Below are 54,836 nucleotides of genomic sequence, written 5' to 3'. Positions count from 1 at the left end.
GAAGCGCGGCTAGCCGGGGATGGCCGCCGACGCCGGACCGGCGAAGCGGCAGCGATCGTTACGGCGTGGAGCCGTAGCCGCCTTCCACGCCCTTGCTCGCATAGGCCACGGCATCGTGCGGGTGCAGGCTTTCCTGGTGCTCGACGCGGACATGGAAATCGCCGAGCGCGGCGTCGGCGTCGAGTGCCTTCTGGATGCGTCGGGCGGCATCCTCGCAGAACATCAGGTTGCCGCCGTTGGCCAGCGCGAAGGCCTGTTCGTCTTCGCGCTTCACCGCGGTCTGCACCGGCGTGCCGAGCGCATGCTCGACGCGATCGATCAGGCCGATCAGGTGGAAGTCGGCGCCGGGCACGAGGCGGATGCGCAGGCGCGCCACGCTGCGCTGGGCATGCGGGGTGGCGACGATGCCGCGCTCGCTGCCGAGCCAGGCCAGCACCGCGGCATGGCCGAGCGGCTGGCCGGCATCGAAGTCGCTGGCGAACTGGTCCTGGATCAGCTGGCGCGACAGCGCCGCCGAGGCCGGGCAGGTAGAGGAATAGACCACCTCGGTGCCGAACTCGAGCAGGAACTCGTCGCTGGTGAGGCTGGCCTCGATGCATACCGGGTAGGCGCGCCAGCCGCTGTTGGCGCTTTTCAGCGCGGGGCGGCGCACCAGGTGCTCGAACTGGATGCTGAGGCAGGCCCGGTCGGACAGATCCTTGTGCGAATCGAGGAAGCCGCGCAGCAGCGCGTGCAGCATCGACGCATCCAGCGTCTGCGTGCTCAGCGCCTGTTCGACCTGCAGGTACAGCCGAGACATGTGGATGCCGCGCTTGTCCGGCCGGCTCAGGTTGACGAAGGCGCCGACCCGGGCGCTGGAACGCTGCACCTGGCCATCGCCGGCGTCGAACAGCACCGGCACCTGGATGTCGGCCATGCCGACCCAGTCCAGCGCGCCGGCAAGATGCGGCTGCGCGTGCACGGCGACATCGGGCAGCAAGCGGGCGGTATTTTCCTGGTTCGGCATGATGGGGAATCCTGGCATCGGCGAGCGGGCGCCGTGAAGCAAACAATCTTGGGGCAGGCAGGCGACCGCGCAATAGTGGCGTGGCGGAAACGCTGCGTCCGTGGCCGTTTTACGCCACGTACCGGCGCCATGCACGCGCCGCCTGCCAGGCCTGCAGCGCGGTGGTCAGCGCGGTACGCGGCTGGCCGGTCTGCAGCACTGCCAGCGCGTCGCCGGCACGCGCCGCCCGCCGCGCCAGGCTGCTGGCATGACGCGATTCCAGCGCGCGGAACACGCTGAGCGGCCCGGCCAGCGTGGACGATTCCTGCCAGCTGGCCAGCAGGTCGCCCAGTTGCGCCCGGATCGCCTGCTGTCGCGCCGCGCCGGCCGTGCGCAACTGCGTGCGGCTCAGGCCATGTCGCGCCAGGCACGCCATCGGCAGCGGCAGGCGGTCGCGCTCGACATCCTGCTGCAGCCGCACCAGCGCATGCAGCAGATGATTCAGCACGGCGACCCGTGACGCTCGCGCCGGCGACGCCTCGGCACCGTACCACCAGGCGGTTTCCAGCGCGGCCAGCGCGCCGTGCAGCGGCAACGCGGCTTCGATCTGTGCGGGGAAATCGGCGGCGGTGCCCTGTTCCAGCTGCGCCATCGCGGCCAGCACCGGCGCCAGCCAGAGCTCGCTGGCGATGGCATGCGCGCGCTCGTCGTCGAACAGCACCTGGCTCAGCGGGTGACGCCCGCCGCTGGCCGGCGCGCCGGCCAGTTCCTCGGCCCACCAGTTGAGCTTGGCGGTGGCCACCAGCGGTTCGCGGATGCCGTAGGCGGCGCCGAGCAGTTCCTGCTCCAGCGCGGCCAATGCAACGTGGCCGGGGTAACGCCGGCCATCGACGAAGGCCAGCGCCACGCGCTGCTGCGGCTGCACCGCTAGCCACTTGTCGATGAAGCCCTGCAATACCGCGTTCTGTTCGACCAGTTCGATCATGCCGGAACCGACTGCAATTTCAGCAGTTCGGCCAGTTCGGCCGGATGGTCCAGCACCTTGTCGGCCCCCCAGCCGTGGGGATCGCCGCCATCGAGGTAGCCCCAGCTCACCGCCACCGTGTACAGACCGGCAGCCGCTCCAGCCTGCACGTCGCGGCGGTCGTCGCCGACGAACAGGCTTTGTGCAGGCGCCACGCCGGCACGCTCGCAGGCCAGCAGCACCGGCGCCGGGTCCGGCTTCTTTACCGCCAGCGTATCGCCCGAGACCACCGCGCCAGCGCGCCCGGCCCAGCCGATGCGGGCCACCAGTTCGTCAGCGAGGAAGCCCGCCTTGTTGGTGACGATGCCCCAGCGCAGGCCGTGCGCCTCGATGCGCGCCAGCAGATCGTCGATGCCGTCGAACGCGCGCGTCTGCCGCGCCATCACGTCCTGGTACAGCTGCAGGTAACGCGGCACCAGCGCCTCCAGCGCCGGCTCGCCACGTGCGGCGAACGCACAGCGCAGCACGGCACGTGCGCCGCGCGAGACCACCTCGCGCACCGGCGCATACGGCGGCGGCGGCGTGTCTTCTTCCGCACACTGTGCCAGCAGCGCGGCGTACAGGTCGGGAGCGCTGTCGAGCAGGGTACCGTCCAGGTCGAACAGCACGCCCTGGATGTTTTCGGGCAGGGGCTTCATGCCGGTTTATGCGCGCTGAGCACGTAGTTGACCGCGGTGATCGAACTCAGCCAGGCCTTGCGGCTGAGCGGGTTGTAGGCCAGCCCGGAGACGTCCTCCAGCTCCAGCCCGGCGTGGCGCAACAGGCGGCCCAGCTCGGACGGTTTCAGGAACTGCGCGTAGTGGTGCGTGCCGCGCGGCAGCAGGCGCATCAGGTATTCCGCGCCCACGATCGCCGCGCCGAACGCGGCCGGCGTGCGGTTGAGGGTGGACATGAACAACCGGCCGCCCGGCTTCACCATCGCGGCCAGGTCGTTTACCAGCGCCCGCGGGTCGGGTACGTGCTCGACCAGTTCCATGCAGCACACCGCGTCGAAGCTCGCCGGCTCGGCCGCCGCCAATTCGGACGAGGACTGCACGCGATAATCGACGGCGAGGCCGGATTCGTGCAGGTGCAGCTTCGCGACCTCGATCACCTTCCCGCCCAGGTCGATGCCGGTGACCTTTGCGCCAGCACGCGCCAGCGCCTCGCTGAGCAGGCCGCCGCCGCAACCGACGTCGGCGACCTTCGCCCCGCGCAGGTCGACGCGCGCGGCGACATAGGCAGCGCGCACCGGGTTGAGGTCGTGCAGTGGGCGCGACTCGCCGTCGGGATCCCACCAGCGTGCCGCCAGGCTGTCGAAGCGGGCGATCTCGGCGGGGTTGACGTTGGCGGTGGTCATGTTCGAGTCCACGGTGAGCCCATGAGTTTATTGGAAAGTACGGCCATGGATGACTGCCTGTTGATTCACCCGCTCATGGATTAGCGCAAGCCTTGTTGAAAAGTGCGGCCATGGATGGCCGCTTCTTGACTCTCGCGCTCATGGATGAGCGCAAAAGTTCAGGCCTGCCATTCATACACCGTGATGTCCCAACCGCCACTGACGTGGGCCGGATCGCGGTGCACCAGTGCGGTCGCCTCGGCCAGGTCGGCCGCACGCAGCAGATAGGCGCCGCCGGACTTGTCGCTGAAGCCGCCGGACAGCTCGACCCGGCCCTCCTTGCGCAAACCTTCCAGGAAGGCCAGATGCAGCGGCACCGCGGCGGGATCGAGCTGCGGCCGGCGGATCAGCAGGACCAGGTAACGGTTCATCGAGGGACTCCGGTTCAAGCCGAGGCGATGCGTTCGCGCCAGGCGCGCGTGCGCTCCAGGATCGCGGCAGTGTCCATGCCGACCAGCTCGCGCGCGGCCAGCTTGCGCTTGCCGGCGATCCACACGTCGCTGACCTGGTGGCGGCCGGTGGCGTAGACCAGCTGCGAGATGACATGGAACAGTGGCTGGGTTTCCAGGTCGCTCAAGCGCACGGCGGCGAAATCGGCCTGCTTGCCGACCTCGATGGAGCCGATCCTCGCTTCCAGCCCGACCGCCTTCGCGCCGTTGAGCGTGGCCGCACGCAGTGCGAACGCCGCATCGAACGCGGCGGCATCGCCGGCCACCGCCTTGGCCAGCAGCGCGGCGGTGCGCATCTCGCCGAACATGTCCAGGTCGTTGTTGGAGGCGCAGCCGTCGGTGCCCAGCGCCAGATTGACCCCGGCGGCGCGCAGTTTTTCCGCCGGGCAGAAGCCGGAGGCGAGCTTGAGATTGGACTCCGGGCAATGCACCACCGACACGCCGGCGGCGGCGCAGGCGGCGATCTCGCCGTCGGTCAGCTGGGTCATGTGCACCGCGATCAGGCGGTCGTTGACCAGGCCCAGCTTCTGCAGCCGCTGGAACGGGCGCAGCCCGCTCCTGGCCTTCTCGTCCTCGACCTCGTGCGCGGTCTCGTGCGTGTGCAGATGCACCGGGATGTCGAGCTGGTCGGACAGCACGCGGATCCGCTCGAAGCTCTCGTCCGACACCGTATACGGCGCATGCGGTGCGAACGCGGTGCTGATCAGGACATCGCCGCGGAAACTGTCGTACACCTCGCTGGCGCGCTCGAAGTATTCGTCCCGGCTCTTCGCCCACGCGGTGGGGAACTCGATCACCGGCAGGCCGACCACCGCGCGGAAGCCCAGCTTGCGGTAGGTGGCGCCGATCACGTCGGGGAAGAAGTAGTTCTCGTTGGCGCAGGTGGTGCCACCGCGCAGCATCTCGGCCACCGCCAGTTCCACGCCATCACGCACGAACTCCGGCCCCAGCACCTTCGCCTCGGCCGGCCAGATGTGCTGCTGCAGCCACACCATCAGCGGCAGGTCGTCGGCGAGGCCGCGCAGCAGGGTCATCGGATTGTGCGTGTGGCTGTTGACCAGGCCGGGAATCAGCACATGCTCGGAAAGCAAAACACGCTCGCGCGGCGCGTAGGCGGCACGCGCCTCGGCCATGGGGAGCACGGCCACGATGCGGCCGTCGTCGACGGCGACGGCGTGGTTGTCGAGCACCACGCCATGCGGCTCGACCGGAACGACCCAGCGCGCTTCGATCATCAGGTCGACGGGCTGCGGAGGCATCTGGCTCATCGCTCACTCACTGTGCAAAGGATAAATACGAGACGGGGCGGCGCACCTTGCGGCGCCCGCCCCGGAATCGTCATGTCTCGGCATCGTCATTCCGGCGAATGCCGGAGTCCAGGGTTCTCGTGCAGCCGGGTGAAGGGTTTTGTGTGCTGCGCACGAGTACTTCACTGGATCCCGGCCTTCGCCGGGATGACGAACCGGCAAAGGCGCGGGCACAGCCCGCGCGCCGGTTCGTCACTTGACGCGGCTGACGTACTCGCCGGTGCGGGTGTCGACCTTGATCACCTCGTCGGTGCCCACGAACAGCGGCACGCGCACCACCGCGCCGGTTTCCAGCGTGGCCGGCTTGCCGCCGCCGCCGGAGGTGTCGCCGCGCACGCCGGGATCGGTCTCGGTGATCTTCAGCTCGACGAAGTTCGGCGGCTGCACCGCGATGATCTCGCCGTTGAACAGCGTGACCACGCACTCTTCCTCGCCCTTCAGCCACTTCGCCGCGTCGCCTACGCCGGTCTTGCCGGCCTGGTGCTGCTCGAACGATTCCTGGTGCATGAAGTGCCAGAACTCGCCGTCGGAGTACAGGTACTGCATGTCGGTGTCGGTGATGTCCGCCACCTCGAACGAATCGCTGGACTTCATCGTCTGCTCGGTGGTGCGCCCCGTCTTCAGGTTGCGGATGAAGATGCGGGTGAACGCCTGGCCCTTGCCGGGCTTGATGAACTCGGCTTCGGTGATGATCCACGGATCGTTGTTGTGAAGGATCTTCATACCCTTCTTGACGTCGTTGAGACCGGCGGTGGCCATGCAGTGCGCTCCGATATATGAATTTCAATGTTCAAGGGCCCGAAACGGGCCCTTGCGCCGCTGCCGGCGGCTAAAATAGATGGTTTGACGGGCCGGCCGGCCCAGACAAGGCCACACATGATAACCGCAAGCCCTGCCGCACGCATTACGCCGGACGCCCCGGCCGCCGACTGGCGCCAGCTGTGGCGCGAGGCTGTCACCGATGCTGGCGAACTGCTGGACCTGCTCGGGCTGCAGCATCTCGCCGGCCAGCTGCCGCCGGCGGACGCCGGTTTCCAGCTGCGCGTGCCGCGCGGCTTCGTGGCCCGCATGCGCCACGGCGATCCGCGCGATCCGCTGCTGCTGCAGGTGTTGCCGCAACTGGTCGAGCTGGACGAGGTGCCCGGCTTCGTTACCGATGCGGTCGGCGACATGGCAGCGCGCGAGGCGCGCGGCGTGCTGCACAAGTACCACGGGCGCGCGCTGCTGATCGCCAGCGGCAGCTGCGCGATCAACTGTCGCTACTGCTTCCGCCGGCACTTCCCGTATGGCGAGGAGATGGCCGCCGCCGGCCAGTGGAAGCAGGCGCTGGAGCATCTGCGCCAGGACCCCTCGATCAGCGAGCTGATCCTGTCCGGCGGAGACCCGCTGGCGCTGGCCACCACCAAGCTGGAGGAACTGGGTCGCGGCCTGGCCGAATTGCCGCAGGTCATCCGCCTGCGCATCCACAGCCGCCTGCCGGTGGTGCTGCCGGAGCGCATCGATGCCGCCTTCACCGGCTGGCTGGGCGCGCTGCCGCTGCAGAAGGTGGTGGTGCTGCACGCGAACCATGCCAACGAACTGGACGCCAGCGTCGACGCCGCCTGCGCCCGGCTGCGCGCGACCGGCGCCACCGTGCTGAACCAGTCGGTGCTGCTGCGCGGGGTCAACGACGACGCCGACGCGCTGGCGGAGCTGTCCGAGCGGTTGTTCGCCGCCGGCGTGCTGCCGTACTACCTGCACCAGCTCGATCGCGTACAGGGCGCTGCGCACTTCGAGGTCGACGACCACCGCGCCCTGGTCCTGGTCGAAGCGCTGCGCACCCACCTGCCGGGCTACCTGGTGCCCCGGCTGGTGCGTGAGGTGGGCGGCGACGCCTCCAAACGACCCCTGTAAAGCGGCAGTGGCGCCCGTTGCATGATTTTCCCGCTGGCGGCTGCTGACGGAATCCGTTACAAACAGTCGCTGCGGCCGGGTGCGCCGACCGCTCCACATCGCCCGCGATGGTCAACGGACAGCATCACGCCCCATGAAAAAAGATTTCGTCATCAAGATCCTCTTCGTCGAAAGCTCGCTGGAGGAGGCCGAGCAGATCATCAGCCTGCTGCGCAACACCGGGATTGCCGTGCGGCCGGCCCGCGCCACCAACGTGGAACAGATGCAGGCCGCGGTGAACGAGCTGGAACCGGACGTGGTGATGTTCGACCCGGCGATTACCAGCATCAGCTTGGAGGAGGTGGTCAAGGTGCTCGATGCCTACGGCCGCGACTATTCGCTGCTGGGCCTGGTCAACACGATCGACAACCAGGTGGTGGCGGACCTGTTCGCCGGCGGCGCCCGCAGCGTGGCTTCGCGCACCCAGCCGAAGCAGCTGATCGCGGTGCTGCAGCGCGAGTTCGACTCGCTGCAGACACGCCGCCAGGTACGCCGCCTGGAAACCGCCCTGCGCGAATCGGAGCGGCGCTGCGACGCGCTGCTCGACTCCTCCACCGACGCAATCGCCTACGTGCACGAGGGCATGCACGTGCGGGCCAACCATGCCTACCTGGAAACCTTCGGCTACGACAGCTTCGACGACCTGCTCGGGCTGCCGGTGCTGGACATGATCGATGCGACCCACGCCGACGAATTCAAGGCGCTGCTGCGCGGCCACGCGCGGCAGGAGAAGACGCCCTCCCAGCTCACCCTGCACGCGCGCCGCGCCGATGGCAGCCAGTTCGACGCCACGGTGGAGTTCGCGCCGGCCACGTTCGAGGGCGAACCCTGCCTGCAGATCGTGTTCCGCCGGCAGCTGGTCGACCAGGCTGTGCTGGAGCAACTGCAGCGTGACCCGGTCACCGGCCTGTTCCACCGTGCCCGCATGCTGGAATCCATCGACGACGCGGTGACTGCCGCGGCGAAGGGCAAGAAGGGTCAGTCGCTGCTGCTGATCGAGCCGGACAACTGGAGCTCGCTGGTGGGCGGTATCGGCCTGGGCAAGGCCGACGAGCTGCTGGCCGGCTTCGCCGACCGCATCCGCATGCTGCTCGGCGCCGACGATATCGCCGGCATGCTGGCCGAACACACGCTGGGCGTGGTGCTCGACTCGCGCCCGGACGAGGCGATCAAGGAATGGATCGCCAAGCTGCAGCACAGCATCAGCAGCGAGATCTTCGATGCCGGCTCGCGCTCGATCACGGTCACCGCCAGCATCGGCGGCAGTTTGCTGGGCGAGAAGAATGCGAACACCGAGCTGCTGCTCAACCAGGCCAACCAGGCCCTGCGCACCGCGCAAAGCCTCGGCGGCAGCCAGACGGAGCTGCACGACCCGGCCGCGCGCGAAAAGGCCGACGAGGAACGCGAGCGCTACTGGCTGGAACTGCTGCGCAAGGCGTTGACCGGGGAAGGCCTGGTGCTCTACCACCAGCAGACCATCAGCCTGCAGGACGCCGAGGGCGACTACTCGGAGATCCTGCTGCGCATGAACGGCCCGCAGGGCGAGGTATTGCCCGGCTTCTTCATGCCGATCGCCGAAAAGCACGGCCTCACCGGCGCGATCGACCGCTGGGTGCTCGACCAGGCCATCAAGGCACTGCAGGAGCGCGAGGGCCAGGGCCAGCAGACCACGTTCTTCGTCAAGCTCACCGCCGCCTCGCTGCAGGACGACACGCTGCTGCCGTGGCTGGGCGATCGGCTCAAGCAGGCCGGATTGAAGCGCGGGCAGCTGGTGCTCGAGATGACCGAAAGCAAGGTGATGACCCTGCTGCGCCCGGCGCAGGAGTTCGTCAACGGCTGGAAGAAGCTGGGCGGCCGCTTCGCGCTGGAGCAGTTCGGCTCGGGCCTCAACTCGTTCCAGCTGCTCAACCACATCGACGCGGACTACCTGAAGATCGACCGCAGCTACATGGCCGACCTGCCGCAGCACCCGGAGAACCAGAAGAAGGTGAGCGAGCTCTGCCAGCAGGCACGCGAGCTGAAGCGCCTGACCATCGCCGAGTGGGTCGAGGACGCCACCAGCACCTCGCTGCTGTTCTCGTGCGGCGTGGATTTCGTGCAGGGCAACTTCCTGCAGCAGCCGCAGCGGCTGGAGTGACGGCCTGCGGCGAAGCAGGCCGCCAGCCGGCCCGGGAGCACGAAAAAACCCGCGGATCGCTCCGCGGGTTTTTCATGCCGCAGCGATCGCCGGGCGAATTACTCGGCAGCAGCAGCCTTCGCGCTGGCCTTGGCGGCGGCAGCGGCGGCGACGTCTTCCTTGATGCGGGCGGCCTTGCCTTCCAGACCACGCAGGTAGTACAGCTTGGCGCCGCGCACCTTGCCCCGGCGCTTCACCGTCACCGAGTCGATGGCTGGGCTGTGCGCCTGGAACACGCGCTCCACGCCGGTGCCGTGCGAGATCTTGCGCACCGTGAAGGCCGAATGCAGGCCGCGGCTGCGCCGGGCGATGACGATGCCTTCGAACGCCTGCACGCGCTCGCGGTTGCCTTCCTTCACCTTGACGTTGACCACCACGGTGTCGCCGGGGCTGAATTCCGGCAGCTGGCGGGTGATCTGCTCGGATTCGAACTGTTCAATGATCTTGTTCATGGCGCACCTGTCGGTTCACGTTTGCGATATCAATGGCTGCGACCGTCAACCGGTCGCATCGTCTTGCCGTGTCGGCCTTCGCGAGGCGTGTTCACGGCGGAATTCATCCAGCAGGGCCCGGGATGGCGCATCCAGCCCCCGCTGGGACAACAAGTCGGGCCGCCGCAACCAGGTCCGTCCCAGCGACTGCTTCAGGCGCCAGCGGGCAATCGCCGCATGGTCGCCGGACAGCAGCACCTCCGGCACGGAACCCAGCGCATCGTGCACCGGTTTCGCATAGTGCGGACAATCCAGCAGGCCATCCGAGAATGAATCCTGCTCGGCCGACTGCGCGTCGTTCAACGCGCCGTCCTGCAAGCGACCCACCGCGTCGATGACCACCGCGGCGGCCAACTCGCCGCCGGACAGCACATAATCGCCGATGGAGAGCTCCTCGTCGACCTCGTGCGCCAGCAGACGCTCGTCCACACCTTCGTAACGCCCGCAGAGCAAGGCGATGCGCGGCAGCCTCGCCAGCGCTTCCACCCTGCCCTGCGTCAGCCGCGTTCCCTGCGGACTGAGATAAACCAGATGCACCGGCTCCGCTGCCGCCGCGCGCATGGCCGCCAGGGTCGTGCGCAACGGTTCGATCATCATCACCATCCCGGGACCGCCGCCATACGAGCTGCTGTCCACACTGCGGTGCCTGTCGGTGGCGTAGTCGCGCGGGTTCCAGGTTTCCACCTGCAGCAGCTCGCGCTGCTGCGCGCGTCCCACCACACCGACGGCGGCGCACTGGCGCATGAAGTCGGGAAACAGGCTGACGACATCGATGCGCATGATCCTCGACCTTTCAGCCCGCGAACGGCGACCTCAGAATTCGGGATCCCAGTCCACCACCATGCGCCCTGCGGACAGATCCACCGAACGCACATACGAACCCTGGACGAAGGGAACCAGCCGCTCGCGCTCGCCGTCCCTCACCACCACCACGTCGTTGGCGCCGGTGGCGAACAGGTGACTGACCCGCCCCAGCTTCACGCCTTCCGTAGTGACGACCTCAAGTCCCTCGAGATCGACCCAGTAATACTCGCCTTCCGCAGGAGGCGGCAGCTGCTCGCGGGCGACATGGATGTCGGTACCGACCAGCGCCGCTGCCTGCTCCCGGTCGTCCACGCCGGGCAGATGGGCCACCATGCCCTTGCCCTGCGCACGACCCTTCACTCCGCTGACCTGCGTCTCCGTACCGGGCGCTGCACCGAGCAGCCACGGCTGGTAGTCGAAGATCCGCATGCGCGGCTCGGCCCAGGATTCGATCTTGAGCCAGCCCTGCACGCCATACAGTCCGACGATGCGCCCGATCAGGACGCGCCGACCGGCTGCAGTCATACTCAGGCAGCCTGCTGCTTGCCGGCTTCCTTGACCAGGGCGGCGACCTTGTCGGTCAGCTGGGCGCCCTTGCCGACCCACTCCTGCACGCGCGCGACGTTCAGCTCAAGGCGCTTGTCCTTGCCCGCCGCGACCGGGTTGTAGAAGCCCACGTTCTCAATGTTGCGGCCGTCGCGCTTGTTGCGCTGATCGGTCACGACGACGTGGTAGAACGGACGGCCCTTGGCGCCACCGCGCGAAAGACGAATCTTGACCATGGTAGAACTCCAGAATTGCCGAATCAGCGGCAGGCGCACGAGAGTCGTGCGCGGGAAACGGGGTATTTTAGCGGATTTTCGGGAAAAGGGAAGGCTTTCGCGACATGACAGCCCCGCACTGCCGTCAGTCCCGCGAGGCGCTTTTCAACGGCCGAAGGGCCGGTCATGCGGGAATGACGCTCGACTTCGGGTGGGAGCCCTTCAGCGCATCAGCGCATTGGCGGCAGCCCACCCATGCCGCCCATACCCTTCATGGCGCCGCGCATCTGCCGCATCAGGCCCTTGCTGCCGCCCTTGGACAGCTTGGACATCATCTTTTCCATCTGCATGTACTGCTTCAGCAGGCGGTTGACGTCGGCCGGCTGGGTGCCCGAACCACGCGCCACGCGGGCGCGGCGCGAGCCGTTCAGCAGATCCGGATGGCGGCGCTCCTTCTTCGTCATCGAGCTGATGATCGCGATCATCCGCTTCATCTCGCCGTCGTTGACCTTGGACTTGACGCTGTCCGGCAGGCTGGACACGCCGGGCAGCTTGTCCATCAGGCCGGCCAGGCCGCCCATGTTGCCCATCTGCTCCAGCTGATCCTTCATGTCGTTCAGGTCGAAGCGCTTGCCCTTCATCACCTTCTGAGCCAGCTTCTGCGCCTTGTCCTGATCGACCTTGCGCTCGACTTCCTCGACCAGCGACAGCACGTCGCCCATGCCGAGGATGCGCTGGGCCAGGCGGTCGGGGTGGAACGGTTCCAGTGCGTCGCTCTTCTCGCCAGCACCGAGGAACTTGATCGGCTTGCCGGTGACGTAGCGCACCGACAGCGCCGCGCCGCCGCGGGCATCGCCGTCGGTCTTGGTGAGGATCACGCCGGTTAGCGGCAGCGCCTCGTTGAACGCCTTGGCGGTGTTGGCGGCATCCTGGCCGGTCATCGAGTCGACCACGAACAGGGTTTCGATCGGCGTGATCGCGGCGTGCAGCGCCTTGATCTCGGCCATCATCGCCTCGTCCACGTGCAGGCGGCCGGCGGTATCGACGATCAGCACGTCGACCACCTCGCGCCGCGCCGCGGCGATCGCGTCCTTCGCGATCTGCACCGGGTCCTGGCCCGCCGCGGACGGGAAGAACTTCACCCCGACCTGCTCGGCCAGCGTGCGCAACTGCTCGATCGCGGCCGGACGGTAGACGTCGCAGCTGACCACCATCACCTTTTTCTTCTTGCGCTCGGTCAGCAGGCGCGCCAGCTTGGCTACCGTGGTGGTCTTGCCCGCGCCCTGCAGGCCGGCCATCAGCACCACCGCGGGCGGCTGCTGGGCCAGGTTCAGTTCGGTATTGGCGGTGCCCATCACCACGGTCAGCTCGTCGCTGACCACCTTCACCAATGCCTGGCCCGGCGACAGGCTCTTGATCACGTCCTGGCCGACCGCGCGCACCTTAATCCGCTGGATCAGCGCCTGCACCACCGGCAGGGCTACGTCCGCCTCGAGCAGCGCGATGCGCACCTCGCGCAGGGCTTCGCGGATGTTCTCCTCAGTCAGCCGGCCGCGACCGCGCAGGCGATTGACGGTGGTGGAAAGGCGTTGGCTGAGCGACTCGAACATGACGGGACCGGCACACGGGAAAGCAGCCGATTATAGCGGACGGATCGCCCCGCTCCGCATGCATGCCGGCACGGCCCTGTGCGACACTGCGCGGTCATGGCCCTTCACGTTCTTGCCCTGCTCGCCATCGCGCTCTATCTCGCCGCCGCCGCCGGGCTGGCGCGCCCGCTGCTGGGCGGCGGGCAACCGCTGAACCGGCTGGCATTGGCGCTGGCCGGCAGCGCCGTGCTGATCCACGCCGGCATCCTGCTCGGCATGCATCGGGGCGCGCTGGACCTGCACTTCTTCGCGGCGCTGTCGCTGGTCGCGTTCGTCGTCTCGGCGTTGACCCTGCTGGTGAACGCCTCGCGCCCGGTCGCCGCGCTCGGCGTGATCGTGTTCCCGCTGACCGCCGTACTGCTCGCGCTGGACAGCTTCCTGGCGCCAGCCACCTTGCCGCAGCCGATGGACTGGCAGATCAAGCTGCATGTGACGGTGGCCCTGCTCGCGTTCGGCGTGTTGTCGATCGCCGCGGCGCTGGCGATCCTGCTGGCGCTGCAGGAGCGCGCCCTGCGCCATCGCCAGCTCGGCCGCTGGCTGCGCGCGCTGCCCCCGCTGACGCTGACCGAAACCCTGCTGTTCCGCCTGATCAGCGCCGGCTTCGTGCTGCTCACGCTGACCCTGCTGACCGGCGTGCTGTTCGTCGACAACCTGTTCGGCCAGCACCTGGCGCACAAGACCGTGCTGTCGATCGGCGCCTGGCTGGTGTTCGGCGTGCTGCTGTACGGCCGCTGGCGGCATGGCTGGCGCGGTACCCGCGCGGTCAACCTGACCTTGGTCGGCATGGCCGTGCTAGTGCTGGCGTTCTTCGGCAGCAAGGCGGTGCTGGAATTGATCCTGCATCGCGGCGTGTAGCCGGCGGTTCAGCGACAGGCGTCGATCGCCTCACCCAATCGCTCTACCCCGACCACTTCCATCTCGCCCACGCGCCCCTTCTTGGGCGCGTTCGCCTTCGGCACGATGGCGCGGCGGAAACCGTGGTGGGCGGCCTCCTTCAGGCGCTCCTCACCGTTCGGCACCGGGCGGATCTCGCCGGACAGGCCCACCTCGCCGAAGGCGATGGTGTGCTCCGGCAGCGGCCGGTCGCGCAAGCTGGACAGCACCGCCAGCAGCACCGGCAGGTCGGCGGCCGTCTCCTGCACGCGGATGCCGCCGACCACGTTGACGAACACGTCCTGGTCGTACGCTGCCACGCCGCCATGCCGGTGCAGCACCGCCAGCAGCATCGCCAGGCGGTTCTGCTCCAGGCCCAGGGTGACCCGCCGCGGGTTGCCCAGCGAGGACTGGTCGACCAGCGCCTGCACCTCCACCAGCAGCGGCCGGGTGCCTTCGCGGGTGACCATCACCGCGCTGCCCGAAGTCGGCCCCGCATGCGTGGACAGGAAGATCGCCGACGGATTCGGCACCTCGCGCAGGCCCTTGTCGCCCATCGCGAACACGCCCAGTTCGTTGACCGCGCCGAAGCGGTTCTTGAACGCGCGCAGCACGCGGAAACGCGAACCGGATTCGCCCTCGAAGTAGAGCACCGCGTCGACCATGTGCTCGAGCACGCGCGGGCCGGCGATGCCGCCCTCTTTCGTGACGTGGCCGACCAGGAACACCGAGGTGCCGGTCTCCTTGGCAAAGCGCGTGAGCTTGGCCGCCGACTCGCGCACCTGCGACACCGAACCCGGGGCGGCGGTGAGCAGTTCGGTCCAGATGGTCTGGATCGAGTCGATCACCAGTACCCGTGGCCGGCTCGCTGCCGCCTGTTCGAGGACCCGCTCGATGCAGGTCTCGGCCAGCGCCTGCAGCGGCTCCAGTGGCAAGCCGAGCCGCTGCGCGCGTGCGGCCACCTGCGCCAGCGACTCCTCGCCGGTGACGTAGACGCTGGGCAGCTGCCCGCCCAGCGTGCCCAGCATCTGCAGCAGCAGGGTCGACTTGCCAATGCCGGGATCGCCGCCGATCAGCACCACCGAGCCCTCGACCAGGCCGCCGCCGAGCACGCGGTCCAGCTCGCCGATGCCGGTCAGCGTGCGCGCCTCGGTAGTCAGCGCCACCGCGGTCAGCGGCGTGATGCGCGGCGCGCCGGCGGCGGCGCCAGCGTAGCTGGAACGCTGCGCGCCGACCGATGGCTTCGCCGCCGAGGCCGGCGCCAGCACGATCTCGCTGAGCGTGTTCCATGCGCCGCACTCAGCGCACGCGCCCTGCCACTTCGGATGCTCGGCGCCGCAATCGGTGCAGACATAGGCGGTCTTGGCTTTGGCCATGCGGGTTCCCGGCTGGATACGTGGAGGAAGCGAGCTTAGCCCGCGATCATCGCAGGCGGCGAGACGCCTCGGCGCAGGAAGTTGTCAGCCTTCGCCGCCAGCGTAGCTTCCGGCGATCAGTCGAACGACCCCACGAACGAATCCGACGCATAGTTGACGAACTGGGTGTAGTGGCCGAGGAAGGTCAGCTTGCAGGTGTCGGTGGGCCCGTTGCGCTGCTTGCCGATGATGATCTCGGCGACGCCCTTGTCGGGCGATTCCTTGTTGTAGTACTCGTCGCGGTAGATGAACATGATCACGTCGGCGTCCTGCTCGATCGCGCCGGATTCGCGCAGGTCGGACATCATCGGGCGCTTGTCGGCGCGCTGCTCCAGCGAGCGGTTCAGCTGCGACAGGGCGATCACCGGCACGTTCAGCTCCTTGGCCAGCCCCTTCAGCGAACGCGAGATTTCCGAAATCTCGGTGGCGCGGTTTTCCTTGTTGCCGGGCACCTGCATCAGCTGCAGGTAGTCGATCACGATCAGGCCCAGCCCGCCATGTTCGCGGTGCAGCCGGCGTGCGCGCGAACGCAGTTCCACCGGCGACAGACTGGGCGTGTCATCGATGAAGATCTTGGCGTCGGACAGCAGCGCGATGGCGTTGGAGACACGCGGCCAGTCCTCTTCTTCGAGAGTGCCGTTGCGCAGGTGCTGCTGGTGGATGCGACCGACCGAGGAGATCAGGCGGAACGCCAGCTGCGAGGAGGACATCTCCATCGAGAACACCACCACCGCCTTCTTGCCGCCCAGCGCGGCAGCCTCGGCGATGTTCAGCGCAAACGCGGTCTTGCCCATCGACGGGCGCGCCGCCACGATGATCAGGTCCGACGGCTGCAAGCCGGAAGTGAGCGCATCCAGGTCAGTGAAACCGGTGCTGACACCGGTGAGCTGGCCGCGGTTCTCGTAGCGCTCGGTGAGCAGGCGGAACGCATCCTTCACCGCCTCGCGCATCGAGACGGAGTCCTTCTTGCCGCGCGCACCGGATTCGGCGATGTGGAACACGCGCTGCTCGGCGCTTTCCAGCACCTCGTGCACGCTCTTGCCCTCGGGCCGGTAGCCGTCCTCGGTGATCGAGGTGCCGGCGTCGATCAGCTGGCGCAGCACCGATTTCTCGCGCACGATCTCGGCGTAGGCGGTGATGTTGGCCGCGCTGGGCGTGCTGTTGGCCAGCTCGATCAGGTAGCCGGCGCCGCCGACCATCTCGGCCAGGCCGTTGCTCTCGAACCAGTCGCCCAGGGTCACCGCGTCGCACGGCATGCCCTTGTTCGCCAGCTCGTTGATCGCCCGCCAGATCAGCCGGTGGTCCTTGCGGTAGAAATCGTCCTCGCCGAGGCGGTCGGCCACCTTGTCCAGTGCATCCGGCGCCAGCATCAGACCGCCCAGCACCGCCTGCTCGGCATCGATGGAATGCGGCGGCACCCGCAACGCCTCGATGGCAGGCGACGAAGGTTTGCGTTCGGGCACGAAGGACATCGACTTACCTCTGGGAATGGCCCCACGAGCGGTGCGCAATGCGCCGACAGGTCGCGGGTAGCCCCACGGACACCATGATGCGCGGCGGCGTCGCAACCGTCGAGACAGCAAGTCTGTGGATAAGCTGTGGGTTGGTGGGTATAAAGCCGCGGAGCCGGGAATAGGGAATAGGGAATAGGGAATAGGGATAGAGAACGAGGCAGCGCAGCCTTTGCTTTATTTATTCCCTATTCTCCACTCCCTATTCCCTGCCCCCAAAAACAAACAGGCGCCTCGCGGCGCCCGTTCGTCCCATCGCACGGATGGCGTACGGCTTACTTGTCGCCGACCACGATCACCTTGACGGTGGTCTGCACGTCGGCGTGCAGGTTCACCACCACGTCGTACTCGCCAACGTTGCGCAGTGGGCCCTCGCCCAGGATCACTTCGTTCTTGTGGACTTCGTGGCCCGCGGCGACCAGCGCCTCGGCGATGTCACGCGGGCCGACCGAGCCGAACAGCTTGCCTTCGGCACTGGAATGCGCGGCGATGGTCACCGCGACCTCAACCAGCTTGGCCTTGCGCGACTCGGCAGTGGCCAGCATGGTGTTGGCCTTCGCCTCGTATTCGGCACGACGCTGTTCGAACGCGGCCAGGTTGGCGGCATTGACGCGCACGGCCTTGCCCTGCGGCAGCAGGTAGTTGCGGCCGTAACCCGGCTTCACCACGACCTTGTCGCCGAGGTTGCCCAGGTTGCGGACTTTCTGCAGAAGAATGAGTTCCATGATGCTTTCCTGTTCGTTAGCGCCGGTGTGGCCCGACGCAGCCAGAGGACGGTTGTCCGAATTGAGAGAACCGGGAATAGGGAACTGGGAATAGTAGAGCGGCGCTACGAGGCAACCGATTCCCTATTCCCTATTCCCCACGACGTCATCAGACGTCGTGGTTGTCGGTGTACGGCAGCAGCGAGAGGAAGCGCGCGCGCTTGATCGCGGTGGCCAACTGACGCTGGTAGCGCGCCTTGGTGCCGGTGATGCGGCTCGGCACGATCTTGCCGTTCTCGGTGACGTACTGACGCAGGGTGTTGAGATCCTTGTAGTCGATCTCCTTCACGTTTTCGGCAGTGAAGCGGCAGAACTTGCGGCGGCGGAAAAACTTGGACATGGGTGTGCTCCTGATCAGTCGTCGCTGTCGCGATCGTTGTCGCGGTCACGACCGCGGCCCTCGCCGTCACCCTCGTCGTCGCGGCGACGGGTGGACTTGGCGTCGTCCTTTTCCTTCGACTTCAGGATGAAGGACGGCTCGGTGTCGGCCTCGTCGCGACGGATCACCAGGTGGCGCAACACGGCGTCGTTGAAGCGGAAACCCGACTCCAGCTCGTTCAGCGCATGCTGGCTCACTTCGATGTTGAGCAGCACGTAGTGCGCCTTGGCCAGGTTGACGATCGGGTAGGCCAGCTGGCGGCGGCCCCAGTCTTCCAGGCGGTGGATCTTGCCGCCGTCGGTCTCGATCAGCGCCTTGTAGCGCTCGAGCATCGCGGGGACCTGTTCGCTCTGGTCCGGATGGACCATGAACACGACTTCGTAATGACGCAGGGTCATCGTGGTTTGACTCCTTGTGGATGCGGCCTGGGCGGCCTTGCAGCCTCCCGCCGGTGCGGTGAGGCAAGTGTCCTGCCGGCGCCGGTTGGGGCGCAGACAGAAGCGGAATTCTACGTGGAACGCGGAATGCCGCGCAAGTGGCTGAATCTGAAGAGGGCCCCATGGATGGCCCCCTTCCGGCTCATGCGTCCACGGAAGATCGCACGGGGCTTGAAAGGTGCGGCCATGGATGGCCGCTTTTTGACCTTCTCGCTCAGGGATGAGCGCGCAAGTACCACCCCGTTCAACCCACCGTGAAACTCTCGCCGCAACCGCATTCGCCGGTGGCGTTGGGGTTGTGGAACACGAAGCTGGCGTTGAGGCCCTGCCGCTGGAAGTCGATCACTGTGCCCTCCACCAGCGCCAGGCTCTTGTCGTCGACGATCAACGGCAGCCCGTCCACCTCGACCAGCCGGTCGCTCGCGCCGACCGCGTCGGCCAGGTCCACCACGTAGGCGAAGCCGGAGCAGCCGCTGCGCCGGACGCCGAAGCGCACGCCGGCTGCCGTCGGCGTGCCGGCCAGGAAATGACGCATGCGTTCGTTGGCGGCGGGGGTGATGGTGATGCTCATGACGATGGATCGACCTCGGCAGATGGCCCGGAAAGTCGCAGCGCGGGCGACAGCTACATTATCATGCCGGCCTGGCCTTGCGGCTTCGCCGCGCGCGCCGTTCATCATCATTGCGCGCCGGCAGGTGCCGCACCAGCAGGAGTTTCAAGCGATGGCCGTGGTCAGTGTGAAGCAGGCTCTTTCCGGCAGGCTCGATGCCGGCAGCACGGTGACCGTGCGCGGCTGGGTGCGCACCCGCCGCGACTCCAAGGCCGGCCTGTCCTTCGTCAACGTCACCGACGGCTCCTGCTTCGACCCGATCCAGGCGGTGGTGCCGGCCACCCTGGCCAACTACGAGTCCGAGGTGAAGCACCTCACCGCCGGCGCCGGCGTGATCGTCTCCGGCACCCTGGTGCGGTCGCAGGGCAAGGGCCAGGCGTTCGAGCTGCAGGCCGACAGCGTGCAGGTCACCGGCTTCGTCGACGATCCGGAAACCTACCCGATCCAGCCCAAGCAGCACACCATGGAATTCCTGCGCGAGGTGGCCCACCTGCGTCCGCGCACCAACCTGTTCGGCGCGGTGACCCGCGTGCGCCACACCATGATGACGGCGATCCATCGCCACCTCACCGAACAGGGCTTCTTCTGGATCAACACGCCGATCATCACCACCTCCGATGCCGAGGGCGCCGGCGACATGTTCCGCCTGTCCACGCTGGACCTGGCCAACCTGCCGCGCGACGAGCACGGCAAGATCGACTTCCGCAAGGATTTCTTCGGCCGCGAGGCGTTCCTCACCGTGTCCGGCCAGCTCAACGTCGAGGCGTACGCGCTGGCGATGAGCAAGGTCTACACCTTCGGCCCCACCTTCCGCGCCGAGAACTCCAACACGCCGCGCCACCTGGCCGAGTTCTGGATGGTCGAACCGGAAATCGCGTTTGCCGACCTCGCTGCCGATGCCGATTGCGCCGAGGCGTTCCTCAAGGCGATCTTCAAGGCCGTACTGGACGAGCGCCCGGACGACATGAAGTTCTTCGCCGAGCGCGTGCAGCCGGATGCGATCACTAGGATGGAGGCGTTCATCGCCAAGCCGTTCGAACGCATCGACTACACCGATGCGATCGAGATCCTGAAGAAATCCGGCGAGAAGTTCGAGTACCCGGTGGCCTGGGGTATCGACCTGCAGACCGAACACGAGCGCTACCTCGCCGAGAAACATATCGGCCGCCCGGTGGTCGTAATGAACTACCCCGAGGCGATCAAGGCGTTCTACATGCGTCTGAACGATGACGAGAAGACCGTCGCGGCGATGGACGTGCTGGCACCGGGCATCGGCGAGATCATCGGCGGCAGCCAGCGCGAGGAGCGGCTGGACTACCTCGACCGCCGCATGGTCCAGTTCGGTCTCGACCCCGCGGCCTACGGCTGGTACCGCGACCTGCGCCGCTACGGCACGGTGCCGCATGCCGGCTTCGGCCTCGGCTTCGAGCGTCTGCTGGTCTATATCTGCGGGCTGTCCAACATCCGCGATGCCATCCCCTACCCCCGAGCCGCCGGGACCGCCGAATTCTGAGCACACCCCTGCCCATGCCGATCCGACTCCCCGCCACCGCCGCCGTACTGGCCCTCGCCGTCCTGCTGGGCGGCTGCCACAACGCCAAGGTCCTGCTGCCGCCGAACCTGCGCCCGCCGTCGGAGAACACCGGCGATGCACTGAAGCTGGCCCAGCTGCAGCTGATGCAGGCCAGCCCATGCTGCAGCAACTTCGCCGACTTCTCCTATCGGAGCATGCTGCCGTGGCAGCCGCAGAAGTTCGTGCTGGGCAGCGGCAGCATGGTGGCGAACCTCAACGGCACGCAGAGCTACTTCCTCGCCTTCCGCCTGCCCACCGAGGCGAAACTGCCATACCGGGTCGCCATGAAGGCGGAATTGAACGGGCGCTGGCTGCATGCCAGCTATCTGTTCGCGCCGACCGTGGTACTGCTGGACGAGGGGTTCCAGCCGATCCGCTCCGAGGACATCGGGCTGTGCGAGCACATGGGCTGGAGCGACGAAACCAGCGGCGCCTTCGGCAGCCTGAGCATCGACAGCGCAAGGGCACGCTACCTGCTGGTCTACAGCTCGGCCGAGCAGCAGTCGGGCAAGACCTACTGGGAACAGTCGCCGACATCGTTCTCCAGTTCCAGCGCCGCCTCGCTGCAAATGAACTCCACCGGCAGCTTCAGCATCCCGCACGGACCGGACGGCACCCTGTGGGTCGGCATGATGAACAAGACCTACGAGAAGGCGCTCGACAACGCGATCTGCAAGAAGGCCGCGAAGGGGGAAGGCGTGCTCAACACCCTGCGCACCGCGCTGCCGCTGCCGTGGAGCAACGGCAGCGGCGGCAAGAACGGCCATAGTCCTTCGCCATGATCGTCCTCTATCTCGCCCTGCTGGCGAGCGGTGTCGGCCTGTTCGTATTGTCGTACGTGGCGCCGTTCCGTGCCGCGACGCTGCTGCGCACGCGCTATCCGCAACACTGGCAGGTCATTGCCACGGCTGCGCAGGGCCGATTCTCCGGGTTCCGTGTCTGGGCCAACATGCAGCAGGTACTGCGCTCGCCGGCCCTGCCTGCACTGGGCGACGCCGCGATCAACCGCTGGCGCCTGGTGTGGCGCTACAGCCAATGGCTGGGCTGGCTATGCTGGCTCGCTGCGTTGGCCATGCGGCTATGGGTGCACTGAAAGGAGCCGACGGGCATGCAACTGGATCTAGGTGGACGTCACGCACTGGTCTGCGGCGCCTCGCAGGGCATTGGTCGCGCCAGCGCGATCGAGCTGGCCGAACTCGGCGCCAGTGTCACCCTGCTGGCGCGCTCGGGCGACCGGCTCAAGACCGCCGCCGAGAGCCTGCCGCAGACGCGCGCCGGGCAGCGGCACGACTGGCGCAGCGTCGACATGCTGGACACGGCCGGCCTGCAGGCCACCGCCACCGACATCGCTGCCCGCGCCCCGGTGCACATCCTGATCAACAACAGCGGCGGTCCTCCAGGCGGCCCGGCACATGGCGCGGAACCGGCGGCCTTCGAGACCGCGTTCCGCCAGCACCTGCTGGCCGGCCAGGTGCTGCTGCAGGCGCTGCTGCCCGGCATGCGCGCGAGCAGCTACGGCCGCATCGTCAACGTGATCTCCACCTCGGTAAAGGAACCGATCGCCGGGCTGGGCGTGTCCAACACCGTGCGCGCCGCCGTCGCCGGCTGGGCCAAGACCCTCTCCGCCGAACTGGCGGCCGACGGCATCACCGTCAACAACGTGCTGCCCGGCTACACCCGCACCCAGCGTCTGGACAGCCTGCTCGCCGCGCAGGCCGCTGCCAGCGGATGCGACGAGGACGCGATCGCCCAGGGCATGCTGGCCTCGGTGCCGGCCCGCCGTTTCGGTGAAGCCGGCGAAGTGGCCGCGGTGATCGCCTTCCTGTGCACGCCCGCCGCCGCCTACGTCAATGGCGTCAGCATCGCGGTGGACGGCGGCCGCACCCGCGCGTTGAGCTGAGCGGGCGTCTGCTGCCGACCTATTTCCCGCTCGCGCATACGCCGGCGTCCGGTGCAATTGCGGCACGCTGGTTCTAAGCTTGTCGCGATGCCCACCCCGCGCCTAGCCAATCTGATCGATGGTCGCCTGCGGGCACCCCGCGTCGATGCCTGGCTCGATGTGCACGATCCGGCGACCGGCCAGGTCTTCATGCACTGCCCCAATTCGTCGACGGCGGATGTCGCCGCAGCAGTGGACGCCGCCCGCCGCGCTGCGCCGGGATGGGCCAGCACGCCGATCGAACAGCGCGCGCACTGCCTGAACCGGCTGGCCGATCTGATCGAGGCGCGGCTAGAGGAATTCGCCGCACTGGAATCGCGCGACAGCGGCAAGCCACTGAACCTCGCGCGGCGGCTCGACATCCCGCGCGCGGTCAGCAACCTGCGCTACTTCGCCGCCGCGATCGTCGGCTGGGGCAGCGAATCACACTCGATGGAAGCCGGCTCCGGCGGCATTGGCGCGATCAACTACACCTTGCGCCAGCCGCTCGGCGTGGTCGGCTGCATCAGCCCGTGGAACCTGCCGCTATACCTGTTCACCTGGAAGATCGCCCCCGCGCTGGCTGCCGGCAACACCGTGGTGGCCAAGCCGTCGGAAGTGACCCCATGCACCGCCGCGCTGCTCGGCGAGCTGAGCATCGAGGCCGGCTTTCCGCCCGGCGTGCTCAACATCGTGCAGGGCCGCGGGCCCGCCGTGGGCCAGGCGATCGTCGAGCATCCCGAGGTCAAGGCGGTCTCCTTCACCGGCAGCACTGCCACCGGCGCGCGGATCGCCGCCATCGCGGCGACGCAGTTCAAGAAGGTGTCGCTGGAGATGGGCGGCAAGAACCCGGCGATCGTGTTCGCCGATGCCGAGCTGTCCGACGCCAACCTCGACACCATCGTACGTTCGGGTTTCGCCAACCAGGGCGAGATCTGCCTGTGCGGCTCGCGCTTGCTGGTGCAGCGCTCGATCTACGAGGCGTTCCGCGAACGCTACCTGGCGCGTGTGCAGGCGCTTCGCGTGGGCGACCCGGATGACGCCGCCAGCGATCTCGGCGCGATGGTTTCGCAAGCGCACTACGACAAGGTGCTCGGCTGCATCGAGCGGGCCCGCGCCGAGGGCGGGCGCGTGCTGTGCGGCGGCGGCGCGATCACCCTGCCCGGCCGCTGCGCCGGCGGCTGGTTCATCGCGCCAACCGTGATCGAAGGCTTGCCGTCCGCGGCGCAGACCAACCAGCAGGAAATCTTCGGCCCGATGGTCAGCCTGATTCCGTTCGAGGACGAGGACGAGGCGCTGGCGATCGCCAACGACAGCCGCTACGGGCTGGCCGCCTCGCTGTGGACGCGCGATCTCGCGCGCGCGCACCGGCTGGCCGCCCGACTCGAGTTCGGCATCGTCTGGATCAACTGCTGGCTGCTGCGCGACCTGCGCACGCCGTTCGGCGGAGTCAAGCAATCCGGGCTCGGCCGCGAGGGAGGCAACGAAGCGCTGCACTTTTTCACCGAACCGAAGAACATCTGCCTTGCCTACGAGGCGACCCCGCCGCAGCGCTAGAACGCGCAGGCGCGAACCGATGGAGTCCTGATGAATTCACTGAAAGACCTGCTTGCCAACAACCGCCGCTGGGCTGCCCAAGTCACCGCGCAGGACCCGACCTTTTTCGAACAGCTCTCGCAGCAGCAGGCACCGCGCTACCTGTGGATCGGCTGCTCCGACTCGCGCGTGCCGGCCACCCAGATCGTCGACCTGCCGCCGGGCGAGATCTTCGTGCACCGCAACGTCGCCAACGTGGTGGTGCACACCGACCTCAACGCGCTCAGCACCATCCAGTTCGCGGTCGACGTGCTGCAGGTGAAGCACATCCTGGTGGTGGGCCACTACGGCTGCGGCGGCGTCGGCGCGGTGCTGAAGGAAAGCCGCCTGGGCCTGATCGACAACTGGCTCAGGCACATCACCGACATCGCGATGAAGCACGCCGACAAACTCGATCCGGCACAGTCGTTCGCGATACGTCATGCCCGCCTGTGCGAACTGAACGCGCTGGAGCAGGCGCTCAATGTGTGCCACACCACGGTGGTGCGCGAGGCGTGGGAGCGCGGCCAGCAGCTGGCAGTGCACGCATGGATCTATGGGCTGGACGATGGCCACATCCATGACCTGGGCCTGGACGTGCGCAGCCGCGAGCAATTGCCCGAGGCCTACCACCAGGCGATAACCCAGCTCACCCGTCGCTGGGAAGGCGCAGCGTGAGCAGCGGCAGCATCCGCACCGACGCCGCCCCCGCGCCGGTCGGCGCCTATCCGCACGCACGGCGCGTCGGCAACCTGCTGTTCCTCTCCGGCGTCGGCCCGCGCCAGCCCGGGAGCAACGCGATCCCCGGCAACGTGCACGACGCGGATGGTCGGCTGACCGACTACGACATCGAGGCGCAGTGTCGGCAGGTGTTCGCCAACGTGCGCGCCGTGCTGGAGGCCAGCGGCGCGCGCTGGGAGGACCTGCTCGATGTCACCGTGTTCCTCACCGACATGCAGCGCGACTTCGCCGCCTACAACCGCCTCTATGCGGAACACTTCGCCGGTGTCGATGCCTGCCGCACCACGGTGGGTATCGCCGCGCTGCCCACGCCGATCGCGATCGAGCTGAAATGCATCGCCGTCCTGCCGGCGCCACCGCGCTGATTACCCTGGAGCGGCGCGCGGACAAGCCGCGCGCATGAAAAGCCCCGCCGGCCTGCGCCGGCGGGGCTTTGATCCACTACGGCACCATCAGCCCGCCGTCGGCGCCACCGGAGCCGCGCCTGCTTTGGCCGCCTTGTGGCTCTTGTGGTGATGGGACTTGTGGTGTGACTTGTGGTGCACGGCCACCTTCGGCGCCGTGTCCGCCGCTGCAGCGGGAGCCGCCGCCGGGGCTGCCTGAGCCGCCGGAGCAGCCGCCTGCGGGGCGGCGGCAGCCTGGGCGAACACGGAACCGGAAAGTACAACGCCTGCCACGACTAGGGCAGCGGTCAGAAGTTTACGCATCATGATGTCGAGCCTCGGACGTTGAAGGAATCGCGGACCCGGCCGGAACCCGGCACCTCGGGCGGCGCGACGAAACCGACGATGCGACGGCCATGGCGTACGAGCGCTGAATGAGCACCGCGACTGCCCGCGCAACAGGCGCGCGGCGGGTTGACTTTCACCACAGCCGATCGCGGCCGCAATTACTTGCGCTCAAGTCAGGCAGAGCTGCAGCAGGCAGCCGATCAGCTCCTGCACCGCCGGCGCTTTCGCTTCGTCGTAGGCGAAGCTCTGCTCGTCCATGTAATTGAGCTGGGCCAGCTCCAGTTGCACCGCCTGCACGCCGTTCGCCGGCATGCCGTAGTGGCGCGTGATGTAGCCGCCCTTGAAGCGGCCGTTGACGGCGAAATCGAAGCGCGACTGCGACGCCAGGCAGGCCTGCAGCCGGGCCTGCAGGGGGGGAGTGCAACTCGCTCCGCCCGCCGTGCCGAGATTGAAATCCGGCAGCCGCCCGTCGAACAGCATGGGTACCCGGCTGCGGATCGAATGCCCTTCCCACAGCACCACCCGGCCATGCTCGGCGCGCAGCCGTGCAAGTTCCTGCGCAATCGCCTGGTGGTAGGGCCGCCAGCCGTCATTCACGCGCCGTTGAATTTCGGCGTCATCGGGCTCCTCGCCCTCCAGATACAACGGTTCACCATCGAAACCGAGCAGCGGAATCAAGCCGGTCTCGCGCTGGCCCGGATACAGCGCGTGGCCATCGGCGGGGCGATTCAGGTCGACCACGTAGCGCGATGCCACCGGCTTCAGCACGCTGGCGCCAAGCGCCTGCGCCAGCGGCTCGTACAGGCGGCCGACATGCCAGTCGGTGTCCGGGGCATGCCGGGCCGCCGGATGCATCCGTGCCGCGATATCGTCGGGGATGAAACTGCCATCGTGCGGCAGGCTGATCAGCAGCGGCGCATGGCCGCGCTGCAGAGTGAAGGTGGTAGTCATCGCGGCATTGTACCCAGTCCACCACTGCGTCCCTGCGCCTGGTCGGGAAGCGCTTGCCTGCGGGAGCATACGCAGGCACGCTAGCTCCGAATCGTCCACGGGGGGTCGAAGATGCCGGCCAGGGTACTGTTCCGATTGCTTCCCGTCGCGCTCTGCCTGAGCGCGTCACTGATCCTGCCGGCGCGGGCGCAGAGCTTCAGCCCTGCGGCGGTCGAGATGTTCCACGGGCTGAGGCAGCAGCCCAACGACCTGGCCCGTTACGTTTACCTGATCAAGACGGCACAGGAACTTCCCGCCACCGACCGACCGCTCGCGATGCAGATGTTCGCCTCGGTCGAAAACGAACTAGGCCTCTACAACGAGGCATTGCGCGACTTCCCGCTGAAGAGCCACGTGGCGGTGGACACCGCCATCCCCACGGCGGCACGGTGGAAGGCCGCCGATGCCGCCGACGTCATCGTCAGGCAGGCCGCCGACCGCCGCGTCGTCCTGATCAACGAGGCACACCACGACGCCCATACCCGGCAGCTCACGCTGGCCCTGCTGCCTCGCCTGCGTGCACTCGGCTTCGACCATTTCGCGGCCGAGGCATTGCTCGACAAGGACGCCAGCCTGATGAGCCGCGGCTATCCGACCGCGAACAGCGGCAGCGACTACCTGCACGAACCCTCGTATGGCGAAATCGTGCGTACGGCGATCAGGCTGGGCTTCAAGGTCGTGTCCTACGACGTGGACAGCCGCAGCACGCAGGAACGCGAAACCGGGCAGGCCAAAAACCTGTACCGAAAAGTGTTCGCCAGGAACCCCGACGCCAGACTGTTCGTCCATGCCGGCTACGCACACATCGACAAGGCCAAGGGGCGCCTGGGCAGCACCGCACCGATGGCGATGCAACTGCAACAGCTGACCGGCATCGAACCGCTGTCGATCGACCAGACCCAGTTCCGCGAGCAGATTCCCCGCGAAGCGGACGCCTACACGGCGCTGGTCGGGAACTTCCCTTCCAAGGGCCCCTTCGTCCTGCTCGACCGCAGCACCGGCAAGCCGTGGAGCGCACATCCGGAGCAATACGACATCAACGTGCTGCTGCCACCCGCCGCCGGCCAGCGCGCCGTCGAGAGCGGTTACACCCAGCCTTCGACCATCGTGCACGACATGGTCCGCAACCAGCCCATGCTGGCGCACTTCGTCAACACGCAACGGCCGGAGTGGCTCACCCTGCACGACGAACGCCACCCGTACACCATCAGCACCACCCTATGCCGGGTCACCACGCCCTGTGTCGTCGACGCGCACTACGTCGATGAAGACAATGACGCCATCGCTGCCGATCGCTACGCTTTCATGCAGGGCGACACGACAAGCAAGCTGTATCTGCGACCTGGCCGTTATCGACTGCGCGCCTGGGATATTCGCGGCAAGACCCTGGCCGAGCAGGTCATCACGATCAACGAGCGCTAGGCCATCGGAAAAGCCGATGGCGTTGCCTGGCGTGGCCTCGTGGGAACCCGGTCCAGACCCGCATAACGCATTGCCGGGGGAAAGCTCATGCATCAACGCCCGTCTGCCGCCACATGGATCCTGCTGACGCTTGCCATGGCTTGCAGCGGCGCTCACGCCGCGCAAAAGGGAGCGCCCTCGAACCTGTTCGATGAACTGCGGCCGTTGACCGGCGAACTGGCCCGGTACCAATACCTCATCGCGGCAACGCCGCAGTTGACCGGCAACGACCGGTTGCTTGCCCAGCAGATGCTGGCCTTCAGCGAAAACGAACTGGGGCTTTACAGCGAGGCGGTTCGCGATTTCCCGCTGCGCAACGAGCTGCCGAAAGGATTGACCGCCCCGCCAGCCGATCGCTGGCAGGCGGTGGACGGGGTCGATGCCATCGCCGCACTGGCCCGCAACCGGCGTCTGGTGATGGTGAACGAGGCCCATCATGACGGGCATACCCGCGAGCTGACCCTGCTGCTGCTGCCACGCCTGCGTGCGGAAGGCTACACGCACTTCGCCGCCGAAGCCCTCGACGGCCGGGACGTTTCACTCGTGAAGCGCGGCTACCCGATAGCCAGCAGCGGCAGCGAATACCTCCACGAGCCGTTGTACGGCGACATCGTGCGCGAAGCCATCCGGCTGGGCTACGTCATCGTTCCCCATGAAGCGGCCGATGCCACGCCGCAGGGCCGCGAGGACGGCCAGGCCAGAAACCTGTACGAGCAGGTCTTCGCCCACCACCCCGAGGCGAAGCTCTTCGTGCACGCCGGTTACGCCCACATCGACAAGCAGCGCGGCCGGATCGGCTCGACCAGGCCGATGGCGATGCAATTGAGCAAGCTCAGCGGCCTCGAGCCCCTGTCGGTCGACCAGACCGACGTCCGCGAGCAGAACCCCAGAAGCGAAGCCTTGGCGTACCACACGTTCAGGCACGCCTTGCGGAAATTCGAGACGCTCACGCAAGCGGCCCGGCAACCACTCGACTCGAACGACCCCGGCGATCTGCCGGCACGTCCGGCGGCCGACATCTATGCCCGCATCGTCGCCACGTTCCACCCCAGCGAACCGATCGCGCTGCTGCGGATCGACGACCACACGCCATGGAGCGCCAGGCCCGGGGTATACGACCTCAACATCATCCTTCCGCCGGCCAACCCGGCGCCTTCCGACTACACGCAAGGCCCTCTCTGGCTGTCGATCGACGGCAAGCAGCAAGCCGTGCTGCCGCCCGCCAACCGCGGTCACCGGCCCCCCTGGCTCTCGCTCGGCGGTTTGCGCGTCGCCGTGCCCGTCGACAGCGAGGCCTGCGCAAAGAAATTTCCGTGCCTGGTCGAGGCCCACTACGCCAGCGAGTCCGCCGACGCCGTCGCCGCGGATCGCTACCTCTTCCTGCGCGATGCAAGGAACGTGCTTTATCTGCGCCCTGGTGCCTACCGATTGCGCAGCGTGGGTGCCGATGGGCAGACCTTGAACGAGCGCGCCATCGTGGTCACGAGGCCCTGATGCGCCCCCCTGCGACCGCCGGCAATGCGGCAATGAACTGCTGTTTCAACCTGGCCACGATGAACGGCTTTGGTTAAGGATTCTCCTTCAAACAGACATTGAATCAATTGATTTGCATGTGATTTGTCGAATTGATAACCTCGCTCCGTCGCACGCCGAGGTCGTCTGATGCAGCAGAACCACTCCGTTCCCGAAACGGCGCTGCCAGCGCAGCAAGCCATGCGGCATGCACTACTGTTCGCCGCCGTGCTGTTGCTGGCCGCGTGCGCCAGTGGTCCGCAGCGGCGACCGCCCGGTTCGGGAACATCGCATTCCGCACTGGCCGGCCTGCCGCCGCGCGCGCCTTCGGCTGCCAGCGCCGGCGAGGCGAACGACATCCTGTTCCGCGCGATCGGCCTGGTCGGCACGCCGTACCGTTGGGGCGGCAACACGCCCGCCGGTGGCTTCGACTGCAGCGGACTGGTCGACTACATCTACCGCACCGCCGCCAACATCCAGCTGCCGCGCACCTCGCACGAGATGGCCGCGATGGATGCCCGCAAGGTGCGCAAGATGACCCAGCTGGCCAGCGGCGACCTGGTGTTCTTCGACATCGGCGGCGCGATCAGCCATGTCGGCGTGTACGTCGGCAAAGGCCGCTTCGTGCACGCGCCGAACAGCGGCGGCACGGTGCGGCTGGACGACATCGACGGACCGTACTGGGGCGGCCATTTTGCCTACGGGAAGCGGGTACTGGATTGAGCGTTCCGAGCGGATGAAAAGCTGGGCTTGCGGTAAGCCGGCCCCTACAACTCTCCCCTGGAAGGGGAAAGGACAAACGAACAACGGCGCCCATAAGCGCCGTTGTGGTTTTGCCCAATCGAAGCGAACTTCAGTGCGCTTCAGCACCAGGTGCGTGAGCGTGGCCGTGGGCGAGCTCTTCCTCGGTGGCGTCGCGCACTTCGCCGATGACCACGTCGAAATGCAGGGTCTTGCCCGCCATCGGGTGGTTCAGGTCCACGTCGATCGCGCTCATGCCGACCTTGTGCACGGTCACTGCGCGCTGGCCGCCCTGCTTCAGCTGCAGCACGGTGGTCATGCCCGGTTTGAGCCGGTTGGCCTGCGGGAAATACTTCTTCGACATGCGCTGGATCTGGCCTTCCTGACGCTCGCCGTAACCCTCGGCCGGCGCCACGTCCACGCTCAGCGTTTCGCCGGCCTCGTGGCCTTCCAGCGCCGTTTCCAGACCCGGGATCAGCTGGCCGTGGCCGAGCAGGATCCACAGCTGCTCGTCGCGGTCGTGCGAGCTCTCAACCTTTTCACCGTCCACCGTCAGCGTGTAGTGGATTGCGATGACCTTGTCCTTGCCAGCCTTCATTGCCTGTCTCGTTGATGGGATCAAACGGCGGATTCTAGCAGTAGCCCGGCGGCGCTAGGACCCGCGATGACCGAAGCCCACCCCGCGCGCCTCCGGCCCCAGCCACAGCAACGCCGCCAGCAACAACGCCACCAGCACCATCCACAGCGACATCGCGAACGCGAAATCGCCGCCATGGCGCTGCGCCAGCCAGGTCTGCGCGGTGGCGGTGACCGCCGCCAGCAGGTTGCCCATCTGGTAGGCGAACCCGGGCAAGGTGCCGCGCACCGCGGCCGGCGACAACTCGTTCAGATGCGTCGGCACCACGCCCCAGGCGCCCTGCACCATCACCTGGATCAGGAACGCGCCCAGCCCCAGCAGGATCAGCGAGCCGCCGTACATCCACAGCGGAATCACCGGTATCGCCAGCAGCGCGGCGATCATCATCGCCTTGCGCCGGCCGATCCGCTCCGACAACGCACCGAAATACAGGCCGCCTGCCAGCGCGCCGAAATTCAGCAGCGCCACCAGCACGAAAGCCGTACCCGAGCCGGTAGGCAGGTGCAGGTTCACCTCCTCGAAGGTGTGGTACATGTCCTGCGAGCCATGGCTGAACATGTTGAACGCCATCATCAGCAGCACCAGGTAGACCGCCAGCTTCCAGTGCCCGCGCATGGCTTCCAGCAGACCCGGCCGTTTCACCGCCCGCGCGCCTTCCTGCCACACCGCCGACTCCGGCACCTTGCGGCGGATGTACAGCACCAGCAGCGCCGGGATCGCGCCGACCACGAACAGGCCGCGCCAGCCGATGTGGTCGACCAGCAGCCAGTTCGCCAGCGCGGCGAGAAAGAAACCGCACGGGTAGCCGCTCTGCAACAGGCCCGACACGACGCCGCGTGCCTTTGCCGGGATCGACTCCATCACCAGTGACGCGCCGACGCCCCACTCGCCACCCATCGCCACGCCGAACAGGAAACGCAGCACCAGCAAGGAGGTCAGCGACGAGGCGAAGGCGGTGGCGAGCTCGAACAGCGAGAACAGGACCACGTCGAGCATCAGGATCGGCCGCCGCCCGAAGCGGTCGGCCAGCCGGCCGAACAGCAGCGCGCCCAGCGGTCGCGCCGCCAGGGTCAGAAACAGCGCGTAGGTGATCTCGGCGGTGCCCACCTGGAACTCCCTCGCCACCGTGACGATGACGAAGGTCAGCAGGAAGTAATCGAATGCATCCAGCGTCCAGCCCAGGAAACCGGCCAGCACCGTATGCCGCTGGGTGGCATCGAGCTCACGCAGGGGTGCAAGCAGCGACATCGGTCTCTCCTCGAACGGGACCTCACGCACAGTGCGCGCCGGCGACGATGGTAGCCGAGCACCCGATGTCCTAGGCTGCGGTCATCCCCGAAAAATGGAGTCCGGATGGACCGCCACGGTCGCCAGCGCATCATCAGCCTGTACGGCAGCCGGCTGCAGCGCGGCTACGCCCGGCTCAAGCTGGGCACCGACCCGGTCTACGCGGCCGCCACCGAACTGGTGGCCGGCACGGCACTGCCGCTGCTCGACATCGGTTGCGGCATCGGCCTGCTTGGACTGTACCTGCACGTCTGCGGGCAGCCCCGACGCTACCTCGGGCTGGACCACGACCGACGCAAGATCGCCACCGGGCAGCAGGCCGTGCGACGTGCGGGGCTGGAGGCGCTGATCGACCTGCACCACGCCGATGTGGCCGAGCTGCCGCCAACGCACGGCCACGTGGCGCTGCTCGACGTGCTGCATTACCTGCCTGCCGGACGGCAGCCTATCCTGCTGCGCGAAGCAGCACGGCACCTGGCGCCCGATGGCTGCCTGATCATCCGCAACGTGCTGCGCGAGCCGCACTGGCGCTTCCACGCCACCCGCGTCGAGGAATTTTTCCTGCGCACTTCCGGCTGGATTCCCGGCGGCGCACAGCACTACCCGAGCGCCGACGAAGTGCGCGCACCGCTGGAAGATGTCGGACTCGAGGTGCGCATCGAACCGCTGCGCGGGCGCACTCCGTTCAACAGCTACCTGATCGTGGCGCGACCACACCGCTGAAGCGCTCGCGCCACGTCATTCAGCCCGACGCGTGGCCAACGCGCGTGGCGACGACGGATCGGCTATACTGGGCGACGCATTCGTCCCCACGCATGCCGCGACAACGTCGCCCCTTTCCCTTGATCCGCAACACGGTATGAACACTCCGGGTTGCCCAGGAGTGTTCCATGTCTTTCGATTCGCTGGGCCTTGCGCCCGCGTTGCTGCGTGCGCTCGCCGATTACGGCTACACCCAGCCCACCCCGATCCAGGCCGCCGCGATTCCGCCCGCTCTGGAAGGCCACGATCTGCTCGCCGCCGCGCAGACCGGCACCGGCAAGACCGCCGCGTTCGCGCTGCCGCTGCTGCAGAAGCTCTCGACCAGCGGCCAGACCATGACCCGCCGCCCGCGCGCGCTGATCCTCACCCCCACCCGCGAGCTGGCCGCGCAGATCCACGAGAACATGCGCGATTACGGCAAGCACATCCACGTCAGCGCTACCACCATCTTCGGCGGTGTCGGCATGGGCCCGCAGATCAATGCGCTGCGCCGCGGCGTGGACGTGGTCATCGCCACCCCCGGCCGGCTGATCGACCATCTGCAGCAGCGCACACTGGATCTGTCGGCGGTAGAGACGCTGGTGCTGGACGAAGCCGACCGCATGCTCGACATGGGCTTCCTGCCGGCGCTGAAGCGCATCCTGCAGTCGGTACCAAAGAAGCGTCAGACCCTGCTGTTCTCGGCCACCTTTGCGCCGGCGATCAAGGCGCTGGCACTGGACTTCATGCACAACCCGCGCGAGATCTCGGTCTCGGCGCCGAACACCGTCACCACCCTGGTCAGCCACCAGGTGCATCCAGTCGATGCCTCGCGCAAGCGCGACCTGCTGCTACACGTGCTGTCGCAGGACAGTCGTCGGCAGACCCTGGTGTTCAGCCGCACCAAGCACGGCGCCGACAAGCTGGTCACCTTCCTCAACGCCTCCGGCCTGCGCGCTGCCGCGATCCACGGCAACAAGAGCCAGAACGCGCGCACCCGTGCGCTCGCCGATTTCAAGTCCGGCCGCGTCACCGTGCTGGTCGCCACCGACATCGCCGCCCGCGGCATCGACATCGAGCAGTTGCCGATCGTGATCAACTTCGACCTGCCCTCGGTGGCCGAGGATTACGTACACCGGATCGGCCGCACCGGCCGTGCCGGCATGGAAGGCCTGGCGCTGTCGCTGGTCAGCCACGACGAAAGCGGCCTGCTGTTCGACATCCGCAAGCTGCTGAAGCAGGACATCGCGATCACCCCGGTGGCCGGCTACGAGCCGTCCGCCCCGCTGCGGCTGGACGCCGGCGCGCCGCGTCCGAAGCAGGGCGGTGGCGGCCAGCGCCAGCAGCAGCGTGCACCGCGCCAGGGCAAGCCCGCCGGCGCGGCGCGGCCGAACGGCTACGCGCCGCAGGGCCGCGGCGAACGCGCCGCCGGCAACCAGCGCCGCCGCTCCAATCGCCGCCCCGTGGCCAAGGCCTGACGCCGCTGCTGGGCCTGCTCGCGGGCGATGCTCCCGCTCTTGCGAATCCCAAATTCCGAGGGCAAAAGCATCGCCCGCAAGCGGGCTCCTACAGCAGCCCCAGCGCTGCCGCGTGGTGGCGCAGGTGGTCGTCGATGAAGCTGGCGATGAACCAGTAGCTGTGGTCGTAGCCGGCATGCCGGCGCAACAGCAGCGGCTGCCCCGCCTCGGCGCAGGCCTGGTCGAACAGCTCGGGTTTCAGTTGTGCCTCGAGGAAACCGTCCGCCTCGCCCTGGTCGATCAGGATGGTGCCGTCGAAGCTCTGCCGCCGCACCAGTTCACAGGCGTCGTGGTCGGCCCACGCTGCCTGATCGTCGCCGAGATAACGCGGAAATGCCTTGCGCCCCCACGGTACCTGGCTGGGCGCCACGATCGGTGCGAACGCCGACACCGAACGGTAGCGTCCCGGATTTTTCAAGGCCAGGGTCAGCGCGCCGTGGCCGCCCATCGAATGGCCGCAGATGCCGCTCAACGCCGTGTCCACCGGGAAATGGGCGCCGATCAAGGCGGGCAACTCGTCCACCACATAGCTGGCCATGCGGAAATGCGTCGACCACGGCGCCCCGGTGGCATCGAGGTAGAAACCCGCGCCCTCGCCGAATTCCCAGTCGCCGGTCGCGCCCGCGATGCCGGTGCCGCGCGGGCTGGTGTCGGGCATCACCAGCACCAGGCCGAGCTCGGCAGCCAGCCGTTGGGCACCGGCCTTGATCGTGGCGGTTTCCTCGGTGCAAGTCAGCCCGGCCAGGAAATACAGCACCGGACAGCGCCGCCGCGCGGCCTGCGGCGGCTGGTAGACGGCGAAGCGCATGGCGCCGGCGCAGGCTTGCGAATGATGGCGGTAGAAGCCCTGCAGGCCGCCGTGCAGGCGTTGTTCGGAGATCGTTTCAAGCGTGCCCATCGTCGGCTCGTCGCTCCATTGGCAAAGGCAAAGCGAAGCATAACCGCGCCGCCATCACGTTCGCGTTCAGCCGGAAGCGCCACGCGCGCGCATGGACGCTGGTAGAATGCACGACCCGCGCGCCGCATTACCGGCGCTGCCTTCCCGAGGTTCCCCCATGTCGTCCCCTGCTCCCGACCACACCCCGGTGTCGTCCGGCTTCGGCGCACTTGCGCTGCACCCCGATGTCCTGCGCGTGCTGGCCGACGTCGGCTACGAGTCGCCCTCGCCGATCCAGGCCGCCACCATCCCGCCGCTGCTGGAAGGTCGCGACGTGCTCGGCCAGGCGCAGACCGGCACCGGCAAGACCGCCGCATTCGCGCTGCCGATCCTGTCGCGCATCGAGCGCAAGGCCGGCAAGCCGCAGGCGCTGGTGCTGGCGCCCACGCGCGAGCTGGCGATCCAGGTGGCCGAGGCGTTCCAGACCTACGCCGCCCACCTGCCCGGCTTCCAGGTGCTGCCGATCTACGGCGGCCAGAGCTACGGCCCGCAGCTGCATTCGCTCAAGCGCGGCGTGCACGTCGTGGTCGGCACGCCCGGCCGCGTGATCGACCATCTGGACAAGGGCACGCTGGACCTGTCGGAGCTGAAGTACCTGGTGCTCGACGAAGCCGACGAGATGCTGCGCATGGGCTTCATCGACGACGTCGAGAAGGTGCTGCAGGCGACCCCGCCGCAGCGCCAGGTCGCGCTGTTCTCGGCGACCATGCCGACCCAGATCCGCAAGATCGCGCAGCGCCATCTGAAGGACCCGGTCGAAGTCACCATCAAGTCCTCGACCACCACCGCGGCGAACATCCACCAGCGCTACTGGTTCGTCAGCGGCATGCACAAGCTCGACGCGCTGACGCGCATCCTTGAGGCCGAGCCGTTCGACGCGATGATCATCTTCGCGCGCACCAAGCAGGCCACCGAGGAACTGGCCGAGAAGCTGCAGGCGCGCGGCCTGGCCGCCGCCGCGATCAACGGCGACATTGCCCAGCCGCAGCGCGAGCGGGTGATCCAGCAGCTGAAGGACGGCAAGCTGGACATCCTGGTCGCCACCGACGTGGCCGCGCGCGGCCTCGACGTGGAGCGGATCAGCCACGTGCTGAACTACGACATCCCGTACGATACCGAAAGCTACGTGCATCGCATCGGTCGCACCGGCCGCGCCGGGCGCAGCGGCGAGGCGATCCTGTTCGTCAGCCCGCGCGAGCGCGGCATGCTGGGCGCGATCGAGCGCGCCACCCGCCAGCCGATCGAGCAGATGCAGCTGCCGTCGGTCGAGGTGGTCAACGACGTGCGCATCGGCAAGTTCAAGCAGCGCATCAGCGACATGCTGGCGCAGGGCGACCTCGGCCAGTTCCAGCAGCTGATCGAGCAGTACGAGCAGGAGCACAACGTGCCGGCGGTCGAGATCGCCGCCGCGCTGGCGCGCATCGCCCAGGGCGACCAGCCGCTGCTGCTGGCGCCGCCGCCGAAACGCGAGAAGTACGAACCCGCATCGCGCGAGCGCGTCGAACGCGCGACCCCGCGCGAGCGCACGAGCAGCGAGCGGCGTCCGCCGCATGCGCGCGAAACAACCGCTGCCAGCCACCAGCCGCGCGAGTCCAGGTCGCACGAACAGCGGCCACGCGAACACGCCGCGCACGAGCGTGCAGGACGCGAGCAGGCGCCGCCGCGCGACTTCGGCCAACGTCCGCTGCGCGCACATGCCACCGAAGAAGGCAAGCGCACGTATCGCATCGAGGTCGGCCACGAGCACGGCGTGAAACCGGGCAACATCATCGGCGCGATCGCCAACGAGGCCGGGCTGGACAGCCAGTACATCGGCCGCCTCAGCATCCGCGACCACTACAGCCTGATCGACCTGCCCGACGGCATGCCGAAGGAAATCTTCGAGCACCTGAAGAAGGTGTGGGTGGTGCAGCAGCAGCTGCGCATCCACGAGTGGGACGGCAACGACAACGGCACCAGCGCGCCGCCGGCGCACAAGCCCGGCGGTTTCAGGAAACCCGGCAGCTTCAAGCCGCGGCCGGGCGGCGCGAAACCGCCGCGGCGCAAGTAAGCATCCCGAGTCGCGTCGCTCGACCAGCGACGGCGCGACACCGGCGGGATCGTCATCGCCGCGAACCCGCCGCATGTCGGGCTCAGCTCGACGATCGAACATCATCCATCCCGCGACGCCGAGCCGCGACTCGACCGGCCGGCGCCGTCCGCCATCGCGCACCTGCCGGCGGCCGCACACGCGGTTCGGGATAAACGGCTGCCCGCCGTCAGGCGCCGGACGGCCTCTTCACGAAAAATTCCCGTCGAAGCGCTATGACTCCGCCGTTCCGCCTGGGAGTCCAGGGGCTCGCGATGCCGAAGTCGCGTGATGGTGGAACGGTTGTCGGATCCCTGTCGTGCCTGGCCACCAAAGCTGCGCAACACCAGTCGCACGCGCCGATCCTTTCCCATGTCGTTACCTAGTGGAGAGGAACCTATGTCATCACGAAACTTGACAGCCTTGAGCATCGCGCTGGGCGCCGTTTTCGGTCTGGCGACAAGCAGCCAGGCCTTCGCCGAAAACGCAGCGCCGAAAGTGGAAGTGACGCCTGCCGTGAAACACGACACCTTGCGCTCCCTGCGCGGCACGATGCCGCGACCGGAAGATTTCTCCAAGAGTCCCCGCATTCATCCGTTGCATCCGCTGCCGCCGCTGGCTCCCGGCAACCAGACCGACGGCGCCGTGCAACACACCATCACCGGGGCGTTTGCGCCCGCGTTGGGTGCCGGTTTCGAAGGCGTCGGCCAGGGCTTCAGTGGCCCGCAGGGCACGTTCAGCGTCAACAGCGCGCCGCCGGATACGAACGGCGCGGTAGGCGCCACCCAGTACGTGCAGATCGTCAACACCGGGTTCGCAGTGTTCGACAAGGCCAGCAAGGCAGTGACCTACGGCCCGGTGCCGAGCAACACCCTGTGGGCCGGCTTTGGCGGCCCCTGCGAGGTCGACAACGACGGCGATGCCGTGGTGGTCTACGACAAGGCCGCCAACCGCTGGGTCATCTCGCAGTTCGCCGTCAGCGCCACGCCTTACTACCAGTGCGTGGCGGTATCGGCCACCAGCGACGCCACCGGCGCGTACTACCGCTATGCCTTCTCCTACGGCAGCGTCTTTCCCGACTATCCGAAGATGGGCGTCTGGCCGGACGGCTACTACGAGACCTTCAACATGTTCACCAGTACGTTCCAGGGTGCCAAGCTGTGCGCCTACGACCGCACTGCGATGTTGAGCGGCCACGCGGCCACCCAGCAGTGCTTCCAGTTGTCCACCAGCTACGGCGGCGTGCTGCCGGCCGACCTCGACGGCGCCACCGCGCCGCCGGCCGGCTCGCCGAACTACATGCTGAACTTCACCAGCAATTCGGTGAACCTGTGGAAATTCCATGTGGACTGGGCGAACAGCGCCAACACCTCGTTGAGCGGTCCGCTCAACATTCCGGTGGCCGCCTTCGCCACCGCCTGCCGCGGCGGCAGCTGCATCCCGCAGTACGGTACGCGGCAAAAGCTGGACTCGCTGGGCGATCGCCTGATGTTCCGCCTGGCCTACCGCAACTTCGGCACTCACGAGTCGCTGGTGGTCAACCATTCGGTGCAGGTCGGCACCTCGCGCAAGAACCCTTACACCGGCGTGCGCTGGTACGAGATCCGCAGCCCGGGCACCACGCCGGTGGTGTACCAGCAGTCCACCTTCTCGCCGGACACCAGCTTCCGCTGGATGGGCTCGGTGGCGATGGACAAGCAGGGCAACATGGCGCTCGGCTACAGCGTATCCAGCAGCGCGCTGCACCCGGCGATCCGCTACACCGGCCGCCTGGCCAGCGACCCGCTGAACACGTTGGAAGCGGAGAACAGCATCATCGCGGGGCTGGGCTCGCAGAGCGGCAACAACCTGTCGCGCTGGGGCGACTACAGCGCGATGACGGTCGACCCGGTCGATGACTGCACGTTCTGGTACACCACCGAGTACCTGAAGAACACCGGCTCGTTCAACTGGAACACGCGCATCGCGTCGTTCAAGTTCCCGGGCTGTCTATAAACGGGCTCCCGGGCAACCAGGATGCCCGTCACCCAATGGCGGTGGCGGGCGTCCCTCTCCTGCGGTTTCGGAGGCGGCAGCGCGCTCAGGCGCTCTGCGGCAGTGGCGGCTCGCCGGCGTCGAACGGGTCGAGCCAATCCTCGGGCGTCAGCACCGGCAGCCCGTGCGCGAGGCGCGCCTTGTCGCACTGCGGACTGGCCGTGCCGAACTCCCACGAGGGCTGCACCTCGCGGCATACCGATGGCCGCTGCGGATAGATGCCGCAATGCGCCGCTTCGCCCACCGTGCCGCGCAACGCCACGCAGCGCGGCTGTGCGGCGTTGGTGCCGCGCATCGCCAGCCGGTGCGGATCGAGCTTCTCGGTCAGCTCGGGCGGTACGTTGCCGCCGAGGAAGGCTTCCGCTTCCGACCAATGAAATGCCACGCGAAAGTACGCGCAGCAGGCACCGCAACGCAGGCAGGGATGTTCCATCGAAGCGGCCGGAGGCGCCCCGAGGCGCGCAGAAGGCAGATTCTAGAGCAGTGAAGATTCGTTGCGCAGCAGGGAAGCAAGAGCTACCCCTCCCTGTCCTCCTCTGCGATGCAGGGGAGGAAATGCGGAAAGCGCCCAACCAAGGTTGAACGCTTGCGTGCTCATGGCTCGCCGGCGAAGGTGTTGCACTGGGCGACGTCGCCGCTGCCGAAACCGGCCTTGAACCACTTCACCCGCTGCGCCGAGGTGCCGTGGGTGAAGGTGTCCGGGCGCACGCGGCCCTGCGCCTGCTGCTGCAGGGCATCGTCGCCGATGTGGCTGGCCGCGTTGAGCGCCGACTCGATGTCGCCCGGCTGCAGCCAGTTCAGCTCCTGCTGACTGTGGTTCGCCCACACGCCGGCGTAGCAATCCGCCTGCAGTTCCTGCCGCACCGACAGGCCGTCGGCGCCATCCATCGGCTCACCGCGCTGTTGCAGCTGGCGCACCTTGTCGAACACCCCGGTCAGCTTCTGCACGTGATGGCCCACCTCGTGCGCGATCACGTAGGCGCGGGCGAAATCGCCGGAGGAGTGCAGCTCGTCCTGCAGTTGCTGGAAGAACGCCAGGTCCAGGTACACTTTCTGGTCGCCCGGACAATAGAACGGCCCCACCGCCGTACTGGCGCCGCCGCAGGCCGTGTTCACGCCGCCGCTGAACAGGTGCAGCTTGGGCTCGACATAGGTCGCGCCATGCGCCTGGAAGATCGCGCCCCAACTCTGCTCGGTCGAATGCAGGATCGCGCTGACGAAAGCCTGCTGCTCGGGATCAACCTGGACGGGTTGCCCGGTCTGCGTCTGGGCGCCCGGCAGGCCGCCGCTCTGGTCCAGCAGCGCCAGCGGATTCTTGAAGAAGATCCAGCCCAGCAATGCCAGCACGATCAGACCCCCCAGGCCCATCCGCCCGCCGCCGCCGAAGCGCGGACCACCGCCGCCGCTGTCGACCTCCACGTTGCTGCTGCTGCCGCCTTTCCGCCAATCCATAGGAACCCCTCGTTGACTGATGCATCCGCCCCGACGCCGCGGGGGCGACGATAACGCGTCGGCCAGGGTCACGCCACGCCGCGCGCTGCCGCTAAAGTAGGCGACCCCTTGTGAGGATTCCAGCATGACCCACCTGCCCGCCCTGGTTACCCTGCTCACCGTGCTGTTGCTGTTCGGCACCATGTGGGCCGTCGGCCATGCCCGCGGCAAATACGCCATCAAGGCGCCGGCCACCAGCGGGCACCCCGCATTCGAGCGCGCCTACCGGGTGCAGATGAACACGCTGGAGAACACGGTGATGTTCCTGCCCACGCTGTGGCTGGCGGCGCACTACGGGTTCAGCGGTTGGGCCGGAGTGGCCGGGCTGGTGTGGGTCGCCGGCCGCGTGTGGTATGCGCTGGCCTACCTGAAGGATCCGGCCAGACGCGGCCCCGGCTACCTGGTCGGCATGTCCGGCTGGGCCGCCTTGCTGGTGCTGGCCTGCGTCGGCGTCGGCCGCGCGATGCTGGTCTGAGCACCCGGTCCGCAGGCTGCGCGCGATCCTGCCGATCGGCAGGGTTGCGCGGCCGGCCTGCCAGCCACTAGCTTGAAGGCGTCGCTTGCGCCGTTCCCCGCCTCAGGCATGGTCACCACATGCAAATCAGCAGCACCGAGGTCTCGCCACTGTCGCCTCAGGATTCGCCACACCCACCGCATACCGACCACGCCGCGCCCGGCCTGCGCGCCACCGTGGGCATCATCGTCACCTACTTCGCGCTGCAGTTCGCCGTCAGCTTCCTGTTCGCGTCGGCGATCGCGGTGACGGCGGCTTTGCGCGACGGCGGCCCGGACATCGAGGCAACCATCCGCACGACGCTGACGCAGCCTGCGATGCAGGCACTGCTGGCGATACTCTCGCTCGGCGTGGCCGCGCCGCTGACCCTGTGGCTGGCTCGCCGCACCTGGCCGGCGCTGTGGCCGCTGGCACAGCCGCCGGGTTTCGGCTTCACGCCGCCGCGCCAACCGCTGTTCTTCGCGCTGGCGGTGCTGGTCGGACTGGCGGCACCGTTCCTCGGTGCGCTGTTGACCGAGTGGCTGGCCCAGGGCCACACGGTGACCCAGGACATCCAGCAGATCGGCGGGCGTACTCCGCTGGGCCTGCGCCTGCCACTACTGCTGGTGGTGGTGGTCGTGGGGCCGCTGGTGGAGGAACTGCTGTTCCGCGGCGTGCTGCTGTCGGCGCTTATGAAGCGCTGGCCGGTCGGCTGGGCGGTGGCCGCCAGCTCGCTGCTGTTCGCGCTGGTGCATCTGCCCGGGCTGGAGTACCAGTGGTACGCGCTGCCCAACCTGCTGTTGCTGGCACTGCTGCTGGCCGGCCTGCGCCTGCGTGCGGGCTCGATCTGGCCGGCGGTGCTGGCGCATGGCGTCAACAACCTGCTGGCCACCGCCGCCTGGTTCGTGGCGATCAACCCGCCTGGCTGATCCCGCCAGCGCGCAGCAGCCGCGCGGTCTCGAACAGCGGCAGGCCCATCACCCCGGAATAACTGCCGTCGAGGTGCGCGACCATCGCCGCGCCGCGGCCCTGGATCGCATACGCGCCGGCCTTGCCGAACGGCTCGCCGGTGGCGACATAGGCGGCGATGGCCGCTTCGTCCAGCGTGGCGAAGCGCACCTGCGATACGCACACCTCGCCCTGCTCGCCGCGGGTGCCGACCAGCCATACCGCCGAGATCACCGCATGCGTGCGGCCCGACAGCCGGCGCAGCATCGCGGCCGCATCGGCGGCATCGCGCGGCTTGCCGAACACCTCGTCGTCCAGCACCACTTCGGTGTCCGCGCCGAGGACCAGTGCGTCGCCCGCGTGTACCAGCGCAGCGAGGCCGGCGCGTGCCTTGTCGCATGCCACCCGGCTCACGTAGTCCCGCGGTGATTCGCCGGGTGCGCGCTGCTCGGGCACGTCGACGTCGAGCACGGCGAAATCCACGCCGAGCTGATCGAGCAGTTGGCGCCGGCGCGGCGATTGCGAAGCGAGGTAGAGCACCGGCGTCACAACGCCAGGCTGTATTCGCAGAACTGGTGGTCGCGCTGCCAGCCCAGCGACTCGTACAGTGCCTGCGCCGGCGCGTTGTCCAGCGCGGTGGACAGCGACAGGCTGGCCGCGCCCAGCGCGTGCGCATGCTCCGCGGCCGCCTTCAGCAACGCGGCCCCCACGCCTTGCCGCCGCGCCGTCGCGGCCACGAACAGGTCATTGAGCAGCCAGGTGCGCACGGTGCGCACCGAGGAAAACAACGGATACAGCTGGGTGAAACCAAATCCCGCGCCATGCTCGCCCAGCGCCAGCAGGACCAGCGATTCGTGGTGGTGGAAGCGTTCCGCCAGGAAATCCCGCGCCCGCGCCAGGTCCGCCGGCTGGCCGTAGAACTGGCGGTAGCCGTCGAACAGCGGCGCCAGCGTGTCGAGGTCGAGCATGGTGGCCTGGCGGATCACGAAGGACATGGCGGGCAGGTTCCGGGGGAGGTCAGGCACGATGATACGGGTGACCGGACGCGATCGTGGTGGCGCGATACAACTGCTCGGCCAGCACCAGCCGCACCAGCATGTGCGGCAAGGTGAGCGGACCCAGCGACCAGCGCTGCTCGGCGCGCGCCAGCACCTCGGGCGCGTGGCCGTCGGGGCCACCGATCAGGAACGCCAGGTCACGCCCGGCCATGCGCCACTTCGCCAGCTGCGCGGCCAGCTCCTCGCTGGACCACGGCTTGCCACGGCCATCGAGCGCGACGACGTGGATGTCGTGCGGCAGCGCCGCGAGGATCGCCGTGCCCTCATCCTGGATCGCCCGCGCATCGTCGCGGCCCTTGCCGCGGTTGCCTGGCTTCAGTTCGATCAGCTCCAGCGGCAGTTCGTGCGACAGCCGCTTGCGGTATTCGGCGAAGCCCTCCGCCACCCAGCCGGGCATGCGTTCACCGACCGCGATCAGGCGCGCGCGCATGCCGGGAGTTGGGCTCAGCCCGCTTGTGCGGCGTCGGCTTCGTGCCCGTGGTCACCCACCGTCCACAGCCGCTCCAGGCCGTAGAACTCGCGGATGCGCGGCAGCATCACGTGGACGATCACGTCGCCCAGGTCGACCAGCACCCATTCGCCTTCCGCCTCGCCTTCCACGCCCAGCGGCATCACGCCCGCCTTCTTGGCGAACTTGCCCACTTCGTCGGCGATGGATTTGACGTGGCGGGCCGAGGTGCCGGAGGCGATCACCAGCAGGTCGGCGATGGAGGTCTTGCCGCGGACGTCGATCTCGCGCACGTCCTTGGCCTTCAGTTCTTCGAGCGCGTCGATGACCGACTTGCGCAGGGCGGCCGTGGTGACGGCCTTGTGGGTACGGGCTGTGCTCAAGAGGATGGGCCTCGATGCGGGATCGCAGCGCGAAATGGCGCGGCCGCAGTATAACCGCGCAACCGCAACGGCACGTCAAGGCGGGCGGCCCGCAGCTGCGCTCGCTCAACCCGCCAGCGCACGCCTGGCCAGCCGGTATTCGTGCATCAGCCGCGCCACCAGTTCGGCGGCGGGTTGCGGGCGCACCAGGCCCGCGGCCTGGCCGCACCATTCGGACAGCAGGTCGCCCCGGCCGGCTTCGGCGGCGGCGCGGCGCAACGGTGCGGTGAGCGCGTTCAGCACCGGGTACGGCAAGCCCTGCGACGCCTCGGGCATGGCCTCGACGAAGCGGTTGCGCAGGCCGCGGGCGGCGCGACCGGAGAAGCCGCGGATGGTGGTGACCCGATGTTCCTCGACCAGCGGCAGGTCGCGCTTCCACGCCTCGGCCGCCGAACACTCCGGGCAGGTGAGGAAGGCGGTGCCGAGCTGGCTGGCCGCCGCGCCGAGCACCTCGGCCGCCAGCAGGCCGCGGCCGTCCATGATGCCGCCGGCGGCGATCAGCGGAATGTCGACCGCGCGCACGGCCAGCGGCAGCAGTGCGAACAAGCCGATCATCGCGTCCTCGGCCTCGTGCAGGAAGCTGCCGCGATGGCCGCCAGCCTCGGCGCCCTGCATGGATACCGCGTCGGCGCCGGCCTCGGCCCAGGCGCGCACCTCAGCCACCGTGGTGGCGGTGCCGATCACATAGATGTCGCGGCGGTGCAGCTCACGCATCTGCGCCGGAGCAATCACTCCGAACGCGAAGATCGCCACCGCCGGGCGCGCCTCGCACAACGCGGCGAACTGCTCGGAGAAGCGCGGCGCCCAGCGCGACGGCAGGCTGGTGCGCACGTCGAGACCTTCGCGCGCCATCAGCGCATCGAGCTGTGCGCGTGCCTTCGCCACCGCGGCCACGTCGGCCTCGAACTCGTCCGGCAGCACGAACAGGCCTATCGCATACGGCCGCTCACCGAGCGCCCGGATTTGTGCCGCCTGGTCGAGGATCGCCTGCGGTTCGAGATAGCCGGCGCCAAGCGCACCCAGCGCACCCGCGTTCGATACGGCAGCCACCAGCGCCGGTGGCGTCGAGCCGGACATCGGAGCCTGGATCAGCGGATGCTCGATGCCGAGCCGGCTGGCGAACGCGGTTTGCATGGCATGGTGGCCTGCAGTGGAAACCCGCCAAGTATCCGCCTGTGCGCTGCGCCGCAGAAGCCGCCGGCAGTTGCGCCTGCCGGCGGCGGACGCTCAGCCGCCGGACTTCATCGCATCGCCCTTCATCACGTCATGCTTCATCGCGTCGTGTTTCATTGCATCGTGCTTCATCGCGCCATGCTTCATGGCGTCATGCTTCATGGAGGTTTTTTGCATGGCGTCGTGCGCCATTGCCGTGCTTGAGCTGGCAGCCATCGCGTCCTGCGCAAACGCGGTTGCGGTGGCGAGGCCGCAGGCCATAGCGGCGGCGAGGAGAGTGGCAAGTCGTGCGTTCATCGGAAGATCCTCGAGAGAAAGAAGGGGAAACGGCCACGCCGCCCCCTCGCTTCCTTCGCCGCCGGCCGGCCGGCGGTTACCCGGCGCGGTTCAGCCGCTCTGCCCAGCCACGATATTCACCGTGATCGCGATGATGAAAACGTTGAAGAAGAACGAGATAACGCTGTGCAGCAGTACCACGCGGCGCAGGTACTTGCTGCTGATCTGCACGTCGGAGACCTGGAAGGTCATGCCGATCACGATCGAGAAGTAGGCGAAATCCCAGTAGTCGGGCCTGGGCGTATCGGGAAACTCCAGTCCGGCATGCTTGCCGCCGAGATCGCCGTAGTAGCCATGCGCATAGTGCAGCGCGAACATCATGTTGAGGAACAGCCAGCTGAGGACCACGCTGAGCACACCGACCGTCAGCGCCAGCATGCCGCCTCCCTTGGCCGCGTGCAGTTCGTTGCCCAGCGCGGCCAGCACCACCGCGGACAACAGCACGCCGCCCCACAACACGCCCCAGCGCCCGATATCCAGCATCTGCGCCCGGCTGCGCATGTGGTCCGGCGTGGCTCGGTTGAACAGGCGCGCCAGGCTGCCCAGGTAGACCACCGCGGCCAGGTCGAAGCCGAGCAGCAACGCGGTGGTCGGGCGCATGCCGAAACCCGACAACACCACCATGCAGGCGACGAGGATGGCCAGCGCCGCGATCATCCATGGCCGGCCCTTCACGAAATGCCACGGCCGCCAACCATGCAGCTTCGTTGCGTCCGATGCCGCCCCTGCCGGTTTTTTTTCCATGCGTATCTCCGCGGCAGGAACTCAGCCGAGCAGGTCGTGGTATGCCGGATGCCGCTGCATCCACGCGGCAGCATACGAGCAGGCCGGCACCACCTTCCAGCCTTCGGCGCGCGCCGCCGCCAGTGCCTCCTGCACCAGGGCAGCGGCGATGCCGCGCCCGCCCACCACGGCTGGCACTTCCGTACGGGTGATCGTCATCACGTCAGCGGCCAGGGTGTAATCGAGCAGGCATAGCTCGCCATCCACGTGCGTTTCGAAGCGATGGGCAAGGCGATCGTGCTGAATGGCGAACGACATGCGAACTCCCTCTGGAAAGACAGTCGGCAAGAATACGACCTGCGCGTGGCAACCAGGCGTGAAGCGATGGCGTCGCTTCGTTCGCGCCGGCTGCATGCGGCATCGGGCATCGTGGGCACCTGCCTGCCACAACCCACGGGAGAATCCCATGAAACGATCCGCGTCCGCGCATTGGTCCGGCGGCATCAAGGACGGCCAGGGCACGATGTCGACCGACACCGATGTGCTGCGCGAGGCGCCGTACGGCTTCAAGTCGCGCTTCGAGGACGGACCCGGCACCAACCCGGAGGAATTGATCGCCGCGGCCCATGCCGGCTGCTACTCGATGGCGCTGTCGCTGGAGCTGGGCAACGCCGGCTTCACCGCCGACAGCATCGACACCAAGGCAACGGTGACCCTGCTCAAGGACGGCGACGGCTTCAGCATCACCGCGGTAGCACTCAGCTGCCGGGCCAAGGTGCCGCGCATCGACGCGGCCACGTTCGACAACATCGCGCAGGCGACCAAGCTGGGCTGCCCGGTGTCCAAGCTGTTGAAGGCCGAGATCACGCTGGACGCCCGGCTGGAAAGCTGACTCAGGCGGCAACCTCCGCACGGAGCCCGGATGCATCGGCCTGGCGCCGCTGGCGTACTGCCTGCGCCAGATGCTGCAGCACCTGCACCGAGCTGTCCCAGTCGATGCAGCCGTCGGTGATGCTCTGGCCGTAGCGCAGCGGCTGGCCCGGCTGCAGCTCCTGGCGGCCGCCGAGCAGGTGGCTCTCCACCATCACGCCGAGGATGCGCGTTTCCCCGGCGGCGATGCGCGCGGCGATGTCGCCGACCACTCGCGGCTGGTTCTCCGGCTGCTTGCTGCTGTTGGCGTGGCTGGCGTCGATCATCACCTGCGCGCGCAATCCGGCGTTGCCGATCGCTGCGCAGGCGGCGTCGACGCTGGCCGCGTCGTAGTTCGGCGCCTTGCCGCCGCGCAGGATCACGTGGCAGTCGCCGTTGCCGCTGGTCACCGCCACGGCAGCCTGGCCGTCCTTGGTCACCGCCATGAAATGATGCGGCTGCGACGCGGCCTGCACAGCGTCCACCGCGATCTTCACGTTGCCGTCGGTGCCGTTCTTGAAGCCGACCGGGCAGGACAGCCCCGAGGCCATCTCGCGATGCACCTGGCTCTCGGTGGTGCGCGCACCGATCGCACCCCACGCCACCAGGTCGGCGATGTACTGCGGCGTGATCATGTCGAGGAACTCGCAGCCGGCCGGCACGCCCAATGCGTTGATGTCCCGGAGCAGGCCGCGGGCCATGCGCAGGCCCTTGTCGATCTGGAAGCTGCCGTCGAGGTCGGGATCGTTGATCAACCCCTTCCAGCCGACCGTGGTGCGCGGCTTCTCGAAGTACACCCGCATCACGATCTCCAGCGCATCGCCCAGCGCGCGGCGTAGCGGCGCCAGCCGCGTGGCGTATTCCAGCGCGGCGCGCGGATCGTGGATCGAGCACGGGCCGATCACCACCACGAGGCGGTCGTCGTCACCGGAAAGGATGCGGTGCAGGACACGGCGCGAAGCGTCCACGGTGGCCAGCGCCGCGTCGGTGGCCATGCAGTCGCGGATGATTTCGGCTGGTGTGCCGAGGCGGGTGAAGGCGCGGATGCGCAGGTCGTCGGTGGTATGCATGGCGGCTCTCCTGGGGATTTTTCAGGTAGCGGCCATAAAAAAACCGCCCTGGGGTGGCGGTTCGGTGTGGTTCTTTCGATCAGTTCAAAACGATCGCGTCCGCGCCGCCGCCGTTGGCTTCGGGTAGCCGTAAAACCAGAAATACAGGCGGGCGGTGATGGAGGACATGACGACATTGATAACACAATGGACGTCCAAATCAAACTCCCCGCCGGCAGAAGGCTAGACTGGCGGCATGCCTTTGCCCCTCGACCTGCTGACCCGACCCGCCCGCGAACCGATCCGCCGCTGGGTGCTCAAGGCCTTCCCTCGCGCCAAAAACGGCGGCCTCGACTACGACCATCCGCACGGTGATCCCGGCCTGTTCGGGCCGCACAGCGCAACCTGGCGTGTGCATGCGGACTTCCCCGGCATGCTCGCCGGCGGCCTCGCCGCGTTGACCCTGCAGGCACTGCACCCGCTGGCGCTGGCCGGGGTGTGGGACTACTCCAACTTTCGCGGCGATATGGTCGGGCGGCTACGCCGCACCACCGCGTTCGTCGGTGGCACCACCTATGCGCCGCGCGCCCAGGCCGAGGCGCTGATCGAGCACGTGCGGCAGATCCATGACCACATCGTGGGGCATGGCGAGGACGGGCGCCCCTACAGCGCCAACGATCCCGAGCTGCTGACCTGGGTGCACGTCAGCGAGGCGTACTGCTTCCTGCAGGGCTATCGCCGCTACAGCCATGCGGCATTGCCGGAAGACGCGGCCGACCGCTACTACGACGAGGTACGACGGATCGCCGAGGCGCTGGGTGCGCGCGACGTGCCGGCCAGCGAACACGCGGTGGCGGATTATTTCCGGCGCATCCGCCCCGAGCTGGCCTTCACCGAACGCTCCCGCGTCGTGCTCGACCTGCTGGCGCGGGTGCGCCTGCCGGTGCCGGCGGCCGGGCTGTCACGCGACCTGTTCCTGTACGCCGGCCACGCCCTGCTGCCCGACTGGGCGCTCACGCTGCTGCGCCACACGCCGTGGCAACGCCGCCAGGCGCAACTGGCGGCGCATGCGCTGTGGTCGGTGGCGCCGGTGTTCCATGCCGCGCTGAAGGACGGCATCGCCAGCCGTGCCTGCCGACGCATGGACAGGCCGCCGGAACAGTTGCGGCACTGGGGGTAACGCCGCGCCGTCCAGCGGCATTGACAGCGCCGTCCCATCGGCTAACGTCGTGCGACAGCGTCAGTCGAGGATTTCCGTGGCGACCCTCATTCCGACCCGCAACAGCTGCCTGCCGCGGATGACCGGCGGCGAGAAGCGCGTTTCCGAGCGGCTGGAACAGAAGCTCGAGGACGACTACCTGCTGTGGTACGACGTGCCGGTCGGCGTGAAGCAGCGCCATCCGGATTTCGTGGTGTTCCACCCGCGTCGCGGCCTGCTGGTGCTGGAAGTGAAGGACTGGAAAGCCGACACCATCCGCCATGCCGACAGCACCCAGTTCACCCTGGTCACCGAGCGCGGCCTGGTAAAGGAGAACAATCCGCTGCTGCAGGCGCGCGCGTATGCGCTGGAGATCGGCGTGGTGCTGGAACGCGATCCGGCGCTGCGCCACCCGGAAGGCTCGCGTTATGCCGGCAAGCTGATCATGCCGTGGGGCTGGGGCGTGGTGCTGGCCAACATCACCCGCAAGCAGTTCGATGAAGGCGGCCTGGGCGAGGTATTGCCCGAGCATCTGGTGATCTGCCGCGACGAGCTATACGAGACGGTCGACGCCGAGGCGTTCCAGCAGCGGTTGTGGGCGATGTTCCCGCAGGTGTATCCGGTGGCATTGACCCTGCCGCAGATCGACCGCGTGCGCTGGCACCTGTTTCCCGAATTGCGGGTGGAAGCCGGCAGTGGCCAGTTCGGCCTGTTCGGCCCCACCGATGCCGCGGTGCGGCCGCTGGAGATCCCCGACCTGGTCAAGGTGATGGATTCGCAGCAGGAACAGCTGGCGCGCTCGATCGGCGGCGAGCACCGGATCATCCATGGCGTGGCCGGCTCCGGCAAGACGATGATCCTGGGCTTTCGCGCGATGCAGCTGGCGCGCGGGATGGACAAGCCGATCCTGGTGCTCTGCTACAACAAGACGCTGGCCGCACGGCTGGAACAATTGATCGGCGAGCGCGGCCTCGGCGAGAAGGTGCAGGTCTACAACTTCCACAAGTGGTGCCGCAAGATGCTGGTGGCGTACCACGAGCCGCTGCCGCCCGGCAGCGGCAAGGCCTTCGTCGATGCGCTGCCGCCGGCGGTGATCGCCGGCGTGGACCGCGGCCAGATCCCGCGCGCCCAGTACGGCGCGGTGCTGGTCGACGAAGGTCATGACTTCGAGCCGGACTGGTACAAGCTGATCGTGCAGATGCTCGACCCGGCGACCAACTCGCTGCTGGTGCTGTACGACGACGCGCAGAACATCTACGGCAACCCGAACCGCCGCAGGATCAGCTGGAAAAGCCTCGGCGTGCAGGCGCAGGGCCGCACCACCATCCTCAAGCTCAACTACCGCAACACGCTGGAAATCCTCTCCGTCGCGCGCGCCTTCGCGCAGGACCTGCTCGCCTCGCGCCTCGACGAGGCCGATGGCGACGGCGTGCCGCTGATCGCCCCGGAAAGCGCCGGCCGCCGCGGCGCCGTGCCCGAACTGGTGCGCACCGATACCGCCCGCGCGCAGATGGACGTGCTGATCGCGCGGCTGCGCGACGAACACGCGCATGGCCGTCCGTATTCCGAGATGGCAGTGATCTACCGCAACCAGTGGGAAGGCGAAAAGCTGCACGAGGTGCTGCGCGAGCTGGGCATCCCCAGCCGGCTCGCCGACAACGCCGGCAAGCAGACCCTGTTCGTGGTCGAGGACAGCGTCAAGCTGGTCACCATGCACTCCAGCAAGGGCCTGGAATTCCCGTTCGTGATCATCCCCGGCATCGGCGGCCTGCCCAAGGAAGGCCAGGGCGAGAACGACGAAGCGCGTCTGCTCTACGTGGCCATGACCCGCGCCACCGACCACCTGCTGCTGATCCATCACCTGGACTCGGTGTTCTCCCGGCGCATCCGCGATTCGATCAACGAAGTGCAGGGGCAACTGGAGCGCCAGGCATGAATCTGCGCCGCGACTTGGGCGCCATGCTGAAGACCGTTGTGGTCATCGCGCTGGTCTGTTACGCCAGCGAGGCATTTCTCTATGGCTTTTCGGGCATGCCGGAAAAGTCCGCTCTGCGCGAGATGAAGGGCACCTACGTGCGCCAGGGCGTGGACGCCATGATCGAAGTGGCCATGCCCCAGGACGAAATCCGTCCACACCTGTTCACCTTGTATCCACGCACCGCATCCAGCGGCGATCTGCAACCCGGTGAACCGTTGACGTTACTGGTCAGCCATGCCGGTGTCATTGTGCAGATCGAAGCGGCCGTCAGCGGCGTTCACAAGAGTTACGAAGAGGAACGGCAACGCCATCGTCGCGTATTGAGTCTGTCCACGCTCGCCAGCGCACTCGCTCTGCTTGGCATTGGTCTGCTCTACGTGGCCTCGGGAGCAAACCGCAAATCCCCTTAGGCGACTGCCCTGCCGACGCATGGCTTTCTGAATTCACCGGCCGCGACACTTCGCCACGGGCTGAGCCCGCAGCGCGATTGCTGCCCAACATATAGGCCTATACAATAAGAATCATTCTCACCTGATCGATGGCGGTGGGCGGCGCCCAGGCCCGCCTGTGTCCGGCATCGACCGGTGCAGATAAGAAAAGCCATTGCGCGACAACCGGCCAGGCGAGTCGCCTCCGACCCCCACCGGCCGCACGCGCGACACGCCAGCCCATCCACACAGATCCGTCCACAAGGTTCCCCATGCCACTGCCGACCGCATCCTCCGTCGCTGCGCCGCTGCCGCGCGCCATTCGCCAGGCCCTGACCGGCCTGCCCCTGCTCGCCGCACTGGCGTTGCTGGCGGCGCCGACGCACGCTGCCGACACCGCTGCCGCCGACGACGCACAACGCAAGGCAACCACGCTCGAAGGCGTGCAGGTCACTGCGCCGATCGCCAAGGACAGCGATTCGGTGACCAAGACCGATACGCCGATCGTCGAGATCCCGCAGTCGGTTTCGGTGATCACCGACGAACAGATGCGCGTGCGCGGCATCCACGGCATCGAGGAAGCGGTGTGGTACACCGCCGGCGCGCAGGGCGGCGGCTACGGTCCCGATTCGCGCAGCGACTGGCTGCTGGTGCGCGGCTTCGCCCCGGCGCGCTACATGGACGGGCTGGCCCTGCCGGCCGGCTCGGGCACCGAACTCACCCGCATCGAGCCGTACGGGCTGGAGCGGCTGGAAGTATTGAAGGGCCCGTCGTCGGTGGTCTACGGCGCGATGCCGCCGGGCGGCATGATCAACATGGTCAGCAAGCGCCCGACCGAACAGCCGCTGCATGAAGTGGGTGTCGAGCTCGGCAGTTTCGACCTGCGCCAGGGCACGTTCGATTTCGGCGGCCCGCTGAACGATGCCGGTACCGTGCTGTACCGGCTCACCGGGCTGGCGCGCAACAGCGACAGCATGGTCGACTACATCAAGGACGACCGCTACTACCTCGCCCCGGCGCTGACCTGGAAGCCCGACAACAACACCTCGCTGACCGTGCTGTCGCACTTCCAGAAAGCCGATACCGCCTCCGGCGGCGGCTTCCTGCCGGCATCGGGCACCCTGCTGCCGAACCCGAACGGCAAGATCCCGCGTCACCGTTTCACCGGCGAGCCGGGCCAGAACGACTACAACAAGAAGATCGCCTCGATCGGCTACGAATTCCACCACGATTTCGCCAGCGGCCTGGCGTTCAACCAGAACCTGCGCTACGGCAAGACCGACATCGACAACAACGGCGCCAACGTGGGCGCGTTCGGCCTGCTCGCCGACCAGCGCACCCTGCTGCGCTATCTGTTCCCGAACGAGAACCACACCAAAACCTTCGGCGTCGACAACAATCTGCAGTACACCTTCGGCAGCGGCAACGTGCAGCACGTGGTGCTGGCCGGCGTCGACTACCGCCGATCGAACGACGACTACGCCTCTGCCTTCGCTTTCAACGCGTCGTCGCTGGACATCTTCGCTCCGGTCTACGGCAGCCCGGTGACCGTTCCGGCCTACACCAGCCACACCGTCCAGACGCAGTCGCAGCTGGGCGTGTACCTGCAGGACCAGGTCAAGCTCGGTCGTTGGGGCATCACCATCGGCGGTCGCCAGGACCGCGTGAAGACCGACACCGACAACCGGCTCGGCGGCAGCACCGCGCACCAGACCGACCATGCGTTCTCCGGCCGCATCGGCGTCAACTACCTGTTCGACAACGGGCTGGCGCCGTACATCTCCTGGTCGCATTCGTTCCAGCCCACTGTGGGCACCGACTTCGCCGGCAAGGCGTTCGAACCGACCACCGGCGGCCAGTACGAAGCCGGCCTGAAATACCAGCCTGCCGGCGGCAACGGCCTGCTAACCCTGTCCACCTATCAGATCACCCAGAAGAACTCGCTGACGATCGACCCGAACCACACGCTGTACCAGGTGCAGCAGGGCGAAACGCGCTTGCGCGGCGTGGAACTGGAAGGCCGCTGGAACATCGGCACGAACTTCACCGTCTACGGCGACTACACCTACAGCAACTCGAAGGTCACCCGCAGCAACGACCTGCCCTCGCTGGGCAAGCAGATCGCGTTGCTGCCGAAGCAGCAGGCTTCGCTGGGCACCGACTACACCATCGTCAGCGGCCCGCTGGCCGGGCTCGGCTTCGGCGGCGGCGTGCGCTACGTGGGCAGCCACTACGGCGACATCTACAACGACTGGAAGACGCCGTCGTACGCCCTGCTCGATGCCGCCGTGCACTACGACACGGGCAACTGGCGTTTCCAGTTGAATGCCATGAACCTCACCGACAAGGACTACGTCTCCGTCTGCAACAGCGCCTACTGGTGCTACTACGGCTACGAGCGCACGGTCAGCGCCAGCGCGCGCTACCGCTGGTAAGCCGATGACGGCCTGGCTGAGCCTGCTGGCCTTCGCGATGGCGGTGCTGTCCGCCGTCGCGATGTACGCCGCGTCGCCGCATTGCATGTGGAAAGCGCTGCGGGGCAAACCACGCATCGCGCGCAGCGCCGGCATCATGCTCGCCCTGCTGTCGCTGCTGCTCTGGACCAGCGTGCTCGGTGCCGCCGTCGGGTCGTGTGCGATGCTGGCCAGCTGGATGCTGGCGCTGGCCGTGCAGCCGTACCTGGCCTGGTGCGCCGGCACGCCGGACGCCGACGCTGCGGAGCAGGAACGATGAACGGACGCTACGCCTCTTGTCGTAGGAGCCTGCTGGCGGGC

Annotated in this window: 58 protein-coding genes; 25 read left to right on the top strand and 33 right to left on the bottom strand. The window is 67.7% G+C overall.

The features are described from left to right. Positions 1–58 precede the first annotated feature (58 nt). The 7 genes from folE2 to efp form a co-directional block, all read right to left on the bottom strand. A complete protein-coding gene (gene folE2, locus UUA_RS03985) occupies positions 59–1,006 on the bottom strand; it encodes a GTP cyclohydrolase FolE2 (protein ID WP_008434464.1) in 948 nt (315 codons plus the stop codon). 109 nt (positions 1,007–1,115) lie between these two features. After that, the gene (locus tag UUA_RS03980) at positions 1,116–1,970 is read right to left on the bottom strand and encodes an isoprenoid biosynthesis enzyme family protein (RefSeq protein ID WP_008434462.1); all 855 of its coding nucleotides are present in this window, start codon (positions 1,968–1,970) and stop codon (positions 1,116–1,118) included. Next, positions 1,967–2,647, bottom strand: coding sequence for a phosphoglycolate phosphatase (gph, locus tag UUA_RS03975; RefSeq protein ID WP_008434461.1), 681 nt, complete (start codon positions 2,645–2,647; stop codon positions 1,967–1,969). Before gph ends, UUA_RS03980 begins: the two co-directional genes overlap by 4 nt. Then, on the bottom strand, positions 2,644–3,348 hold the full coding sequence (gene ubiG / locus UUA_RS03970) for a bifunctional 2-polyprenyl-6-hydroxyphenol methylase/3-demethylubiquinol 3-O-methyltransferase UbiG (protein ID WP_008434460.1): 705 nt from the start codon (positions 3,346–3,348) through the stop codon (positions 2,644–2,646). The genes gph and ubiG overlap by 4 nt, the downstream gene beginning before the upstream one ends. A 158-nt stretch (positions 3,349–3,506) precedes the next feature. Further along, positions 3,507–3,758 (bottom strand): YciI family protein, encoded by a 252-nt coding sequence (locus UUA_RS03965; RefSeq protein WP_008434458.1) that lies wholly within the window; start codon positions 3,756–3,758, stop codon positions 3,507–3,509. Between the two features lie 14 nt (positions 3,759–3,772). Beyond that, complete coding sequence (locus UUA_RS03960; RefSeq protein WP_008434457.1) at positions 3,773–5,104, bottom strand: TRZ/ATZ family hydrolase; 1,332 nt, start codon at positions 5,102–5,104, stop codon at positions 3,773–3,775. Positions 5,105–5,335: 231 nt separating this feature from the next. Beyond that, entirely contained in the window at positions 5,336–5,902 is a 567-nt protein-coding gene (gene efp, locus UUA_RS03955) for an elongation factor P (protein WP_008434456.1), read from the bottom strand. A 117-nt stretch (positions 5,903–6,019) separates the two neighbouring features. Here efp and epmB point away from each other — a divergent pair, with 117 nt between their 5' ends. Together epmB and UUA_RS03945 are read left to right on the top strand one after the other, a co-directional pair. Then, the gene (gene epmB, locus UUA_RS03950; protein ID WP_008434455.1) at positions 6,020–7,036 is read left to right on the top strand and encodes an EF-P beta-lysylation protein EpmB; all 1,017 of its coding nucleotides are present in this window, start codon (positions 6,020–6,022) and stop codon (positions 7,034–7,036) included. A 133-nt stretch (positions 7,037–7,169) separates the two neighbouring features. Beyond that, a complete protein-coding gene (locus UUA_RS03945) occupies positions 7,170–9,212 on the top strand; it encodes an EAL domain-containing response regulator (protein ID WP_008434454.1) in 2,043 nt (680 codons plus the stop codon). Between the two features lie 98 nt (positions 9,213–9,310). On the opposite strand, the gene rplS is transcribed toward UUA_RS03945, so the two are convergent. The 5 genes from rplS to ffh form a co-directional block, all read right to left on the bottom strand. Next, a complete protein-coding gene (gene rplS, locus UUA_RS03940) occupies positions 9,311–9,703 on the bottom strand; it encodes a 50S ribosomal protein L19 (protein ID WP_008434452.1) in 393 nt (130 codons plus the stop codon). A 45-nt stretch (positions 9,704–9,748) separates the two neighbouring features. Beyond that, positions 9,749–10,522, bottom strand: a complete 774-nt coding sequence (trmD, locus tag UUA_RS03935; RefSeq protein WP_008434450.1) for a tRNA (guanosine(37)-N1)-methyltransferase TrmD — start codon at positions 10,520–10,522, stop codon at positions 9,749–9,751. A gap of 33 nt (positions 10,523–10,555) precedes the next feature. Continuing rightward, complete coding sequence (rimM, locus tag UUA_RS03930; protein ID WP_008434449.1) at positions 10,556–11,071, bottom strand: ribosome maturation factor RimM; 516 nt, start codon at positions 11,069–11,071, stop codon at positions 10,556–10,558. Between the two features lie 2 nt (positions 11,072–11,073). Then, entirely contained in the window at positions 11,074–11,328 is a 255-nt protein-coding gene (gene rpsP, locus UUA_RS03925) for a 30S ribosomal protein S16 (protein WP_007510510.1), read from the bottom strand. A gap of 209 nt (positions 11,329–11,537) precedes the next feature. Further along, positions 11,538–12,917, bottom strand: a complete 1,380-nt coding sequence (gene ffh, locus UUA_RS03920) for a signal recognition particle protein (RefSeq protein WP_008434444.1) — start codon at positions 12,915–12,917, stop codon at positions 11,538–11,540. 96 nt (positions 12,918–13,013) lie between these two features. Here ffh and UUA_RS03915 point away from each other — a divergent pair, with 96 nt between their 5' ends. After that, complete coding sequence (locus UUA_RS03915; RefSeq protein ID WP_008434443.1) at positions 13,014–13,811, top strand: cytochrome C assembly family protein; 798 nt, start codon at positions 13,014–13,016, stop codon at positions 13,809–13,811. Positions 13,812–13,819: 8 nt separating this feature from the next. Here UUA_RS03915 and radA read toward each other — a convergent pair whose 3' ends face one another. The 6 genes from radA to UUA_RS03885 form a co-directional block, all read right to left on the bottom strand. Then, positions 13,820–15,205 carry a DNA repair protein RadA gene (gene radA / locus UUA_RS03910; RefSeq protein ID WP_008434442.1) on the bottom strand — a complete coding sequence of 462 codons (1,386 nt, stop codon included), beginning with the start codon at positions 15,203–15,205 and terminating at the stop codon, positions 13,820–13,822. 116 nt (positions 15,206–15,321) lie between these two features. Further along, positions 15,322–16,716: a replicative DNA helicase gene (locus UUA_RS03905; protein WP_008434440.1), complete on the bottom strand. Its 1,395-nt coding sequence runs from the start codon at positions 16,714–16,716 to the stop codon at positions 15,322–15,324. Between the two features lie 314 nt (positions 16,717–17,030). Further along, positions 17,031–17,480, bottom strand: coding sequence for a 50S ribosomal protein L9 (gene rplI / locus UUA_RS03900; RefSeq protein ID WP_008434438.1), 450 nt, complete (start codon positions 17,478–17,480; stop codon positions 17,031–17,033). Positions 17,481–17,628: 148 nt separating this feature from the next. Continuing rightward, positions 17,629–17,859, bottom strand: coding sequence for a 30S ribosomal protein S18 (rpsR, locus tag UUA_RS03895; RefSeq protein WP_008434437.1), 231 nt, complete (start codon positions 17,857–17,859; stop codon positions 17,629–17,631). Positions 17,860–17,873: 14 nt separating this feature from the next. After that, on the bottom strand, positions 17,874–18,296 hold the full coding sequence (rpsF, locus tag UUA_RS03890; protein WP_008434436.1) for a 30S ribosomal protein S6: 423 nt from the start codon (positions 18,294–18,296) through the stop codon (positions 17,874–17,876). A gap of 283 nt (positions 18,297–18,579) precedes the next feature. Then, entirely contained in the window at positions 18,580–18,906 is a 327-nt protein-coding gene (locus tag UUA_RS03885) for a HesB/IscA family protein (RefSeq protein ID WP_008434434.1), read from the bottom strand. Positions 18,907–19,057: 151 nt separating this feature from the next. Between UUA_RS03885 and asnS the strand changes: the two genes are divergently transcribed. From asnS to UUA_RS03850, 7 genes are all read left to right on the top strand, one after another. Next, complete coding sequence (gene asnS / locus UUA_RS03880; protein ID WP_008434432.1) at positions 19,058–20,458, top strand: asparagine--tRNA ligase; 1,401 nt, start codon at positions 19,058–19,060, stop codon at positions 20,456–20,458. Between the two features lie 14 nt (positions 20,459–20,472). Further along, the gene (locus tag UUA_RS03875; RefSeq protein ID WP_008434431.1) at positions 20,473–21,300 is read left to right on the top strand and encodes a MalM family protein; all 828 of its coding nucleotides are present in this window, start codon (positions 20,473–20,475) and stop codon (positions 21,298–21,300) included. Beyond that, positions 21,297–21,611 carry a hypothetical protein gene (locus tag UUA_RS03870; RefSeq protein WP_008434429.1) on the top strand — a complete coding sequence of 105 codons (315 nt, stop codon included), beginning with the start codon at positions 21,297–21,299 and terminating at the stop codon, positions 21,609–21,611. The genes UUA_RS03875 and UUA_RS03870 overlap by 4 nt, the downstream gene beginning before the upstream one ends. A gap of 15 nt (positions 21,612–21,626) precedes the next feature. Further along, the gene (locus UUA_RS03865; protein WP_008434427.1) at positions 21,627–22,418 is read left to right on the top strand and encodes an SDR family NAD(P)-dependent oxidoreductase; all 792 of its coding nucleotides are present in this window, start codon (positions 21,627–21,629) and stop codon (positions 22,416–22,418) included. Between the two features lie 87 nt (positions 22,419–22,505). Then, on the top strand, positions 22,506–23,993 hold the full coding sequence (locus UUA_RS03860; protein ID WP_008434425.1) for an aldehyde dehydrogenase: 1,488 nt from the start codon (positions 22,506–22,508) through the stop codon (positions 23,991–23,993). A 30-nt stretch (positions 23,994–24,023) separates the two neighbouring features. Continuing rightward, positions 24,024–24,689, top strand: a complete 666-nt coding sequence (gene can, locus UUA_RS03855) for a carbonate dehydratase (protein WP_008434424.1) — start codon at positions 24,024–24,026, stop codon at positions 24,687–24,689. After that, a complete protein-coding gene (locus tag UUA_RS03850) occupies positions 24,686–25,117 on the top strand; it encodes a RidA family protein (protein ID WP_008434422.1) in 432 nt (143 codons plus the stop codon). Before can ends, UUA_RS03850 begins: the two co-directional genes overlap by 4 nt. A gap of 534 nt (positions 25,118–25,651) precedes the next feature. Here UUA_RS03850 and hutG read toward each other — a convergent pair. Further along, positions 25,652–26,434, bottom strand: a complete 783-nt coding sequence (gene hutG / locus UUA_RS03845) for an N-formylglutamate deformylase (RefSeq protein ID WP_008434421.1) — start codon at positions 26,432–26,434, stop codon at positions 25,652–25,654. Positions 26,435–26,545: 111 nt separating this feature from the next. On the opposite strand from hutG, the gene UUA_RS03840 reads away from it, so the two are divergent. From UUA_RS03840 to UUA_RS03830, 3 genes are all read left to right on the top strand, one after another. Next, positions 26,546–27,895, top strand: coding sequence for a hypothetical protein (locus UUA_RS03840; protein ID WP_008434420.1), 1,350 nt, complete (start codon positions 26,546–26,548; stop codon positions 27,893–27,895). An 87-nt stretch (positions 27,896–27,982) separates the two neighbouring features. After that, a complete protein-coding gene (locus UUA_RS03835; protein WP_039953506.1) occupies positions 27,983–29,428 on the top strand; it encodes a hypothetical protein in 1,446 nt (481 codons plus the stop codon). A gap of 219 nt (positions 29,429–29,647) precedes the next feature. Continuing rightward, on the top strand, positions 29,648–30,169 hold the full coding sequence (locus UUA_RS03830; protein WP_081491495.1) for a C40 family peptidase: 522 nt from the start codon (positions 29,648–29,650) through the stop codon (positions 30,167–30,169). Positions 30,170–30,299: 130 nt separating this feature from the next. Here UUA_RS03830 and UUA_RS03825 read toward each other — a convergent pair whose 3' ends face one another. Next, positions 30,300–30,785 carry an FKBP-type peptidyl-prolyl cis-trans isomerase gene (locus UUA_RS03825; RefSeq protein WP_008434415.1) on the bottom strand — a complete coding sequence of 162 codons (486 nt, stop codon included), beginning with the start codon at positions 30,783–30,785 and terminating at the stop codon, positions 30,300–30,302. A 54-nt stretch (positions 30,786–30,839) separates the two neighbouring features. Further along, a complete protein-coding gene (locus UUA_RS03820; protein WP_008434414.1) occupies positions 30,840–32,072 on the bottom strand; it encodes an MFS transporter in 1,233 nt (410 codons plus the stop codon). A gap of 105 nt (positions 32,073–32,177) precedes the next feature. Here UUA_RS03820 and UUA_RS03815 point away from each other — a divergent pair, with 105 nt between their 5' ends. Both UUA_RS03815 and UUA_RS03810 read left to right on the top strand, forming a co-directional pair. After that, positions 32,178–32,834, top strand: coding sequence for an SAM-dependent methyltransferase (locus UUA_RS03815; RefSeq protein WP_008434413.1), 657 nt, complete (start codon positions 32,178–32,180; stop codon positions 32,832–32,834). 167 nt (positions 32,835–33,001) lie between these two features. After that, a complete protein-coding gene (locus UUA_RS03810; RefSeq protein ID WP_008434411.1) occupies positions 33,002–34,330 on the top strand; it encodes a DEAD/DEAH box helicase in 1,329 nt (442 codons plus the stop codon). Between the two features lie 88 nt (positions 34,331–34,418). Here the strand turns inward: UUA_RS03810 and fghA are convergent, their stop codons facing one another. Continuing rightward, positions 34,419–35,267, bottom strand: coding sequence for an S-formylglutathione hydrolase (gene fghA / locus UUA_RS03805; protein ID WP_008434410.1), 849 nt, complete (start codon positions 35,265–35,267; stop codon positions 34,419–34,421). 157 nt (positions 35,268–35,424) lie between these two features. Here fghA and UUA_RS03800 point away from each other — a divergent pair, with 157 nt between their 5' ends. Beyond that, on the top strand, positions 35,425–37,356 hold the full coding sequence (locus UUA_RS03800; protein WP_008434409.1) for a DEAD/DEAH box helicase: 1,932 nt from the start codon (positions 35,425–35,427) through the stop codon (positions 37,354–37,356). A 441-nt stretch (positions 37,357–37,797) separates the two neighbouring features. Then, the gene (locus UUA_RS03795; RefSeq protein WP_008434408.1) at positions 37,798–39,369 is read left to right on the top strand and encodes a hypothetical protein; all 1,572 of its coding nucleotides are present in this window, start codon (positions 37,798–37,800) and stop codon (positions 39,367–39,369) included. Positions 39,370–39,454: 85 nt separating this feature from the next. Here the strand turns inward: UUA_RS03795 and UUA_RS03790 are convergent, their stop codons facing one another. Then, entirely contained in the window at positions 39,455–39,841 is a 387-nt protein-coding gene (locus UUA_RS03790; protein ID WP_008434406.1) for a YkgJ family cysteine cluster protein, read from the bottom strand. Between the two features lie 161 nt (positions 39,842–40,002). Continuing rightward, positions 40,003–40,860, bottom strand: a complete 858-nt coding sequence (gene ypfJ, locus UUA_RS03785) for a KPN_02809 family neutral zinc metallopeptidase (protein ID WP_008434405.1) — start codon at positions 40,858–40,860, stop codon at positions 40,003–40,005. Between the two features lie 124 nt (positions 40,861–40,984). Between ypfJ and UUA_RS03780 the strand changes: the two genes are divergently transcribed. Then, positions 40,985–41,374 carry an MAPEG family protein gene (locus tag UUA_RS03780; protein WP_008434404.1) on the top strand — a complete coding sequence of 130 codons (390 nt, stop codon included), beginning with the start codon at positions 40,985–40,987 and terminating at the stop codon, positions 41,372–41,374. A 119-nt stretch (positions 41,375–41,493) separates the two neighbouring features. Further along, positions 41,494–42,321 (top strand): CPBP family intramembrane glutamic endopeptidase, encoded by an 828-nt coding sequence (locus tag UUA_RS03775; protein WP_008434402.1) that lies wholly within the window; start codon positions 41,494–41,496, stop codon positions 42,319–42,321. Here UUA_RS03775 and UUA_RS03770 read toward each other — a convergent pair. From UUA_RS03770 to UUA_RS03735, 8 genes are all read right to left on the bottom strand, one after another. Continuing rightward, positions 42,305–42,880 (bottom strand): Maf family protein, encoded by a 576-nt coding sequence (locus UUA_RS03770; RefSeq protein WP_039953511.1) that lies wholly within the window; start codon positions 42,878–42,880, stop codon positions 42,305–42,307. The two genes, UUA_RS03775 and UUA_RS03770, sit on opposite strands and share 17 nt — an antisense overlap. 5 nt (positions 42,881–42,885) lie before the next feature. Beyond that, complete coding sequence (locus UUA_RS03765; RefSeq protein WP_008434399.1) at positions 42,886–43,335, bottom strand: GNAT family N-acetyltransferase; 450 nt, start codon at positions 43,333–43,335, stop codon at positions 42,886–42,888. Positions 43,336–43,357: 22 nt separating this feature from the next. After that, the gene (rlmH, locus tag UUA_RS03760) at positions 43,358–43,828 is read right to left on the bottom strand and encodes a 23S rRNA (pseudouridine(1915)-N(3))-methyltransferase RlmH (protein ID WP_008434397.1); all 471 of its coding nucleotides are present in this window, start codon (positions 43,826–43,828) and stop codon (positions 43,358–43,360) included. A gap of 14 nt (positions 43,829–43,842) precedes the next feature. Continuing rightward, positions 43,843–44,229: a ribosome silencing factor gene (gene rsfS / locus UUA_RS03755; RefSeq protein ID WP_008434396.1), complete on the bottom strand. Its 387-nt coding sequence runs from the start codon at positions 44,227–44,229 to the stop codon at positions 43,843–43,845. 105 nt (positions 44,230–44,334) lie between these two features. After that, positions 44,335–45,402 (bottom strand): NAD(P)H-dependent flavin oxidoreductase, encoded by a 1,068-nt coding sequence (locus UUA_RS03750; protein ID WP_008434395.1) that lies wholly within the window; start codon positions 45,400–45,402, stop codon positions 44,335–44,337. Positions 45,403–45,495: 93 nt separating this feature from the next. Then, on the bottom strand, positions 45,496–45,738 hold the full coding sequence (locus tag UUA_RS03745) for a pentapeptide MXKDX repeat protein (protein WP_008434393.1): 243 nt from the start codon (positions 45,736–45,738) through the stop codon (positions 45,496–45,498). Between the two features lie 90 nt (positions 45,739–45,828). Beyond that, positions 45,829–46,521 carry a DUF1345 domain-containing protein gene (locus UUA_RS03740; protein ID WP_008434391.1) on the bottom strand — a complete coding sequence of 231 codons (693 nt, stop codon included), beginning with the start codon at positions 46,519–46,521 and terminating at the stop codon, positions 45,829–45,831. Positions 46,522–46,542: 21 nt separating this feature from the next. Then, entirely contained in the window at positions 46,543–46,818 is a 276-nt protein-coding gene (locus UUA_RS03735; RefSeq protein WP_008434390.1) for a GNAT family N-acetyltransferase, read from the bottom strand. A gap of 148 nt (positions 46,819–46,966) precedes the next feature. On the opposite strand from UUA_RS03735, the gene UUA_RS03730 reads away from it, so the two are divergent. Beyond that, positions 46,967–47,392, top strand: coding sequence for an OsmC family protein (locus UUA_RS03730; protein WP_008434388.1), 426 nt, complete (start codon positions 46,967–46,969; stop codon positions 47,390–47,392). A gap of 1 nt (position 47,393) precedes the next feature. On the opposite strand, the gene UUA_RS03725 is transcribed toward UUA_RS03730, so the two are convergent. Next, positions 47,394–48,479, bottom strand: coding sequence for a 3-deoxy-7-phosphoheptulonate synthase (locus tag UUA_RS03725; protein WP_008434386.1), 1,086 nt, complete (start codon positions 48,477–48,479; stop codon positions 47,394–47,396). A 235-nt stretch (positions 48,480–48,714) separates the two neighbouring features. Between UUA_RS03725 and UUA_RS03720 the strand changes: the two genes are divergently transcribed. The 5 genes from UUA_RS03720 to UUA_RS03700 all read left to right on the top strand — a co-directional run bounded on the left by UUA_RS03720 (position 48,715) and on the right by UUA_RS03700 (position 54,795). Further along, a complete protein-coding gene (locus UUA_RS03720; protein WP_008434385.1) occupies positions 48,715–49,638 on the top strand; it encodes an oxygenase MpaB family protein in 924 nt (307 codons plus the stop codon). A 118-nt stretch (positions 49,639–49,756) separates the two neighbouring features. Continuing rightward, positions 49,757–51,592 carry a 3'-5' exonuclease gene (locus UUA_RS03715; RefSeq protein WP_050981796.1) on the top strand — a complete coding sequence of 612 codons (1,836 nt, stop codon included), beginning with the start codon at positions 49,757–49,759 and terminating at the stop codon, positions 51,590–51,592. After that, positions 51,589–52,044 carry a hypothetical protein gene (locus UUA_RS03710; protein ID WP_008434383.1) on the top strand — a complete coding sequence of 152 codons (456 nt, stop codon included), beginning with the start codon at positions 51,589–51,591 and terminating at the stop codon, positions 52,042–52,044. Before UUA_RS03715 ends, UUA_RS03710 begins: the two co-directional genes overlap by 4 nt. Positions 52,045–52,334: 290 nt before the next feature. Continuing rightward, positions 52,335–54,497: a TonB-dependent siderophore receptor gene (locus UUA_RS03705; protein ID WP_008434382.1), complete on the top strand. Its 2,163-nt coding sequence runs from the start codon at positions 52,335–52,337 to the stop codon at positions 54,495–54,497. A gap of 4 nt (positions 54,498–54,501) precedes the next feature. After that, a complete protein-coding gene (locus UUA_RS03700; RefSeq protein WP_008434381.1) occupies positions 54,502–54,795 on the top strand; it encodes a hypothetical protein in 294 nt (97 codons plus the stop codon). The last annotated feature ends 41 nt before the right edge of the window (positions 54,796–54,836 follow it).

The organism is Rhodanobacter thiooxydans LCS2 (assembly GCF_000264375.1).
Classification (GTDB): Bacteria; Pseudomonadota; Gammaproteobacteria; order Xanthomonadales; family Rhodanobacteraceae; genus Rhodanobacter; species Rhodanobacter thiooxydans.
The sequence above is the reverse complement of the archived record's forward strand: the minus strand, read 5'-3'. Positions and strand labels throughout refer to the sequence as shown.

Coding starts and splice junctions, on each gene's coding strand:
- folE2 (WP_008434464.1), bottom strand. CDS start 1,006: ATGCCGAACCAGGAAAATACCGCCCGCTTGCTGCCCGATGTCGCCGTG.
- UUA_RS03980 (WP_008434462.1), bottom strand. CDS start 1,970: ATGATCGAACTGGTCGAACAGAACGCGGTATTGCAGGGCTTCATCGAC.
- gph (WP_008434461.1), bottom strand. CDS start 2,647: ATGAAGCCCCTGCCCGAAAACATCCAGGGCGTGCTGTTCGACCTGGAC.
- ubiG (WP_008434460.1), bottom strand. CDS start 3,348: ATGACCACCGCCAACGTCAACCCCGCCGAGATCGCCCGCTTCGACAGC.
- UUA_RS03965 (WP_008434458.1), bottom strand. CDS start 3,758: ATGAACCGTTACCTGGTCCTGCTGATCCGCCGGCCGCAGCTCGATCCC.
- UUA_RS03960 (WP_008434457.1), bottom strand. CDS start 5,104: ATGAGCCAGATGCCTCCGCAGCCCGTCGACCTGATGATCGAAGCGCGC.
- efp (WP_008434456.1), bottom strand. CDS start 5,902: ATGGCCACCGCCGGTCTCAACGACGTCAAGAAGGGTATGAAGATCCTT.
- epmB (WP_008434455.1), top strand. CDS start 6,020: ATGATAACCGCAAGCCCTGCCGCACGCATTACGCCGGACGCCCCGGCC.
- UUA_RS03945 (WP_008434454.1), top strand. CDS start 7,170: ATGAAAAAAGATTTCGTCATCAAGATCCTCTTCGTCGAAAGCTCGCTG.
- rplS (WP_008434452.1), bottom strand. CDS start 9,703: ATGAACAAGATCATTGAACAGTTCGAATCCGAGCAGATCACCCGCCAG.
- trmD (WP_008434450.1), bottom strand. CDS start 10,522: ATGCGCATCGATGTCGTCAGCCTGTTTCCCGACTTCATGCGCCAGTGC.
- rimM (WP_008434449.1), bottom strand. CDS start 11,071: ATGACTGCAGCCGGTCGGCGCGTCCTGATCGGGCGCATCGTCGGACTG.
- rpsP (WP_007510510.1), bottom strand. CDS start 11,328: ATGGTCAAGATTCGTCTTTCGCGCGGTGGCGCCAAGGGCCGTCCGTTC.
- ffh (WP_008434444.1), bottom strand. CDS start 12,917: ATGTTCGAGTCGCTCAGCCAACGCCTTTCCACCACCGTCAATCGCCTG.
- UUA_RS03915 (WP_008434443.1), top strand. CDS start 13,014: ATGGCCCTTCACGTTCTTGCCCTGCTCGCCATCGCGCTCTATCTCGCC.
- radA (WP_008434442.1), bottom strand. CDS start 15,205: ATGGCCAAAGCCAAGACCGCCTATGTCTGCACCGATTGCGGCGCCGAG.
- UUA_RS03905 (WP_008434440.1), bottom strand. CDS start 16,716: ATGTCCTTCGTGCCCGAACGCAAACCTTCGTCGCCTGCCATCGAGGCG.
- rplI (WP_008434438.1), bottom strand. CDS start 17,480: ATGGAACTCATTCTTCTGCAGAAAGTCCGCAACCTGGGCAACCTCGGC.
- rpsR (WP_008434437.1), bottom strand. CDS start 17,859: ATGTCCAAGTTTTTCCGCCGCCGCAAGTTCTGCCGCTTCACTGCCGAA.
- rpsF (WP_008434436.1), bottom strand. CDS start 18,296: ATGACCCTGCGTCATTACGAAGTCGTGTTCATGGTCCATCCGGACCAG.
- UUA_RS03885 (WP_008434434.1), bottom strand. CDS start 18,906: ATGAGCATCACCATCACCCCCGCCGCCAACGAACGCATGCGTCATTTC.
- asnS (WP_008434432.1), top strand. CDS start 19,058: ATGGCCGTGGTCAGTGTGAAGCAGGCTCTTTCCGGCAGGCTCGATGCC.
- UUA_RS03875 (WP_008434431.1), top strand. CDS start 20,473: ATGCCGATCCGACTCCCCGCCACCGCCGCCGTACTGGCCCTCGCCGTC.
- UUA_RS03870 (WP_008434429.1), top strand. CDS start 21,297: ATGATCGTCCTCTATCTCGCCCTGCTGGCGAGCGGTGTCGGCCTGTTC.
- UUA_RS03865 (WP_008434427.1), top strand. CDS start 21,627: ATGCAACTGGATCTAGGTGGACGTCACGCACTGGTCTGCGGCGCCTCG.
- UUA_RS03860 (WP_008434425.1), top strand. CDS start 22,506: ATGCCCACCCCGCGCCTAGCCAATCTGATCGATGGTCGCCTGCGGGCA.
- can (WP_008434424.1), top strand. CDS start 24,024: ATGAATTCACTGAAAGACCTGCTTGCCAACAACCGCCGCTGGGCTGCC.
- hutG (WP_008434421.1), bottom strand. CDS start 26,434: ATGACTACCACCTTCACTCTGCAGCGCGGCCATGCGCCGCTGCTGATC.
- UUA_RS03840 (WP_008434420.1), top strand. CDS start 26,546: ATGCCGGCCAGGGTACTGTTCCGATTGCTTCCCGTCGCGCTCTGCCTG.
- UUA_RS03835 (WP_039953506.1), top strand. CDS start 27,983: ATGCATCAACGCCCGTCTGCCGCCACATGGATCCTGCTGACGCTTGCC.
- UUA_RS03830 (WP_081491495.1), top strand. CDS start 29,648: ATGCGGCATGCACTACTGTTCGCCGCCGTGCTGTTGCTGGCCGCGTGC.
- UUA_RS03825 (WP_008434415.1), bottom strand. CDS start 30,785: ATGAAGGCTGGCAAGGACAAGGTCATCGCAATCCACTACACGCTGACG.
- UUA_RS03820 (WP_008434414.1), bottom strand. CDS start 32,072: ATGTCGCTGCTTGCACCCCTGCGTGAGCTCGATGCCACCCAGCGGCAT.
- UUA_RS03815 (WP_008434413.1), top strand. CDS start 32,178: ATGGACCGCCACGGTCGCCAGCGCATCATCAGCCTGTACGGCAGCCGG.
- UUA_RS03810 (WP_008434411.1), top strand. CDS start 33,002: ATGTCTTTCGATTCGCTGGGCCTTGCGCCCGCGTTGCTGCGTGCGCTC.
- fghA (WP_008434410.1), bottom strand. CDS start 35,267: ATGGGCACGCTTGAAACGATCTCCGAACAACGCCTGCACGGCGGCCTG.
- UUA_RS03800 (WP_008434409.1), top strand. CDS start 35,425: ATGTCGTCCCCTGCTCCCGACCACACCCCGGTGTCGTCCGGCTTCGGC.
- UUA_RS03790 (WP_008434406.1), bottom strand. CDS start 39,841: ATGGAACATCCCTGCCTGCGTTGCGGTGCCTGCTGCGCGTACTTTCGC.
- ypfJ (WP_008434405.1), bottom strand. CDS start 40,860: ATGGATTGGCGGAAAGGCGGCAGCAGCAGCAACGTGGAGGTCGACAGC.
- UUA_RS03780 (WP_008434404.1), top strand. CDS start 40,985: ATGACCCACCTGCCCGCCCTGGTTACCCTGCTCACCGTGCTGTTGCTG.
- UUA_RS03775 (WP_008434402.1), top strand. CDS start 41,494: ATGCAAATCAGCAGCACCGAGGTCTCGCCACTGTCGCCTCAGGATTCG.
- UUA_RS03765 (WP_008434399.1), bottom strand. CDS start 43,335: ATGTCCTTCGTGATCCGCCAGGCCACCATGCTCGACCTCGACACGCTG.
- rlmH (WP_008434397.1), bottom strand. CDS start 43,828: ATGCGCGCGCGCCTGATCGCGGTCGGTGAACGCATGCCCGGCTGGGTG.
- UUA_RS03750 (WP_008434395.1), bottom strand. CDS start 45,402: ATGCAAACCGCGTTCGCCAGCCGGCTCGGCATCGAGCATCCGCTGATC.
- UUA_RS03745 (WP_008434393.1), bottom strand. CDS start 45,738: ATGAACGCACGACTTGCCACTCTCCTCGCCGCCGCTATGGCCTGCGGC.
- UUA_RS03740 (WP_008434391.1), bottom strand. CDS start 46,521: ATGGAAAAAAAACCGGCAGGGGCGGCATCGGACGCAACGAAGCTGCAT.
- UUA_RS03735 (WP_008434390.1), bottom strand. CDS start 46,818: ATGTCGTTCGCCATTCAGCACGATCGCCTTGCCCATCGCTTCGAAACG.
- UUA_RS03730 (WP_008434388.1), top strand. CDS start 46,967: ATGAAACGATCCGCGTCCGCGCATTGGTCCGGCGGCATCAAGGACGGC.
- UUA_RS03725 (WP_008434386.1), bottom strand. CDS start 48,479: ATGCATACCACCGACGACCTGCGCATCCGCGCCTTCACCCGCCTCGGC.
- UUA_RS03720 (WP_008434385.1), top strand. CDS start 48,715: ATGCCTTTGCCCCTCGACCTGCTGACCCGACCCGCCCGCGAACCGATC.
- UUA_RS03715 (WP_050981796.1), top strand. CDS start 49,757: ATGACCGGCGGCGAGAAGCGCGTTTCCGAGCGGCTGGAACAGAAGCTC.
- UUA_RS03710 (WP_008434383.1), top strand. CDS start 51,589: ATGAATCTGCGCCGCGACTTGGGCGCCATGCTGAAGACCGTTGTGGTC.
- UUA_RS03705 (WP_008434382.1), top strand. CDS start 52,335: ATGCCACTGCCGACCGCATCCTCCGTCGCTGCGCCGCTGCCGCGCGCC.
- UUA_RS03700 (WP_008434381.1), top strand. CDS start 54,502: ATGACGGCCTGGCTGAGCCTGCTGGCCTTCGCGATGGCGGTGCTGTCC.